Consider the following 57,671-nt stretch of genomic DNA (forward strand, 5'->3'; position numbering starts at 1 on the left):
GGGTGCCAAACATTGTGGGGTTATGGCTGCGAAATCCCTCGTTTTGCCAAGATTTGTGAACATGTGGTCACAGAATCGGGCGCCGAGTGGCCACCAACCCACAGTTCTTGGCAGTAGTAGCCCTGTACATTGCCCACCCATCAACTCTTGGCAGCAAGCTGAGGAGCGAGCCCCTAATTGTGAGAAATCCGGAATGCATTTCGGAATTTACACGAGTTTGGAAAAGTGCGGCGAGCTACATGATGGGGGGGGGGTAAGATTTCTCGACTTCGGCGCTTCGCGCCTTCGCTCGAAATGACAGGGGGTGCTTCGCGCCTTCGCTCGAAATGACAGGGGGGTGCTTCGCGCCTCCGCTCGAAATGACAACCTGGAACGCTGCACTCGTCGAGTTGGGATGATGAGGGGCTTTGTCCCTTTCGCATTGTAACGTGTCACGTTACATGTTACACTCCAAAAGGATTGGAGACTGCATGATACGGAGTTTCGCCAGCAGCGACACGCGCCTTCTGTTTGAAACGGGCCAGAGCAAGGAGCTCCCGCTGGACATCTTGCGGCGCGCGCTCAGGAAGCTCGAGCTCATCGACAACGCGATGACGCTTCTCGACCTGCGTCTGCCCCCAGGAAACAGGCTGCACGCGCTCGCGGGCAACCGTGCCGGTCAACATGCCGTCTCCATCAACGATCAGTGGCGCGTTTGCTTTCGCTTCGCTGATGACGGCGTGTATGACGTCGAGATTTGCGACTATCACTGAGGAGGGTTCATGGATGACGAGATGATCGTGGTTTCGCGCAAGCCAATCCATCCTGGCGAGTTCCTGCGCGAGGAGTACATGCCCGAGCTCGGACTCACGGTCGCAAGCCTAGCCCAGCGCATCGGGGCCACCCGCCAAACCATCAACGACATCGTGCGCGAGAAACGTGCACTGAGCCCTGACATGTGCCTGCGCCTGGGGCGCCTCTTCGGCACGACCCCGCAGTTCTGGATGAACATGCAGGCCAAGGTCGACATGTGGAAATCGCTCGAGGAGCATCGCGATGACATCGAGGCGATAGAGCCCATCGCGGTAGATTGTGCGATGGGCATCGCCTAGGGCAATTCTTGCAGATAGAGCCCGCTACTCCTCTTCCGCCAGGCGCAGCACCATCTCGTAGATGCCCTGGGCGCTGTTGAAGTTGGCCGGGACGACTTCCTTGGCTGGCACGGCGATGTCGAACTCGTCGTCGATGGCATTGATGATTGCGAGGATGTCGAAGGAGTCGAGGAAGCGCTCGTCGACAAGCGCAGTGCAGTTCTCGTAATCGACGTTTTCCTCAACGTCCTTAAGCAAGTCGATGATAGCCTCAAGCGTGATGTCATCCATTAGATACTCCTCATATCGGGTCAAATGTCTACGATATGAGACAGCGTGCCAGGCACATGTGTCTCATTTTCGCGGCGTGTTGAGCGTGCTCGTCTCGATGAAGTCGCGGGCAAGCTCGCACCCGCCATCATAGCGCAAGACCACACGCGGCATGGTACGGCTCAAGAACAGATGAACTCCCTCGGTCACAGAGTACGCACCGGCATTGGCAAACGCGAGCACATCACCCATCTCGAGCGAATCGAGCTCGACCTCGCGCACGAGCACATCGTTGACGGTGCAGAGGCTGCCGCAGAGCGTCCAGCTTCGTGTATCGCGCTCGCGCACGCTATCGGCCAGCGCTGAGAGATTCGCGGTCACGGGCACCTTGAGGCCCATGATCTGCCCGACATAGGTGAGGTGGTTGATGCCGCCGTCGAGAATGCAGTAGTTCGTCCCCTCGTTTTCCTTGAGGTCGACCACGCGCGTCAGGTAGGTGCCACACGAGGCGGCGAAGAAGCGGCCCATCTCGACCGTGAGCTCGACGTCGCGGCCGAGCTCCTGGATGTATGGGGCCAGCTCACGGGCCGGCGCAAGGTCGTCCGTGAAGTCATCGTCTGCAAAGTACGGCACGGCCAGACCGGGGCCATATTCGAGACGCTGTACCTCGAAGCCGTGCTCGCCTTCCAGCTCTGCAATCAGCGCACGCAGCTTCTCGAGCTCGCGAATCTGGTGCTTGAGCTTCTTGCGCTGCGTGCCCACGAAGTAGTGCAGCCCCACGATGTTGAGATGCGGATATTGCTCGCGCCGGTCGATGACCTCAAGCAAGTCATCCTTCGACATGCCGAACTGGCTTCCGGCATTGAGACGCAGCAACACGTCCACCGTGGTCTGAGCTTGTGCCGCGCACTGCTCGATGAGCTCGACATGGAGCTTCGACTCGGCCGTGAGCACGCCGACGCGGTAGGCGATGGCATGGGCGATGTCGCTAGCCTGCTTGTTCACGCCCGAGTACACAATCTGGTTTGCGGAGATGCCAACGTCCTCGCAGATGGCAAGCTCACCGGGACTGCACACCTCGAGCCGCTCGCCATGATCGGCCGCGGCAGCCGCGAGGAAGGGGTTGGCCTTCATCGCGAAGCAAAGGCGTACGTCCTCGCCAAAGATGTCGGCGATCTTGTCGAGGCGCTGCCAGAACTCGCGCACATCGAAGACGAAGGTCGGCGTGCCGTATTCCTCGGCAATCTCGAGAAGCTCGCTATTGTTCATGTCACGTCCTCCGTTCAAAGCGAGTGAATGAGACACATTGGACAGGTACATCTGTCTCATTCATGAATGAGACAGATGTACCTGTCCAATGTGTCTCATTTTATATCGAGGAGCGCCTGGCGGTCGATCTTGCCGTTCTTGGTGAGGGGCATGCCATCCAGCTGCCGAATCTTGTTGGGCACCATGTATTGCGGCAAAGACGTCTTGAGCGCATCGGCAAGGGTTTCCTTGTCGCAAGAGCCGGCATAGAACATGAGGATGCGCTTCTTGCGCGGTTCGTAGACCGTGCACGCGCGCTTCACGCCCTCGACCGCGTGTGCCGCGGCATCGATTTCGCCAAGCTCGATGCGCTGGCCCAGGTGCTTGATTTGATGATCCTTGCGACCCCGGTACACGAATCGCCCCGCCTCGTCGAACATGGCCACATCGCCCGTGCGGTACATCGTCTCGGGGAATGCCTGCGTGAGGGGATTCTGCACGAAGACTTCGGCGGTCTTCTCGGGATCGTTATAGTAACCGAGCGCCAGGCAGGTACCGGCAACGCAAAGCTCGCCCTCAACGCCAGGCTCCTCAACGAGCTGATCATCGTCGTCAAGAAGGAAGACTCGTTCGTTGGGGAAGGGTCTGCCCATGGGAATGACCTCGTCCTTTGCGTAGTCACGCACGATGATGTGATAGGTGCAGTTGCAGGTTACCTCGGTGGGGCCGTACACATTCGCGAACATGGCCTCGGGCAAGGCCTCGCGCCAAACAGCGAGCTGCTTGGGCGGCATGACCTCGCCGCTGAAGATGACCGCACGAATCGTCGTGGGCACGCGATACTCGAAACCGCCCATCATGGAGACGAAGCACATGGCGCTCACGGCCCAGGTACAGACGGTGACCTCGCGCTCGACAAGGAAGTCCATGAGGTTCACGGGGACGCTAAAATACTCGCGCGGGATCATCTGCACGGTCGCGCCCGTGGCGAGACCACCGTAGATGTCCTTGACCGACACGTCGAAGTCAAAGGGCGCCTGGTTTGCTAGCACGTCGTCTTTCGTGATGTCGAAAATCGAGGTAAACGATGGGATGAAGTCGATGACGGAGCGATGGCTCACGGCGACCCCCTTGGGGGTGCCCGTGGAACCCGACGTGAAGTTGATATATAGCGGATCGGTGTCGAGCGAGGCGGCACGGCGCTTGGCAAGCAGGGTGCTATCGGCACGCGTATCGACAATGTCCTCGAGGCATATCACCAGGTAGCCATCGAAGGCCTCCCATGCGGCATCGAAGTTCTTCGCATCCGCAAGCACGACGGGAGCAGCGAGCTTGTCGACGATGGCGCGGGCGCGCGAGGCCGGCTGGCGCACGTCGATGATCGAATAGCAGCACCGTGCGTAGACGGCACCGAACATGGCAGCGAGCGTCTGGGTGCTCTTCTCCATGTAGCAGGCGATGGGGCTGCGCTCATCGACGATGCCGGCGAGATAGGAGCCAACGGAACGAGCGCGCCGCATGAGGTCGAGGAAGCTTACCTCGTCGTGCTCGTCGGCAAACGCGACCTTGTCGGGCATTTCCTGCGCCCGTTTCTCAAGCCACTCGAGTACGTTAGTCATGCCAGCCTTCCTCTGACCTAGAAATGAGACAGATGTACCTGTCCCCTTGTCTCATTTTGTCACGCGCTTGCCGATGGTCTTGCGCAGCACGAAGAGCACACCCACCACGAGCACGATGCCAACGGCAAGGCAGATGATCCAGTTCTGCACGAAGCCGGCGATGACGAAGCACACAAACGAGATGGCGGCCACCGTGAGCACGTAGGGCAGCTGGGTCTGCACGTGCACGATATGGTTCACGTTGGCGCCGGCAGACGCCATGATGGTGGTGTCGGAAATGGGCGAGCAGTGATCGCCGCAAACCGCGCCGGCAAGGCACGCCGAAATGCCGATGGTGAGCAGCTCGGGCTGACCGGTGAAGATGGGCAGCACGATCGGAATGAGGATGCCGAAGGTACCCCAGCTCGTGCCCGTGGCAAACGCAAGACCCAGGGCGACGAGGAAGATGATCGCGGGGAGCATGCTATACAACCCGGCAGCGGCACCCTCCATGAGCCCGGCGACAAAGACATCGGCACCGAGCGCGCTCGTCGCGAGCTTGAGGGTGAGCGCAAAGGTGAGGATGAGCAGAGCTGGCACCATCGCCTTGAAGCCGTCGACAATGCAGACGGCCGCATCACCAAAGGTGATGACGCGACGACACAGCAGGTAGATGAAGGTGAAGACGAGCGCGATGATGGAGCCCCAGGGCAAGCCGACGGACGCGTCGGTATTGCCAAACGCCAGGGCAAGGTCGCCAAAGCCCTCGGCCTCGGGATCCCAGAAACCACCCACGAACATCATGCCGACTATGCAGCATACGATGAGGACGAGAATGGGGATGAGCATGTCGATGAGCTTGGCACGAGGATTGTCGAGCTTTTCCTCGTTGCCGAGCGAGCCCAGCATGCCATCGCGGTATGCCTCAATCTCAGCGCGTGCCATGGGGCCATAGTCAAAGCCCATGACAACGATGACAATGACGAAGACGATGGTGAGCAACGAATAGAAGTTATAGGGAATCGCCTGGATGAAAAGCTGGATACCCGTGATACCCGAGTCCAGGTCGGCTGCCGTGGCGGAAACCGCGGCTGCCCAGGACGAGATGGGGGCGATCATGCAGATGGGCGCGGCGGTAGCGTCGATGATGTAGGACAGCTTGGCGCGCGAGATCTTCTGCTCGTCGGTCACGGGACGCATGACCGCGCCGACCGTAAGGCAGTTGAAGTAATCGTCGATGAAGATGAGCACGCCGAGGGCGAAGGTGGCGAGTTGTGCGCCGACGCGCGTCTTGATGTGCTTGGCCGCCCAGGCGCCGAACGCCGCCGATCCACCCGCCTTGTTGACGAGCGCGACCATGATGCCGAGCATCACGAGGAAAACGAAAATACCTGCATTCCATGGGTCGCTTATAGCGTTGAGGAAGCCGACCGCCATGGCGTCTTCTCCCTCGCCAATCTCACCGACAATGATGTAGTTGACGGTGTTGATCGGGTCGAACCCCGCGAGCAGAAGCGCACCCACGACGATGCCGACGAACAACGACGTGTAGGTTTCCTTGGTGATAAGCGCCAGGACAATGGCGACGATGGGCGGCACGAGCGCCCAGAAGGTTCCGACAAACTCCATGTTCTCCCCAATGCGTGTCGGTTGCGATATTCCTGCACATTATAGGCATCTTCACAGTATGTGCAGCCTGTTTGTCGATTCGAGCGCCCTGAACGGGGCAAGCAGGGCGATAAGCCACGCGAAAAAGAAAGGGTGCTCAAGCAAAAGGATGCGGCCCCGATTGGGACCGCATCCTTTGCGATAGATGTGTCGCACGGATTGTTGGCTTAGGCCTCCTGCGAACGACGGGCGTCGCTGCGCTGCGCCGGGCGTTGGCCCATCACCTCTGCCTCGACCTCGTCAACAGTCTGGATGTCCTTGCGACGGTTGGTGACAACGCCAATGCCATAGAAGGCGGTGACGATGATGCCGATGAGCATCAGCCAGTGCACCCAGCACTGCGGAGCCAGCTCGAAGGACGCGAGCGGATTGCCCTCGTCGTCGATGGTCTCCTCGCCGGGGAAGGCGGCCAGGGGGTTAGCGTCGTCGGCGATGGTCTCGGCCGCAGGAGCAGCGGGGGCAGCAGCTGTGGGTGCGGCGGCGGGAGCAGCAGCGAGCGGTGTCGCGTCATCGGGAATCACGGTCGTGGCAGGAGCCGCGGGTGTGGTTGCAGTGCCCGTACCGGTGCCAGCGCCCGTACCGGCGTCGGTACCCGTGCCCGTGCCGTCGCCGTCAGGAGTGGGCGTGGGGGCAGGATCCGGGGTCGGGGTGGGGTCAACAGGAGTCGGATCATCGGGGGTCGGCGTCGGATCCGGGGTTGGGGTCGGATCTACCGGCGTCGGATCGACGGGGTCCACCGGAGTGGGGTCAATCGGCGTCGGGCCTACCGGATCGACGGGGGTGGGATCCTCGGGATCCACGGGGACGGGAGGCTGTGGCTTGGCCGTCGCGGTGTACGTAGCCCTGTAGGCAATGACGGAATCGGTCCTCGTCACGTTTTCCCAGCCGTTGAAGCTGTAGGTGTAGTCGGCGTCTTCTGCCTTGACGGGGGCCTCGCCGGCAAAGCTGGGCTCGACGGTGCCCTGGGTGTATCGCATGGTGGAGAGCACGGTCGTGCCGTCCTCGTCGTACCAGGTGATGGTCGTAGCAGGAAGGATGTCGGTGGTCCTCGTCTCGATGTGCGCAGGATCGTTGGCGCAAACGCGCTGCTCGAGACCCTCGGCGTCAATCGTCGCTGGAGTCACGACCGTCCACTCGCCATAGGCATGGCCGGTGGCGGGGATGACCTCCTGCTCGGTAAGAATGGTGTCACAAACCGAGCAGTGCTTGCCCTCGGTCAGGCCGGCCTCGGTGCACGTGGGAGCGACGGCGGCGTCGACGACCTCGGTGTGGCCCGTGGCGGGGATTTCTTCCTGGGCGACGAGGGTCTCGTTGCAGACCGAGCAGTGCTTGCCCTCGGTCAGACCGGTCTCGGTGCAGCTCGCCGCTTTGCCAGCATCGGTAATCTCGGTGTGGCCTGTGGCGGGAATGACCGTAGCTTCGCTCATAACCTTGCCACAATGAGCGCAATAGACCTTGTCAGTCAAACCATCCTCAATGCAGGTGGCAGCATATCCCGAAACGGTAAAAAGCTTATGGGCATCTTCGTCGAGGGGAAGTTCCTCATCTTCAAAATAATCGCATCGCGTGCACTCTTTAAGGATGTAGCCGTTCATATTGCAGGAAGAAGGAACGCGGCTGGTTTCCTTAAGATCATGACCGAGAGCGCCGATAATCGCGAGCCCCTCGGTATAATCGCAGCGAACGCACTTCTTGCCAGCCTCGTGACCTTCGCTTTCGCAGGTAGGATCAACAGCCGCAACATCCTCGAGATCGTGACCAAGAGCGGGAATGTCTTCCTCGACCTTGTAGGTACCGCAGGTGTTGCAGGTATAGGTCGTCTCGCCCCTGTCGTTGCACGTGGGCTCAAGGGTCATGACACCGTTATCCCAGTCATGCTCAATCATATCGGTCACGGTGCGGTCAGTGAGCTGCGTGTTGCAGGCCTCGCAATAGGTGCCGCCGGTGAAACCGGTCTTGGTGCAAGTCGCGGCAACATCCTCATAGGCAATCGGATTGTGGTTGTCGGGATTAATGGGGGTAACTTCTTCTTTGGTTTCGTTGCAAGTAGAGCAGGTGAAGGTCTTTATTCCCGTGTTGGTGCAGGTGGCGGGGGTGGTAATTTCACCTTCATCCCAGTCATGGCCGAGGGAGGGAAGAAGCGACGGAGCGACAGTGACTTTGCCGCAGACCGAGCAGTGCTTTCCCTCGGTCTGTCCGGTCTCGGTGCAGGTGGGGGCAACGGCCTCATCGATGACCTCGGTATGACCAGTGGCGGGGATGGTCTTAACATCTGTCCAGCCACACGTGGTGCACATTTGGCCTTTTTCGTTGCCAGGTTCGGTACAGGTGGGCTCTTTGGCCTCGACATCAACGAGATCGTGCGTGACAGTAATCTCAAACGTTACTCTGTGGCGCCACCAAAGGCCGTGATCCCCGATGCAATCATGAGTAATGGTTGCTTCGGTGACTTTTCCCGCGGTAACGTATGCGTTTTCATCATCTATCACCTCGAGGGCAGCGCCGTAGGGCTTCCACTCGGTGTATGTTCCCGCAACGTGATTGACGTTCCATTCATTGGTCGGACATTTCAGTTTTTCTTTCTTGTTGCAATGGATTGTCAAGGCTATGGTTTTGGTAGCACTGGGCTTATCGTCCTTGATATCAGGATTGCCCATCGGCGCGATCGCAAGCGCCTCATGGACGATCGTCTCTTCGGCAACCATAAGCACAGAGGCATTGCTCTGCGGCTCGGTGACGACGGACTCCTCCTCGGTAGCGGGAGTTTCAACAGGCTCCTCAGCAGCGGGCTTTGCCTCATCCTCGGCATCTTCCTCGACAACAGCGGGGGTTTCCTCGGCAGGCATCTCCGGTGCGGGCGTCTCCTCCTCGGGAGCATTCCCGGCGGTATTCTCCGCCGTCTGCTCGGGCTCTTCGTCAGCCCATGCGTAACCTGCGAAGAGCGAGACGTTGGTCATCGTAAGCGCAAGTGCCACGGACATAAACGCCGCGATCACTTTTGCCGCCATGCTCCTCTTCACATCCATCATGCGTTCCAAGTTGTTCATGCTTGCCCCTTATCCGCTGCCATCAACCAAAGCAATGTGTGGGTGATTCCTGTGCGTCGATGTGACGCGCGATACCCGCAACTATATAGAGAAAGTCAATCGGCGCCTTCGTTTTGACAGGGTATTGATAGTATAATGATAGGGTAATGACCTTATAGGCGCCTTGAACGGCTGTTTCATTCAACCAAATGGTAGCCTCGAAAAGCCGTTTTCGATGATGGGAGATGCCGGCATGCCCGATTCTGCAGACACATTGCGCGTACAACGGGACTCGTGGGAGCAGGGACACATCGCCCTCATCTGCGGAATCGCCAACGCTGGCGGTGGCGTGCTGCTCGTCGATTCTGCGGGCAAGGACTACGCAAGGGGGCTGACGCGCATGCGCAAGCCATTCGAGCAGATCCCTCGCATCACCCAAAAGGAGCTCGGTATCGTCTGCGTGACCGAGCCCGTGCTCGACGGTGCCGTCTTCTGCCTCGAGGTCGTCGTTCCGGCGGGAAACCCCGACCATCCCATCAAGTATCGTGGGGCATGCTGGTATTACGACGCTGCGGTGGAAGAGAACATGGTTGTGCGTCCCGAAGACGTGGCAGACCTTCGCCGTGTCGCATCTGAGCAGGAACAAACCGCGCAAGGCCAGGCTCTCGAGAGCGCCAACGAAAAGCCTGCCAGTCCTCAACCACCCGCACAAAACGCCAGCTCCATATTTGACGGACTTGCAACCGGAGACGAGTTGCGTGGCGCTCCCTTTTCGCAACGCTCCATCGCCGCGGCGAACAACCTCGACCTCACATCGACAGATGAATTCGTGCTCCGCGCATTGCGCGCCAACGGACGCGCCACCGCACCACGCATTGCAGAGCTGCTTGGTGTGAGCGAAAGCACGGTGCGGCGATCGTTCAGAAAGCTACGAGAGCTGGGGATTATCGACCGCGTGGGGTCGGCAAAGGCGGGGTACTGGAGACTGCTGCGTTAGCGAGCATCCTTTTCCATGCCCGCGCCGATGAGCTTGGCAAGCTGCTCGGCACCGGAAAAGTCCCTGTTTTCCTGCGGGTTTCTCACGTTGACAAGCTCTCCTGCCCACGTCCTGCCACCGTCGGAAAAGCGCTTGGAGCGCACGATGTACTTGAAGCGCAAACGCGGCTGGTTTTGGCTGAGCTTTGCCTCCGCACCGTAATCGAGATTATTGAGCGCATGCCTGATTGCCTTGACGTAGTTCTTGGCATCGGCCGCGTTGTTGAGGCGAATCACGCCGCTTTCGCAGTTGTAGAGAACCCCATCGGCAACGAAGACCGTGCGGATGCGCTCGCGACGGCGCTTTTCGGTCACGACAATCGCAATGACGACGGCAATGATGACAACCCACCAAACGATGGTGATAGCAAGATCGACCGGATCCGTGAACGAGAAGCCAAGCGCGTTCCAAAGCCACAGGAACACGAGAGACAAGATGGCGAGAACCGCGATGGTTATGACATTGCCTTTGCGCACAAGGCACCTCTTTCCTTGAATCATGCGCTGTACGTGCACGTGAGCTAACAGTATAAGTCAAGTTTAGATAAACGCATGTACCAAATATGACACACACGGTCGTTGTTGGCACATGCGTGCATGAAAGCGGCGCGAGTCGTGATATGTGCTTGACCTGCGGAATCTTTAGTGTGTTGAAAGGTGGGGATGGTTGAGCCCTAAATCGGGAATCGTCATCGCCGCTAGAACAAGCATCGATGCAAAACGGGCACCATATGGGTGCCCGTTTCTAATGTATTGGTGGAGGTAAGGGGGCTCGAACCCCTGGCCTCAGGCTTGCAAAGCCCGCGCTCTCCCAGCTGAGCTATACCCCCGTGGTGAGACACGTGTCTCGAAACCAGACAAAAGCGCCCCGGCGACATTTGTCTGGTGCGCATTGCGTCCTAGTATCAATAAACGCCCCGGCGGCGACTCGGCCCACGCCGGGGCGTTTATTACCTAGAATGGTGGGCCTTACAAGATTCGAACTTGTGACCTCACGATTATCAGTCGTGCGCTCTAGCCAACTGAGCTAAAGGCCCGCGCAAATACGCGAGCATGTATACTGCCACAATCTTAGTTCCTTGGGAAGCGAATATTCGAGAAAGTTCTCCTCGTTTCCGCGGAAGTGCCCCACAAACGACACGAGCGGCCCCTATGAGACAGCGTGCCTGGCACGCTGTCTCATATCCTAGTCACTTGCGGCTACTAGTCGGTGGTGTCGATCTCGTCTTCGTCGATGTCGTCTTCCACGTCGGCGGGGACTTCGGTCTTCATCTGGCCGGAGATTTCCTCAGTGAGAAGCTCGGTTTGGCCTTCGATGATCTCCTTCTTCTTTTTCTTGCCGCCGGCCACGCGTGCAACTGCCACGACGCGGTCGGAATCGTCGACGTTCATGACCTTGACGCCCTGGGTGGCACGCGAAAGCTCGGAGATGTCGCCCGCCTTCACGCGGATCACGACGCCTTCCTCGGACACGATCATCATCTCGTGCTTCTCGTTGATGATCTTCATCGCGGCGATCTTGCCCTTCTTGTCGGTCATCTTGATCGTCGACATGCCGCCACCACCGCGATGATGCTCGGTGTACTCGGTGACCTTGGTGCGCTTGCCGTAGCCGCGCTCGGTGATGACGAAGAGGTCGCTATCGTCAGGCGCGATCTCCATGCCAAGCACGCGGTCGCCGCCCTTGACGTCGATGCGAATGCCATGGACGCCCGTGGTGTCGCGACCCATGGGGCGCGCTTCGGACTCGTCGAAGCGTATGGCCTTGCCAGCGCTGCTGACCATCATGACCTTCATGCCGGGAGCCACGCGGCGCACGGCGATGAGTTCGTCGCCATCGCGCAGGTTGATGGCGATGAGGCCGTTGGAGCGCACGTTCTTATACGCGTCGAAGGCCGTCTTCTTGACCATGCCGTGTGCGGTCGCGAAGAGCAGATACTCGTCGGCGGGGAAGTCACGCGTGTTGATGACGGTCGCGACCTTCTCGTCATCCTCGATGGGAAGCAGGTTGACGACAGGCGTGCCCTTGGCCTGGCGGCTGCCAAGCGGAATCTGATGCACCTTCTGGCGATATACCTTGCCCTTGCTCGTGAAGAAGAGCATGTAATCGTGCGTCGATGCGATGAAGAGCTGCTCGACGAAGTCGTTCTCCTTGAGCTTCACGCCGCTCATGCCCTTGCCACCGCGCTTCTGCTGGCGGTACGTGGCCACCGGCAGGCGCTTGATGTAGCCGCTGCGGGTGATGGTGACGACCATGTCCTCGTCGGCAATAAGATCCTCGATGTCGAGGTCACGCGCCTCGTCGGCGATCTCGGTACGGCGCTTGTCGCCATAGCGGCGCTTGATCTCGAGCATCTCGTCGCGAATGATCTCTTTGACGAGGTTCTCGTCACCCAGGACGCGCTTGTAGTAGGCGATCTTCTCGCGCAGCTCGGCGAGCTCGGTCTCGATCTTCTCGCGCTCGAGGCCGGTCAGACGACGCAGGCGCATCTCGAGGATGTGGTTGGATTGCACCTCGGAGAGGCCGAAGCGCTCGATCAACTTGGCGCGGGCCTCGGCGTCATCGCGCGAGGAGCGGATGATGGAGATGACCTCGTCGATGTTGTCGAGAGCGATGACGAGACCCTCGAGGATGTGGGCGCGCTCCTCGGCCTTGCGCAGTTCGTAGCGCGTGCGACGCTGGATGACGTCGACCTGGTGGTCGATGTAGTTGTAGAGCATGTCCTTGAGGCTCAGGATATGCGGCACGCCGTTGACCAAGGCAAGGTTGTTGATGCCAAAGCCCGTTTGCAGTTGCGTGTGCTTGTAGAGCTTGTTGAGCACGACCTGCGGTTCCTCGCCGCGCTTGAGGTCGATGACGATGCGCATGCCCTTGCGGTCCGACTCGTCGTTGAGTCCGGAAATCTCCGTGACCGTCTTCTGCTTGACCAGGTCGGCGATCTTCTCGATGAGCTTGGCCTTGTTGACCTGGTACGGAATCTCGGTCACGACGATGCGGTTGCGACCCGAGGTGCTCTTCTCGACGTGGGCCTTGGCGCGGATGGTAATCGAGCCGTGACCGGTCTCGTACGCCTCGCGGATACCGGCTCGGCCCATGATGGTCGCACCGGTCGGGAAGTCCGGGCCGGGCATGATCTGCAGCAGCTCGTCGAGTGAGATGTCGGGGTTTTCCATGACGGCGATGGTCGCGTCGATGGCCTCACCGAGGTTATGCGGCGGGATGTTCGTCGCCATGCCGACGGCGATGCCGGCGGAACCGTTGACGAGCAGGTTCGGGAAGCGTGCGGGGAGCACCTTGGGCTCCTGCATCGACTCGTCGTAGTTGGGCTGCCAATCGACGGTCTCCTTCTCGAGGTCGGCGAGTAGCTCCATGGCCGGCTTGTTCAGGCGCGCCTCGGTATAACGCATGGCTGCGGCGGAATCACCATCGATGGAACCGAAGTTACCATGACCATCGATGAGCGGCACGCGCATCGAGAAGTCCTGGGCCAGACGCACGAGCGTGTCGTAGATGGCCGCGTCACCGTGCGGGTGATATTTACCCATGCAGTCACCGACGGGGCGGGCGCACTTGACGTGAGGCTTGTTGGGCGTGATGCCGCTCTCGCTCATTGCGTAGAGGATGCGGCGATGGACGGGCTTGAGGCCATCGCGCACGTCAGGAAGCGCGCGGGCCACGATGACCGACATCGAGTACTCGAGGAACGACGTGCGCATCTCGCGCGCGAAGTCGGTCTCGGAAACCTTGCCGACGTTGATGTCGAGCGTTCCGATGCCGTGATTGATCTTGGCTTCGAGGCTTTCCTCCTGCTCGCCTGCTTCGTCATCCTCAATTATGGTCGCCTCAACCTCGGTGAATTCGTCATCACCCATGAGGGATTCCTGGTTATCGTTGTTGAAGATATCGTCTGCCATTGTTCATCCCTCCTTAGATGTCGAGGAAGCGTTCGTCGATATCGGCCGCATGTTCCGTGATGAAGGTGCGGCGGCACTCGACGTCGTTTCCCATAAGTTCGTTGACAACGCGGTCAACCTCGGTCATGTCGGAAATCTCGACCTGTCGCAGCGTACGGCGCTCGGGATCCATGGTGGTCTCCCAGAGCTGCTCGGGATCCATCTCGCCGAGACCCTTGTAGCGCTGGACATCGTATTTCTCGGGATTGTCGAGGTTGTTCATGCACTCCTTGAGTGCCTCGTCGTTGTAGAGGTACTGGATGACCTTGCCGGTACGCGAATTCTTCTTCTTGAGACCGTAGAGCGGCGGACATGCGATGTAGATGTAACCGCGCTTGATGAGCTCGGGCATGAAGCGGAAGAAGAAGGTGAGCAGCAGGATGGCGATATGCGCGCCGTCGACATCGGCATCGGTCATGATGATGATGCGATGGTAGCGTGCCTTGTCGGCGTCGAATCCCTCGCCATAGCCCGTGCCGATGGCCGTGATGAGCGAGTTGATGGTGTCCGAGGACAACGCACGATGCTCCTGCACGCGCTCGACGTTGAGGATCTTGCCGCGCAGGGGAAGAATGGCCTGGTAGCTGCGCTCACGCGCCTGCTTGGCCGAGCCACCTGCGGAGTCACCCTCGACGATGTAGAGCTCGGTGAGCGCTGGGTCGCGCACGGAACAATCTGCGAGCTTGCCGGGGAGTCCGGCGCCTTCGAGCGCACCCTTGCGGCGCGTGAGATCACGGGCCTTGCGGGCGGCGGCGCGGGCCTTGCCAGCCTGGATGGCCTTTTGCACGATCATCTTCGCCGGCTTGGGGTTCTCGTCAAGATATTCGGCGAGACCCTTGTTGACGGCACCGATGACAAGACCGCGCACCTCGGGATTGCCGAGTTTGGCCTTGGTCTGACCTTCGAACTGCGGCTCGTGCAAGCGCACGGAGATGACGGCGGAGAGACCTTCGCGACAATCCTCACCGGAGAGGTTCTCGTCCTTCTCCTTGAGAAGGTTCTTCTTGCGCGCGTATTCGTTGATGGTCTTGGTCAGCGCCGTGCGGAAGCCCTCGAGATGCGTACCACCATCGGTCGTGTCGATGTTGTTGGCAAACGAGCGAACGTTCTCGGAGTAGGTCTCGGTCCATTGCATGGAGATCTCGACCTCGCCGGCCTCGCTTTCGGCTTCGAAGTACACGGGCTTGTCATTGAGGGCGGTCTTTCCTTCGTTCATGTACTTGACGAAGTCGATGATGCCACCCTTATACTGGAAGATCTCGGTTTTGGGCTCTTCGCCGCGGGCATCGCAGAAGACGATCTTGAGACCCTTGTTGAGGAAGGCCGTCTGGCGGAAGTGGATGCGCAGCGTCTCGTAATCGAACTCGACGGTCTGGAAAATCTCCGGATCGGGCCAGAAGGTGATGGTCGTGCCGGTTTTCTCGGTCTTGCCGACCTCGATGATCTTCTGAACGGTCTTGCCACGTGAAAACTCCATCTCCCAGATGGCACCATCGCGCTTGACCTGCGCGACGACCTTCGAGGAGAGGGCATTGACGACGGAAACGCCGACGCCGTGCAGACCACCGGAAACCTTATAGCCGCTGCCGCCGAACTTGCCGCCGGCATTGAGGATGGTGAGAACGACCTCAAGCGTCGACATGTTCTTGCGCTTGGGGTGCTCCTCGACGGGGATGCCACGGCCGTCATCGACGACGGTGCAGGATCCATCCTCATTGAGAGTTACGTCAATCTGGTTGCAAAAACCGGCAAGTGCCTCGTCGACGGAGTTATCGACAACCTCGTAGACGAGGTGATGCAGGCCCTTGGGGCCCGTCGAGCCGATGTACATGCCGGGACGCTTGCGGACATGCTCCAGACCTTCGAGAATCTGGATGTCTTGTGCGCCGTAGCTGGTTTCTTGCTCAGCCATCATTCTCCTAACACTACAGGAAGCGCACCATACGGTACGCTTCCACCATTGTCATGAATGCTCGGCACATTCTAGTGCATTTATCAGGTGATTTTACCTTAAAACACAATATTTTGTGTTTTAAGGGCTTTTCGGCTCCATGTATGGGGGTAACCACCAAATTCAGTGTTCCAAGGCTTGAAATGGCTTAAATTGCTTTGTCGTGGGTAGTGGAAGATATAGGAAATCATGGGAACCAGACAAAAGTCGCCGGGGCGGATCTGTCTGGTCAAGAATATGAGACAGTTGCTCTGAGCAACTGTCTCATTTTATGCCGGGCGTTGGTTCCTGAAGCTATCGACGCCCTTTTGCCACTCGAGGTTTGCCTTGGCGGCGGCATAGGCGGTATCGCGAAGCTGGTCATTCTCGATGTGGGAGAGTGCTTCTTCGAGACCCGAGAGCTCTTCTTCGTCGAGCGCGACAGGCTGGGCCTTGCGATAATCTTCATCCTCGGCTTCGAGGAGCTGGAGCGTCGTAAGACGGCGATCGCGGGCGGCATACTGCTCCTTCGAGACCTTAAAGGTGAGCTTCTCGACTTGCTCGGCCTTTCTCATGACATTGGAAGGCTCATCGGCATCTTTGTTGAGCTCTATGTTGAGGTTGAGGCGCAGGAGTTCTGACTGCATGTTGAGCTCTGTCGCCCAAATAGAGCTGTCGACGTATACGATGACTTCGCTCGCAGCGGTATTGGGTACGACGAAAACGGCAGTGACATGCTCGGCAATGCGCTTGTCGACGGATAGGTTCCAGGCGCGTTTTACGCGCGCCGTCGCGGAAAGGTCGGGGTTGTTACGCTGGAGGGAACGGACGACTCCCTCTATTTCCGAACCGATGTCATACCCCGTCATCACACACCCCCATGCCATGTTTATGTTCGTTTAGGTGCTTGGTTCACTATAACGCATCAAAGGGTGCTGCATCGGTGGAGATTTCTCGACTGTGGTTAGGGGGCGATCCTTGTCTTGTCCGACCGCTTTCTCACCGGTATTCGTGGCGCGTGCCCTCAATAGGCACGCGCACGATGGTGGCGTGATCGAGAATGTCAGGGGAAAAGTAGTCAAGGTTTGTCGTGGTGATGAAGGTCTGGACGTTTTTCTCGATGAAGGCCGTAAGGGCGTTGCGATGTTTCTCGTCGAGTTCGGACATGACATCGTCGAGGAGAAGGACGGGTTCAGTTCCCATAAGCTCGTTGACAAGCTCGACACAAGCGAGTTTCATCACGAGAACGATTGTGCGCTGTTGCCCTTGGGAAGCAAAAAGGCGGGCGTTTCTCTCATTGATGAAGAAGGCCATCTCGTCCTTGTGGGGACCTACGAGCGATATCCCACGACGAAGCTCCGCCTCTGCCAGGGATTGCGATTGCTTGAGGAGCTCTCTCTGGAGCTCCTCAAGGGTAAGGGCCGATGAGTCGTCCCCAGGTTCGTACTGGTCGATGTCGCCGATCTGGCGTTGTTCGCTATCAAAACGTTCCCATGAAGGGATGTAACGTGCCGCAAGGCGCTCTTGGGGCACAACGTCGCCATAAATTGTGGTCATTCGTGCAAAAAGGCGATCAAAAAGCCGCCAGCGGGCAAGGCAAAGACGTGCGCCGTGAACGGAGAAGGACTCGTCCCAGGAATCGAAGAGCGACCCCTCGTGTATGCCCTCTTTCAAGAGGAGATTTCTCTGTTTGAGTGCTTGCTGATAGTCGCTCTTGAGCGAGGAGTAGTTTTTCGAAAGCTGCACGGCAAGGGCGTCGATGGCATCGCGGCGACGGGCAGAGGATGCCTTGATGAGCTGAAGATCATCGGGAATGAACAACACGCAGGGAAGGGAACCGCGAATTGCCGCAGGTGTTTTCTTCTTCCCATTGACTTCGTAGAGATGGTCGTTTTCGGATACGACAAGGCGATGCTCGAGGTGTCGCTTGTCTTCCTCTAGGTGGATGAGAGCGTAACCTTGTCGATTGTCCCAGGAAACGAGCTCCGTCCACGAGGGCTTGCGAAAGGATGATGCGGAGGTGAGGAGCTGGATTGCCTCGATGACGTTCGTCTTGCCAACGGCATTTGGCCCCACGATGATGACGAGATTGCCCAGCTCATCAAGGGACAGGTGCTTATACCCTCGTATGTTGTCGAGGGTGATGCTTGTGATCTTGAGCGCCATCGTGCGAGTGAAGACCAGTCGCTAGTTCAGGCGGACGGGCATGGCGAGGTACAGGAAGTCTTCCTTGTCGACGCTCTTGAGGATGCCGGGCTTGAGTGAGGACTGCAGCTCGATAAGCACGTCGCCCTTGATCATATTGAGTCCGTCGAGGATGTACTGGTGGTTGAAGGCGATCTCCATGCTCGGGCCATCTACCTCGGCACCGACGACCTCGGATGCCCCACCGACATCTGCGGTGTTGGCGGAGATGGTGACGTTTTGACCCTCGGCAGAGAATTGGAACCTGATGGGGGTGTGGGACTGCGCGAGGATTGCGACGCGCTTGATGGCGGTGATGAGCGCCTGCGAATCCGCCTGAATCGACACCTCGTGATCGGCGGGAATGAGCTGCTTGTAATTGGGGTAGGTACCCTCGATTTTTCGGCTCACGAAGATCGTCTCGCCGAAGGTGATGAGAACCTGGTTTTCGGAGAATCCGACCGAGACGGAATCACTCGAGAGGGCCAGACGGCAGACCTCATCGAAGGTCTTACCGGGGATGATGGCGGAGAAATCGTTGACGTCGGAGTTGGGAACGGGAATCTCCGCCACGGCAAGGCGGTACGAGTCCGTTGCGGCGAGCGTCACGACACCGTCTTTGACGGCGAAGAAGATACCGGTGAGGATGATGCGAGACTCGTCGCGCGAGACTGCCTTGCCAACGCAGCGCACGGCATCGGCAAGCTCTGCGGGAGGAAGCACGATGGTTGTCGAAGGATTGACCTGCGGGAAGTAGGGGAAATCCGCAGGATTGAGTGCGGAGAGTGTGAAGGACGAGTCGAGGCAGGTGATGTGTGCCTGCTCGTCTTGGGTGCTGACCTCGATAGATGCGTCGGGGAGGCTCTTGACGATGTCTGCAAGTAGCTTACCGGGGATGACGCAACGGCCGGGCTCCTCGATGTTTGCGTTGGTGGCGTGTTTGATCGAGATTTCGAGATCGGTCGTCTGGAAGACGAGTTTGCCCTGGTCGGTGGTCTCGAGCAGGATGCCCGAGAGGATGGGAAGTGTTGACCGCGACGACATGCCCTTTGATACGATGTTAATGGCGTTCAGAAGGTCGTCCTTTGAGATTCTGAATTTCACGTTTTCTCTCCCCTATTATTATTAGTTCTTATTTATATATATCTAATAATCATAATAAGACAGGTGAATTAGTGGAAAACTTCTTTTCTACCAGTTCAGCCCCTCTTTTCCGATTGACGTTTCTTGTCGAAAACCGATTACGTTATCAACAGACATTTTAGCGGGTAAAACTTATCAAGAGTTCCTCAACCTTCTATTCACTGGTTTTCTACGGGGTTATCCACGTTAGCAACGTTCCTGGATGATCAAAGTCAGCTGCTCGAGCTGGTCAAATAGTATCCGATTGTCTTTCTGGTCCCGCTCTATCTTGTTTACGCTGTGCATGACCGTCGTGTGGTCACGACCTCCGAACTTCTTTCCGATTGACTCGAGGGACTCTTCCGTCATGTAACGGGAGAGGTAAATTGCGATGTGGCGCGGGGTCGTGATGCCCTTCGAGCGCTTTCCCGAAATCATGTCCTCATGCGAAATCTTGAAGAAGCGCTCCACCTCGCTTTGGATGAGCGCGATGTCGATTTGCTTGTCTTGTATGGTCGGGAAGAAATCCTGGAGCAGCTCCTGAGCTTCCTCGATACTGATGCTGTTCTTCTTCAGCAACGTCATGTTGCTCACGAGACGCGTGATGGCGCCTTCCATCTCCCTGATGTTTGAAGTCGCAACCTCTGCAAGGTATCCGAGCACGTCATCGGGGATGTTTCCGTAGAAGCTCGTATGTTGGTTCACGCGCGAGAGGTAGTTTTTCAAGATGGCCAGGCGCGTCTCGTAATCTGGTGGTTTGATGTCTGCGAGCAGACCCGAGATGAAGCGCGAGCGCATGCGATCGTCCATGTCGATGTCTTTTGGGGCACGATCTGCAGAGAGCACGATTTGCTTGTTGCGGTTGGTCATCTCGTTGAAGATGTTGAACAGCTGATTGATGGTTTCGTCCTTACCTTCGAGGTATTGGACGTCATCGACAAGCAAGATGTCTACCTGGTGATACTTGCTGTTGAAGGTTCCCCATTGGTTACGCTGCGTGGCCTCGACGTAATCGTTGAGGAACTTGTTAGCCGACACATATCGTGTAGCCATACGCGGGAAGTTTTGCATCGCGTAGTTTGCGATTGCGACGAGCAAATGGGTCTTTCCCAAGCCCGAATTTCCGTAGATGAAAAGCGGGTTATATGCGATTCCCGGTTGCTCTGCGACAGCGAGGGCAGCGCCACGGGCAAACTCGTTTGATTTGCCCACGACGAAGGTGTCGAAGGTGCACTTTGAGAAGAGTGCTTCCTCTCCGCTTGTGGGAGACGAAGCGTATTCTCCTCCTACACGTCCTGCCTCCTCGGCTGCGGGCATGGTCGAGGACGGGGCTTGGTTCGAAATGCTCGACGGGTCGACGAACTGGTTCATCCAGTCAGGCTCTGTTTGCTGCATTGGTTCTTGTGTTGCTGTGACCTGCGTATTTGTCGCTTGCTGTTGGGGTGCGTCCTTTTGTGTGTTAACACCCAACCCGATGCTTATTGGGGTGCCGGTGACCTGAAGAAGCTTTTCCTGCATCTCGCCAAGGTAGTTTTTCCTTACCCATGATTCGACGGGCGTGCTCTCTGCAAGCAAGACGAATTGATCTCCAAAGACTCCGACGGGGGTGAGGAGGTTTAGAAAGACGGTCTTTGGATCCTCCTCGTCCGTATTTTCGAGAAGGAGGGCGAGTGTCTTGCTCCAGATTTCGTCTTTGTCCATCTCAAAAACCCTATCTGCTCAGGAATGCCAGGCCCTGATCGGTCAGCATTCTCTTCTTTCCACCCTCGGTCTTCTGAAGAAGTCCCATCTTCTCGAGCTTGTTGAGGGCGCGGTGCCCTGTCGAGAGGCTTATGTCGAGGTTCTGCTCGACTTCCGTCGGTCCGATGAGGCCCATCTCCTGGGCCAGGATGAGAATATTGTATTCTCGTTCCGAAAGGTTATGGTCTGCGTTTTTCTCCTGGCTTGCTTGGCATCTCGCGATACACAACGGGAGTTGCCTGCGGAGCGCTCTTGTCGATTTGAATCGTGACGACCGTACCCTCTTTGATGTTGTCTTCTATGATGAGACGACCATTCGAAAAACGCAGGTAATCCTTTACCGTTGGCAAACCTGAACCGACTCCACGTATATATTTGCGCATCTCGGTCGTTGCCGAGGTAAAACCGGGAAGCTGAGCACGCTGTTTATCGGCAATACCCGGACCCTGGTCGGTGAATTTGATCGTGTTTCCGTTATCGAGAATCGAGATACATGGGTCGCGGAACTGGGCGTGGATGAAGTTCTCGCAGACTTCCTTGATGACGGTATAGGGGATGGAGCTGCCCTTCTGCTGAGCCAGCTCATATGTTTTGGATGCAATCTCCTCTATGTATTGAGAGATGTCCGTTGGCTCTATATCAATGACGCGGGGTGCCGCGAGAAGATCATCGTATATCGCGATGCGCGTAGGGGTGAGCGCAGGGATGTCAGTTTCGAGGTTTCCCACGTCTAGCTGTTCCTTTTCATCATTTATGGAAACCGGCAGTTATCCACAAACAAAACCACCATTGACAAGAGGTTAGAGTAGCAAATAACCGCACGAAACCAAATTTTTACCACATGAAATGAAAAACTTTTCACATAGTTTATCAGGTGTTTTCATAGTTATACACATTATTTTCCACCTATGTTGATAAATCAGGGAAAACTGGAAAAAGGAACGGGGAAAAATGAATGGAAAACTGATGTCAAGTTGAAAAACGCAGTACAGAGAAAAAGAAACGATTAGTTTTACACGTACAGATGTTCTTTGATGTGGAAAACCTTTATCTCAATGAGGAAAGAAGATGTGTATCTCTGGAAAACGATAGGTAAAAAGGCGAAAAGAGAGGAAAAAGGCTCATAGGGTGGGGAAAACACCATATAAGTGTGTAGAAACTAGCTAGTTATCCACAGTTTCAACAAAGGCACGCACAGAGAATGTGAATAACTTGGGAATAAGTCAAAGCACCTGTTCACAGAGATTTATAGTGATTGAATTGAATCATAAAAATTTCTTGACTCGCCATTCTTAGCCATATTACAATTTTGAAGCTTATCGAGAAGTATAAGGGAGTTTCCCTTAGGAGGAATTGTAATGAAGCGTACCTATCAGCCCAATAAACGTAAACGCGCAAAATGTCATGGTTTTCGCTCTCGTATGGCCACGCGTGGTGGTCGTAACGTTCTCAAGGCACGCCGTGCAAAGGGTCGTAAGTGCCTGACGGTCTAGTACCGGCTTCGTCAGCTTCATTTTGAGGACTGACACCCCATGAAGGGCACGATCAAGAGTAAAGAGGATGTGGAGCGTCTCTTCTCACAGGGGAGGCGCTCTACTTCGTCTTCTATGACAATTCTTGTTTGTGAGAATGAAGCAGGGACTATTGGCAGATGTGCTTTTATTGCTGGCAAAAAGCTTGGTCCCGCTCCCTTCAGAAGTCGTTGCAAGCGCGTTATGCGTGAGGTAGCGCGTAGTCTTGGTGCTCCGTGGAAAGGGTTTGATGTCGCGTTCCTTGCGAGAAAACCCGTCGCACACAAGAGGCACGAAGAAATAGTTGAGCAGGCAAGAAAGAGCCTTCTCAAACTAGGAGTCATGAATGAGCGCAGGTAAAGTCATACACTGTCTACGTATGATTCCGCGACGTGTGGCACTCGCCCTGGTGAGCTTTTACCGGAAATATATCTCTCCGATGTTTCCTCCTTCCTGCCGGTACGTGCCTACCTGCTCCGAATACGCTATGATTGCACTTCAACGCTATGGTTTTATCAGGGGATCATGGATGGCGATTAAACGAATCTGCCGCTGCCACCCTTGGCATCCAGGTGGATATGATCCGGTACCGTGATTTGTGATTACTATCCGTCGAGAGGTTAGTATTTATGTGGGATGGAATTCTTAATGGCTGTGCAGCCGCACTCTACGAGCTCGCCAAGCTTGTGGGTGACTGGGGTCTTGCGATTATCATCGTAACTCTCATCATTCGTCTGCTTCTCTTCCCTATCCAAAGGAAGCAACTCAAGTCCAGCTTTCAAATGCAACAGGTACAGCCAAGAATGCAGGAGATTCAAAAGCTGTATGCTGGCGATCAGGTCAAGATTCAGCAGGAAATGCAAAAGCTCTACCAGGAGACGGGCTTTAATCCTCTTGCCGGTTGTTTGACGATGCTCATTCAGATGCCTATCTTCATCATCCTGTTCCAGGTTCTGCGCGACAAGATTGGGCAGTATGCCGGTGGAGAACTTTCCGTTAGCTTCTACAACATTCTGCCGAATCTAACTCAAACGGTACCTGATGCTTTTAATCAGGACATTGTCTACTCCATTCCGTATATCATCATGATGGTTTTGTTCATCGGTCTGTCTGTTACACCCATGATTTTGCAGATGAAGCAAAACCCTCAGAACAGAAGTCAAATGACCATGATGATGGGCATCATGGGTATCATGTTTACCTGGATGGCTTTTATTTCGCCTGCTGGCGTTATGCTGTATTGGGCACTTTCCTCTGGATTTGCACTCGTGCAGCAGCTTATTACACAGCGTGTTCTCAAGAAAGAAGCTGCGGAAAAGGAAGAAGCAGCTCCTGTAAAGCCTATTAAAGTTAATGTAGAGCGTCGTGAAAAGAAAAAGCGCCCTACTAAGAAACACTAATGTAGAGGATGCACCATGAGTGAGGAATTTGAGATCGAAGAAGAACTCGAGGTTGAAGAGTCCGTCGATATTGATGACGACGGCAACATCGACGAGGAAATCACCGAAGAAGATGAAGTACGCAGCGAAGAGGACCTTGATGAGGTCGCAGATACTGCAATAGAGGTCTTGCGTACGATTCTCGCCCACTTTGATGCCGAGGGAGCTGAGATTAACGAATATGAGGGTGATGAACAGGAAATCATCCTTGATGTTGTCGGCGGTGATCTTGCCATTCTCATTGGTAGAAGAGGTCATACGCTCGATGCCATCCAAACGCTTGTTTCCAATATAACCAACCGCAAGCTTGGATATAGATATCCCATCACCATTGACATAGAGAGCTATAAGCATCGACAGCGCCAAAAGATTGAATCTCTCGCGTATTCCGCTGCCTCACGCGCTGATCGTCAGGACAGGGAAGTAAGCCTGCGTCCCATGAATCCCTACGAGCGTCGTCTCGTGCACATGGCTCTTCGTGATGATGAGCGCGTTGAGACCTACTCTGTTGGTGAAGAGCCGAACAGACATGTTGTTGTAGCCCCCGCATGATTTTCGACACGCTCGATATAGAAAAACAACAACAGATACAGTCGTATCTCACATTAGTCATAGAAAAGAATAAAGAACTCAATCTGACGAGGATTGATACAGAAGAAAAGGGAATGCTTCTCCATATAGAAGATTCCCTTTCTTGTCTTGAGGAATTTTCTCGACAACAGGGTGATTTCCTCGATATCGGTACAGGAGGAGGATTTCCCGGTGTTCCTCTGGCAATTGCATCAGGGCGAACAGGTGTTCTTATCGATTCAGTACAGAAAAAAGCAAGGGCCGTGCAGGAGATGATTGAGGAGCTTGCCTTAAGTGATCAAATCAAAGCACGAGGGCTAAGGAGCGAAGACTTAGCTCGTGAGATAGGGGAGCACTTTACAACAGTGATTGCACGTGCTGTATCTTCCCTTCCTGTTGTAATGGAGCTTGCGACACCTCTCCTGGTTCCAGGAGGAGAGCTTATAGCTCTTCGTGGAAAGGAAGAGGAACAAACCCCTGAGCAACTCGAAGAAGTTGCAGATAAGCTTGGACTTGAACTTGTTTCGAAGAGACATATATATATTAGTGAGGTATATGAGAGAAACATATATGTATATAGGAAAACAGGACCAGCTTGTATCAAATTGCCTCGAAGGAATGGTATAGCTCAAAAGAAGCCTCTTGGTTAAATTAGAAATCATCCCATGTTTCACGTGAAACATGAACGTGATGTAATTCAATCTGTTTCACGTGAAACACAGGGAGGAAGTAGTGTATATTAGGTGCAAGGTCAGTTTCCTTCAAACATTGATTGAAGATCTACAGAGAGGGACGACGTGAATTTCAAAGAAGCAAAAAGAAAAGATGAATCAAGGGAACCATTGATTCTAGCTGTCATCAACCAAAAGGGCGGCGTTGGTAAATCAACAACTGCAGTAAATCTTGGTGCAGTATTGGGAGAGAAGAACTATAAGGTACTTCTTGTTGATCTTGATGCACAGGGTAATGCCACAACAGGTGTTGGCTATGATAAGACTCAGTGTGAGTTGAGTACATATAACTGCCTTGTGGATGATAATGTTTCAACTGAAGATGCAGTTAGCGAAATTGATACCAAAAACATGTGGCTTCTTCCTGCAACGATTGATCTAGCCGGTGCAGAGACGAAGCTTGTCGATGAGATTGCACGTGAGTTCCGTTTAAACGATGCACTCAAAGAGATTAAAGATGACTTTGATTTCATTCTCGTTGATTGTCCTCCATCTTTGGGATTGTTAACGATAAATGCGCTTGCAGCCGCAAACCAGCTTATTATTCCCATTCAGTGTGAGTTCTATGCACTCGAAGGTTTGTCAAAAATCATTGATTCGATGAATATGGTCAAAAAACGCATTAATCCGAAGCTAGATGTCTTTGGTGTTGTTATCACGATGTACGACAAGAGGACGACACTTTCCAAGGACGTTGCAAGTGAAGTCGAAAACGTATTTGGGGATAAAGTCTTTAAGACACGTATCCCGCGCACGGTTCGCATTTCGGAGGCACCGAGCTATGGTGAGCCCATTACCGAATATGATTCGAGCGGTAAAGGTGCCGAAGCGTACAGAGATCTGGCAAAAGAAGTTGTAAAGCGTTACAAGAAACTCAGCTGAAACGGAGGACGCTCATGGCTACGAAAAAAGGTGGACTTGGCAAGGGTCTAAGCGCACTCATTGCAGATGCGTCAATAGAGTCTGGGAGTGGAAGCGAAAGTACACAGGAAGAGCTTCTGATAACGCAGATTCAACCGAATCCTGATCAGCCCCGTAAGGTTTTTGACGAAGAGGAGCTTGCAAATCTTGCGGATTCTATTCGCAAAGAGGGTCTTTTACAGGCAATTATCGTACGTCCCAAAGACGGTATGTATCAGATTGTTGCAGGCGAAAGACGTTGGCAGGCAAGTAAAATAGCCGGTCTTGAGTCTGTTCCCGTACGTATTATCGAGATGGACGATGAGCAGGCACTTAGAATTGCCCTTGTCGAGAATCTCCAGCGTTCTGACTTGAACGCAATAGAAGAGGCGCGTGGATACAAGGATTTGATGGCACGAGGCGGCCTGACGCAAGCAGAACTTGCTGCTGCGGTATCAAAATCGCGCTCCGCCGTTGCAAATTCGCTCCGACTTCTCGATTTGCCGCAGCAAATCCAGGATTATGTATACGATGGTGCTCTTACTGCCGGTCATGCGCGTGCCATTCTCTCCATTCCCGAGGAGGAGAAGCGCACGAACCTCGCAGATAAGATCATTGCCGAGCATTTGACCGTGCGAGATGCCGAGAATATCGCACGTCTTGTTGCTTCTGGTACGAGCGAGCGTGCAAAACGTGCTCCGCTACCACGTACATATAAGCTTGTTGCGAAAGAGCTGCGTCATGAGCTTGATACGCAGGTGCGTATTAAGTCCTCACGAGGCAAGAACAAGATTGAGATTGAATTCAAAGACGAAGATGATTTGCAGAGAATCTTCAATCTGATTCGGTAAACACCGAAGACATATCATTTTTCAACACGTTGACGGAGCTGACCACAGGCTCCGTCAATGTCTTTTCCGCGGGATTTTCGCATGGAATTCTCGATGCCATGGGCGCTTAGCTCATGCGCAATATAACTGGTTCGTTTTGACGGCATAAGCATACCATCAAGCTCTTGACCTGGGGTTATTGGGTTCAGCGGAATAACGTTAACATGACATAGCATGCCCTTGCAGAAGTCGATGAGGGCAGCGATATGTTCATCGCTGTCGTTTACACCTTCGATAGGAGCATACTCGAGTGAAGGACGACGCTTGGTGGTTTCGCCATAGTCCTTGATTGCCTGACGAAGCTCCTCAAGAGAGACGTTTGCAACACCGGGCATAAGGGCATCACGTGTTTCCTGAGTGGCTGCATGCAGGGAAATGGCAAGGGTGAACTGCTCGGGTTCTTGCGAGAAACGTCGTATGCCATCAAGCAGGCCGCAGGTTGATACGGTGATATGACGTGCTCCGATACCCAAACCAACTTTTGCGTTCATGCGGTGCAGGGCTTCGAGAACGGCATCGTAGTTAAGGAAGGGTTCCCCCTGGCCCATGCAGACCACGTTGGTCACGCGCATATCAAAGTCCTTGGCAACATACATGACTTGGTCGTACATCTCGCCGCTCGTGAGGTTACAGGTAAAGCCAGAGTGTCCTGTCGCGCAGAAGCTGCACCCCATGGGACAGCCAGCTTGCGAGGAGAAGCAAACCGTGAGACGCTCGCCATCGGAAGAGGGGATTCCCACGGTCTCCACCCGTGCGCCGTTGGGAATCTCGAAGAGGTACTTCCTTGTGCCGTCTTGGGAGATCTGGCGCGTAACGAGTTTGAGGGAGCCGACGAAGAAGCGCTCATCAAGCTGCGCACGAAAGCTCTTGGGTATATTATCCATGTCAGAGATAAATGAGCAGCCTCGCACGTATAACCACTCCTCGAGCTGCTTGACGCGATAGCGGGGCTGTTCGAGCTCTTCCATGAGCTCTTCGAGTTCGTGGTGGCTGAGTGATTTGATGTCGCATTTTGCTTCCATGAAAACCCCGTCTAGACGCAGTGACAGCCATTACGATACCATTTTGCTCACCATATCGCTTCGACGCACCATGAGAGGCCCAGCATGATTACCACCAAGCCGTGTGATCCCGCAGTGACGAAGGTCGTTCTACTCAAGGGAGGGAAGAGCGACGAGCGCGAGATATCTCTCAAGTCGGGAGCCGCATGCGCCGCAGCCCTGCGCGAAGAGGGCTTCGATGTCGTAGAGATTGATCCTGCACAGAGCGATGCCCTTCAGCAAATCATTGACGAGCAGCCGACCGTGGTCTTTTTGGCGCTACACGGGAAGGGCGGCGAAGACGGTTGTATCCAGGGCGTCTGTGAGCTCCTGGAAGTGCCCTATACGGGTTCGGGCGTTCTCGCAAGCGCCTTGGCCATGGACAAGGGGCGCTCCAAGATCATGTACGACTCGATAGGCCTGAAGACGGCTCCGTGGGTCATCGTTCGCTCTGGCGATACTCCTGATGCTGGGAAAATCATCGAGAAACTCGGAGAAAAGGTCGTGGTGAAGGCCGCGCGCGGTGGTTCGTCTATCGGCACCTATATCGTCGAAGGAGAGATAGAGCTTACGGAAGCCATCCACAACGCCCTCGAATTCGATGACGAGGTGGTTGTCGAAAGCTTTATTCCCGGTACCGAGACCACGGTGGCAGTGCTCGGCAACGCGCAGCCCGAGGCACTTCCCGTCATCGAGATCGTCCCCCAGGGTGACAGCACCTCCTATGACTTCACGGCGAAATATACCGCAGGTGGCTCCAAGCACATCATTCCCGCACGTCTTGACGACCGTACGACGGCGGCCTGTCAGGCTGCTGCTTTGCGCGCTCATGAGGTTTTGGGCTGCAAAGGTGTTTCGCGCACGGACATCATAGTGGACGAGACGGGAGAGTGCTGGGTCATCGAGACCAACACGCTGCCGGGCATGACGTCGACCTCGCTGTTGCCCGACACGGCGGGAACGGTGGGAATCTCCTTCGGGGCGCTATGCCGCATACTTATCGAACTTGCCCTCGAAGAGCACGCATGAGTTTGCTATACTAGCAAACCGCGTCGTCACTGACGCATGAGCTACAGCACGGAGGGATGTCCGAGTGGCTTAAGGAGCACGATTGGAAATCGTGTGTGCCGTTTAGAGCGGTACCTAGGGTTCAAATCCCTATCCCTCCGCCAGCACGAATCGAGAAGGGGTCGCAATTGCGGCCCCTTTTGTGTTCACATTGTCATTCCGACCGGAGGGGCCGAAGGCCCCGGAGTGGAGGAATCTCACCACGAAAGATTTCTCGATTCCGCTCACTTCGTTCGCTCCGCTCGAAATGACAGGGGGGTAACATCACTCTCGAAATGACAGGAGGGACGACGAGTGCGACCCCCTCCGCCATGCGCCCCGTAGAACCATTCTCAGACATTTCCCAGCAGCACATCGTCCAGGTGCCTGCTGGCGACCTCCTGGGCCCTGTAGAGCGTCTCCAGGGGCGTTGCAGGGCGGTCTGCATAACGATACTGGGGGAAGAAGCGCGTGAGGTGCAGCGGCATCTCCTTGTCGATGCTGGCAAGCCAGGCCGCCTCCTCATCCAGAAGCTCCATGTCATCGTTGACGCCGGGAATGACGAGTGTCGTCACCTCAACATGTGCGCCTTCATGCGCCTGCTCGATCGTGTTCTTGACCGTATCGAGCTTGCCTCCCGTGATGTCGTAAACAGATTGGTCGAAGCCCTTGAGGTCGATGTTGAAGGCATCGATGTAGGGTAGAAGCTGCGTGAGCTTGTCGGGTGCGATGAGACCGTTCGTGACCACGACATTGTCGAGCCCGGCATCGTGTATGGCCTGGGCGCATGTAAGCACCTCGCGCCAGCGCATGAGCGGCTCGTTATAGGTGTAGGCTAGGCCGATGTTTCCCTCGTTCACAAGCGCCCGCGCCTGTGCCACGAGCTCCTCGCTGCTCATCTCACGCGCGGGGACGAGTTGTGGGTCCTGCGGCTGGGCAATCTGGTGATTCTGACACCAAGGGCAATGCATCGTGCAGCCCACGCTGCCCACGGACAGGATCATCGAACCGGGTTTATATCGAGCCAGCGGTTTCTTCTCGATAGGGTCGAGAGCGAGTGATGTGACCTTCATGATGCTCCCATGCTTTCGCTTGCCGGAATGTGCCTGGCACGCTGTCTCAAAAGTTGGTCAAAACTGAGAAAACGCCAATGCTATGAGACAGCGTGCCAGGCACAACTGCCTCATTCGTGGCGGACGACCTCGAAGCGCTGGAGCGTCGTGCCGGCTTCATGCGGGCCGATACCGCCCTTGCGCATGGCGATTTCGACTTGCTCGGCGACCGTATCCACGCCGTCGAGCATGGGAAGCAGCAAGCCACGACGACCACCGTTGCTTACGATGACGCCGTAGCGTTGCGGATCGAGCTCGTCGGTTGACGCAATGTCCTGTGGCTCGCCAAGCACGTCGACGCTAATCTCGAGCTGGTCGAGTTCATTGGGGCGTATCGGATCGAAGCGCGGGTCCTCGCTGCATGCCGAGATACCGTTGCGGATGATCTCGTCGGCGATGCACGGCGTTACGGGGCCGATGGTGCCGATGCACCCGCGCAGGCGGCCGTGCTCGTGTAGCGACACGAAGACACCCGCACGCTGCGTGAGCATCTCCTCGGGCAAATCGCCGGGCCGTGGAAGGGGCGCGTGCTCGCGCACGAAATGCTCGACGCTCGCGCGGGCCAGCGTGACGTACGGGTCCTCGTGCGCACGCGCCTGCTGCACCTTCATGCGCTGTTCGTCCTCGTAACGCGTGCCAAAACGGCGCGTATCATCGTCTCCCGTCACGATGAAGGACGCAACGGCATAACCCACGCCGAAGGGCCCTTCGTAGGAGAGCAGACGCGCATCGACGCTCTTTCCGTCGAGGGCGCCCGCCATGATTTGGAACGAGCGCAGGCCGCACTCGGCAGCCTTGTCGCAGAAGCCTTCATCGAAGCTCAGGATGCGCATGAAATCGCCCTGGGCCATCGCCTCGGTGATCTGCTCGTCGAAGACGGGGCCTTCGGGCGCGAAGCCATAGGGGCCATCGTACGTGAGCTTGTGCGAGAGGTCGCCACTCGCGACGAGCACCACGCGACGATCGAGCTGATCTGCTGCCTGCGTGATGAGCTGACCGAGGTGGTAATGTTCCATCGGCCCGTAGCCCGATAGGCCAATGCGCACCACCTCGTAATCCTGGTAGAACTTGTCGACGAAGTAGAGGGGGATGTAGGTCGCGTGATCGATGGAAGGGTCTCGTTCGCCCTCGGTGCCGGCGGGGAAGTCCTCGGCGGCGGCAAGCGTCGAGATACGATTTGCGAGCTCGGTGTCGTACCTGCAGGAAAGCTCCGTATCACGGGCGTCGAAGCGACGCATGTCGCCCTGGGCGCTGCTGCCGGGCGAGATGTGGAAATAATCGCGGTATGCCGTCGCATGCGGCGAAGTCACAACGATGGTTTGCGGCTTGAGCGCAGCTATCTGTTGCGCCACCTCGTCGTATGCATCAATGGTTGCCTGGATGCCCGTCTCCTTGCCACGCCCAACAGCGGGGATGATGAGCGGGGGATGCGGGACGATGAATGCTGCCTGGAGTGCCATGGGAACCTCCTCGCGCGTGTTGATGTGATTATCCTAGCACGCGGATAGGGGAGGCGCAGCAGACCGTGGACGAGGGGTTACTTCTGCTCCTCGTCTCCCTGCTTGGGGGCGTTTTCATCAGCATTCTGCTTCTTCTCGCGCTGCAGGTCGCTCTTGATGTCCTTGATGAGCTTGGGGGTCTTGCGGTTCTTCTTGGGCTTGGGTAGCTGGAAGAGCACGCCATCCTCCGTCGCGATCTTCTTGCCGGTGATGAGCTCGTAATACGCGATGAAGATACCCTGCAGGGCACCTATGACGGGAATCGAGAGCAGCATGCCGGGTATGCCACCCAGGGCGCTGCCCACGAGGATTGCCACGAGAATGAGCGCGGGGTAGACGTTGACCGAGCTCTTCATGAGCTTGGGCGAGATGATGTTGCCGATGACGTTGTTGATGACCATGTTGACCACGATCGAGATGAGGCACACAAGCGGCGAGACGAAGAGCGCGATGATCGCGACGATCGCACACGAGACCATGGGGCCGATGTAGGGCACGAAATACAGGATGCCGCACAGGAAGCCCAGAACCACGGAGTAGGGGATGCCGAGAATGAGGAAGCAGAGCCAGCTCGCGACACCCGTGATGAGCGCGCAGAGCAAGGTCGACTTGGCCCACCCATAGACGGCGGTGCCAAAGGCGTGGGTCACGACGTCAATGTCGTCCTGGTATTTCTCGTCCACGAGGCCGCGCACCTCGCGCGTGAGCACGGGGAGGTCGAGCAGGATCCAGAACGAGCAGATGAACGAGATGAAGGTGATGAGGATGACGTTACCGACGCTCACGATGCCGCCCATAACGCCGTTTGCCAGGCCGCTGGCCAGCGCGCCCGCCTGCTGGCGGATGAAGGATGCCGCCTGCGTGAGCAGCGAGTTGATGCTCTCGCCGTCGAAGAACTGCGTCGAGGAACTTGCCTTGGTGACGAAGTCCTGGATTTGCGAGAGATACCCGGGGAGCTGCTGGGTGAATGAGGTGAGCTGTTGGACGATGGCGGGGATGAGCACCATGAAGCAGGCCACGATGATGGCGATGATGAGCAGGAACGCGATGGTTGTGCCGCCCCAACGGGGGATGCCGTGTCTCTGGAGCCTGTTGACGAAGCCGTGCAGCAAAAAGACGAGCAGCGCCGTCACGATGATGACGGCTACGGCTTGCCAGATGATGCCGGCGATGTAGAGCAGGATGCCGATGATGATGCAGATGCCGACGATGGCCCAGGCCCGAAACGCCCGCAGACGCCATCTTGCCTCGACGGTCTCATTTGGTTCGGTGTCCATCGGGTTGTTCATGGCGGCTTCTATCTGCGAGAAAGTCTGGCGGAGGAGGAGGGATTCGAACCCTCGTACCCGGGGTTACCGGGTAAACGGTTTTCGAGACCGCCGCATTCAACCACTCTGCCACCCCTCCGCATGGGGCCCCGTGTGGGTGCGGGGGTGATTATAGCGCAAGACACCCGTGGCTGCCCGAAATTTGCGAGGTTGGCTCGCATCGCACCAAAAAGTATACTTTCGATGAATGGAAACGACCGAGGTGCCTGTCTGGGGCGCTCACACAAGGAGAAACGATGTCAGATCAAGAAAACCTCGAGATGGACGACATTCTCGAGCGCATAACGTTCTATTGCCTCGATACCGCGCAGGCAAAGCTCGAGGAGGGCGAGGAGCTCACCCCGTTCACGGTTATCGTTGACGGGGACCAGATGTTCGAGGAGAACTTCCCCGGTGACGACGTGACGAGCTGCCGTGACGCCGCGGAGGCCAACGTCAAGTCGTCGAGCGCCTTCTCGACGCATTACGCCTTCTGCTACGACGGTTTCCTCATGACCGATGACGGCCAGCTTGACGCCATCATCGTCGAGTGCGCCACGACTGAGATGGAGAAGGCCTACGTCATCGCACGTCTGTACAAGCAGGAAGGCGATGCCCTCGTCTTCGAGGAAACGCCCGCCTATGTCGATGATGTCGACACTTTCTATGACCTCGCCGCCGTGCGTGCGGCCAAGGCCCGTGCCGAGGTGCTCGCCAAGGAGGGCGACGAGATGGAAGAGATCCAGCAGCGCATCCAGACCCTGCTGGGTGGTGGCGGCCCCAAGGAGTAGCCGTCGCGACGGGCAGCGGGCGTATCGATGAAGACGATCAACACATACATGGACCGAGCGTGGGGCGATCTGGCCGCCGACGATGATTGGTGGAAGGCAACGCTCGTGCTCGGCCTCATGAATTGCGTGCCCATCATCGGACAGATCATCATGTTCGGGTACCTGTTCGACTGGGCGAAGGAAGCTGCCTGGGGTATGCACACGCCCCTGTCTCGAAAGCTGGGGGATTTGGGTCGCTGCGCGCGATACGGATTTCTCGCGCTTTGGGTCATGTTCATTTGGGTCGCGCCTGTCGTGATTGCCGGGTTCCTGTTGGGTTTCATTCCGGCCGTCGGCACCATCCTGCAGTTTCTCGTGGAGGTCTTCGCGGTGTTTGTTGCGGCCCTTGCCGCAGCGGGTGCCTTCCGCAGCGTCATCTACGAGCGCGTGCTTCCCGGTTTGCAAATCAAGCGAGTCTTCAGAATGTTTCAACGGGACCAAGGAGGATTTGGTCAGGCATTTTGCGTCATCCTGCTGGTGATACCACTGCTCGCCGCGGCGCTCTTCATCGTGCTGCTGCCGACCATCCCCTTCATCAACGTCATCGCCTCGGTGGCCACGACGACGGTGCTCGGCACCGACCTCGTCCCGCTCGCATTGCTTGGCGTGGTCACGATTGTGGTGGCGCTCATCGTGTGGGTTGCCGGTGCGCTCGTGAGTGCGTTCATCTCGGCGCTCTACATGCGCTCCCTCGGTTATTGGATGGAGCAGTTCAAGCCGGAAACCTGGCGATCCCCTTCGGCACCCATGCCCTTCGAGGTCGATATGGCCGCCGAGAAGCAGGCCAAGCGCGAGGCGAAGGCCGCGGCGAAGAAGAAGCGCAAGGAGAAGCCCGAGCCCCCGGCTGACGAAGCCCCCGAGGATGCTGCCGCGCAGAACGCGGAGACGGAGGCCGAGGTGGCTAAGCGCGTCGAGGGCGCGAACACGGGCGACGAGACCGTGGCCGATGGGGCAGAGAACCAGGAGCGGGCATGACGATCGACATTGACTGGGGTGCTGCTTGGAAGGAAGAGCAGTTGCGCCGGAACAACCCCGATAACGCGGACATGTGGAACGAGCGGGCGAAGGATTTCGCCAAAACCTGCGGTACGAGCCCCTATGCGACGGCCTTTCTCGAGCGTGCTGCCATCAGGGACGGCGAGACCGTGCTCGATATGGGTTGCGGATCGGGAACGCTTGCGCTGCCGCTCGCACGCGCGGGGCACGAGGTCTACGCCTGCGATTTCTCGCAGGGTATGCTCGACGCCCTCATGGAGGCGGCGTTTGCGGAAGGTATAGCCGAGCACATACACCCCATGCTGTTGTCCTGGGATGACGATTGGAATAGTGCCGGGGTTCCCGTTTGCGATGTCGCGCTCGCGTCGCGTTCGATTGCAACGGCCGACATGCAGGCATCGCTCGCCAAGCTCGATGCCCGGGCTCGCAGACGCGTGTGCGTCACGCTTACGACGGGGCTTTCGCCGCGTGTCGACCACGTGTTGCTCGAGGCGGCGGGACGCGAGCTGCCGCGCTACCCTGACTGCGTCTTTGCCTTCAACATACTCTGGGGCATGGGCATACGCCCGGACCTGTCATATATAGATAGTGCGCGCACGGACCAATTCGAGAGCTTTGATGCGGCCATCGAGAAGAATGCCGCGCTCATGAAGTTGACGGATGAGGAGCGTGAGCGCCTGGTCAGCTACTCGAGGCAACACCTGCACGAGCAGCGGACGGCCGATGGCGAGACGTGCTGGGAGTACGACCACCAGCGCGTGACCTCGTGGGCGTTTCTCGCGTGGGATAAGTAGCGGACCAGACAGTTCTGCCCCGGCGGCTTTTGTCTCATTGCGCAGGTCAGAGGTCTGGCATACCAATCTCGCTTGCCAATCGGCGGTTTTATGGCATAATGACCGAACTGTTCTGTCCCCATCGTCTAGCGGTTAGGACGTCGGCCCTTCAAGCCGAAGATCGCGGGTTCGAATCCCGCTGGGGGCGCCATCACATGTACGGGTCCGCCACGTTGCTGAGCGGGCCCTTTTGTTTTTGAAACGAGGAGGAGACGTCATGGAGCACATCATCACGAAGGCCAACGTGGACGAGGCCGTCGCGTTTGTGCGCGCGCATGCGCCTGTCGAGGATGGGGCCCTTGGCCTTGTTCTCGGGAGCGGTTTGGGCGAACTGGTCGATGCCATCGAGGATGCCGCTTACGTTGATTATGCCGAGATTCCGCACATGGTGTCGTCAACGGCGCCGTCGCATGCGGGCCGCTTCGTCATCGGCACGCTCGCCGGTCGCCCGGTCATCTGCATGCAGGGAAGGTTGCATGCCTACGAGGGAAACTCGCCCCAGCAGATCGCGTTTCCCATTTGCCTCATGCACGGGCTGGGTGTCACGGAGCTTGTGGTGACGAACGCCGCCGGTGGCATTAACACCAGCTTTGACGTGGGTGATCTCATGCTTATCGAGGATCACATCAACCTTTTGGGGGCCAACCCCCTTGCCGCACCGGACGAGCCGGAGCTCTTCCCCCGCTTCTACGATATGACCCAGGCGTATTCACCCGCCTTGCGCGAGCGTGCGCAAAAAGCTGCAGCATCCTGTGAAATCGAGCTGAAGAGCGGCGTCTATATCGCGACCTTGGGGCCGTCTTTCGAGACGCCGGCTGAGATCCGGGCGTTTCGCACCTTGGGAGCCGACGCGGTGGGCATGTCGACGGTGTTCGAGGTAATTGCCGCGCGTGCGTGCGGCATGGAGGTGCTCGGCATCTCGATGATCTCGAACGCCGCCGCGGGCGTGCTCGACGAGCCGGTGAGCATCGATGACGTGTACGTTGCGGCCGAGGCAGCGGTCGAGAAGCTTTCGCGACTCCTTATTGCATACGCGGGGTAGGGCCCCTCTGGGAGACATCGTGCCTGGCACGCTGTCTCATAAATGAGTCAAGTGACGAGATGTGGCGAGCTTATGAGACAACGTGCCAGGCACGTTTGCGGAGATGACGGCGTGGAAACGAAACGACCACGCGCCGTCCAAGTTTCTTGTGGAGGGTCGGGCGAACGGTTATGGTTACTGCGGTAAGTTGTCTATAATGAGGTTATGCCCGAAGGGAGGTGCGCAATGGTACTCGTAAATGTCGAATCGCTGGTAATCGGCCTCCTTCCCATGCCCTCCATCATCACGCTGCGTGTTGCGGAGCATCGCGAAGACATCCCCGAGGATCTTGTGCTTCCCATCTGGATTGGCACCATGGAGGCAACGGCCATCGCCGCAGCTCTTGAGGGCAATGCGACGGAGAGGCCCATCACGCACGCGCTCACCATTGATTTGGTCGGCTCGCTCGGTGGCAACATCAGCCGCGTCGTTATCGACCGCGTCGAGGGGACGACCTTCTACGCCACTATATATTTGCGTTGTGCAAACGGGATGTTTACGCGCGTCGATGCGCGCCCGAGCGATGCAATCGCCCTGGCCGCTCGCGCAAATGCGCCCTTGTTCGTCGAGGAAGACGTCATGCGATCTGCCGCTTGTCCGCGCGCGCTTACGCCTGGTCAGGACGAGCAAATCGAGCTCGAGGAATTCGATAAGTTCATCGAGCACATCAATCCCGAGGACTTCGTCACGCACAGTGGCGGCAAGGACTAGCTCCTACCAGCGGTTTTAGACGCTGCCTGGTTCCTGCGTCTCCATGAGACGCGCAATCTCACTAATAGTAAGGGTTCGGATATCCTGCGTCGGCATGGCGCGCAGGAAGGACTTCGCGTAGTTCTTGGTCTGTAGGCGTGCGTCTGCGAGCACAAGCCAGCCGCTGTCTGTCGAGTTGCGGATGAGACGGCCAGCTGCCTGCTTGAGGTCCATTACGGCCTCGGGCAGCGAATAGCGTCCCCAGGCCGCGCGTCCATCACGCGCTTCGCGCTCACGGGCGATGGGATCGTCGGGACGGCTGAAGGGAAGGCGCGCGATGATAACGCAACGCAGGGTGTCGCCCGGAGCGTCGAAGCCCTCCCAGAAGGATTTGAGCGCGAACATAGACAGGCTCCTGTCCGACAGGAACCTGTCACGCAACGATTTCGTACTCGTGCCACGCGTCTGCGCGATGAGATCGATGCCCTCGTTGGCGAGCTGCGGCTTGAGTTCACGATAGAAGCTCTCCATCTCGCGGCGGTTGGTGAAGAGCGTGAGCACCGAGCCGCCCATTGCAACATGGACCTCATAGAGCAGTTGCGCGAAGGCCTCGTGATAATCCGGCGCGTTGGGCTCGGGCATGTCGCTTGGCAGCAGCACGGACATGTTGTGGTCGTAGTCGTACCCCGACGCAAAGATGCTTGTGTAGACAGGTTTGTCCGTCACGCGATCGAGCCCCGTTGCACGCAGGAAGTGCGCGAAGGGTTCGCGCTCGGCGGTGGCGAGGGTGGCCGAGGTGAAGACGAGGCTGCGGGTTTGCGGGTAGAGGTCGGTGGCCAGGGACTCGCCGATGTCGAGGCGCATGGCCTCGAGGGCTTGCATGGGGTAGCGCGGGTTACGGTCGATCTGCAGCGATGTGACGTAGCGCTCGTCCGTGCCGTCGAGGATGAGGCGCAGGGCATCGACGGCGCCTTTGACGTTGGCCGTGATGCCCGAGAGCTCGGCGAGCTGGTTGACGAACTCACCCTCGAACTGCTCGAGCATGGAGATGAGGTCGGCAAGACGTCCGTTGAGGCCCCAGAGCAAGTCGGCGAGCTTGGTGCCCGGCACGCAAAGCTCGCGCCAGGTGTGCCCTTGTCGCATCTCGCCGCTAATCCAAACGGTGACAATGTTGTAGCTGCCCCTGTCACGCGCGTTGGGGGAGGGGAGCTCGGTAAGTGCCGTGAAGAACTCTGCAGCCACCAGTTGAATCTGGCCGATACGGTTTTCGATGTCGGCCGTTACGCCGTAGAGCATGTCGCCGCCCTCGAGCTTGTCGGCACGCTTGCGCACGCGCGCCATGATGCCGCTCTTCGGGTTTGAGATGTGGCCGAGCGTGGTGTCAAGCTCGCGCGAGGTGATCGAGCTCGAGAGCTGGCGACGCGCCTCGCCCTCGACACCATGTGCCTCGTCGATGATCCAGTGCCTGATGGGGGGCAGGATGCCGTTGTCGGCCTGCATGTCGCGGAATAGCAGCGCATGGTTAGTGACGACGATATCGGCGCTGGTGGCAGCGCGACGCGCCCCGTGCAGGAAGCAACGTCGCGGGAAGTACGGGCAGCGCTTCTTGAGGCAGTCGTTGGCGTTTGCCTGGATATCGCCGCGTGGCAAGCGCACCCAACTAATATTTAGCGCGTCGAGATCACCGTGGCTCGTTTGCGCCGTGAAGTTGAGGAGTGTGGCGATCATGCCAATGACGTCGCAGTTGTCACCTTGGTCTGCGCGCGCCATGTGCTCGAGCTTGTGCAGGCAGAGGTAGTGGTCGTAGCCCTTGAGCGCGATATAGGAGAGGTCTTGTCCGAGCACGTTGTTGAGGCGCGGCAGCTCGTGGTAGACGAGCTGGTCCATGAGGGCGTTGGTCTTTGTCGCGACCCCCATGGTGACCTTGTTCTCGTGAGCACCAAAAGCGACAGGTACCAGGTAGGCCATTGACTTTCCAACGCCCGTGCCTGCTTCGATAACGCGAATGTCGCCTTCGCGCAGGCACGCGGCGACCTCCTGTGCCATGCCGAGCTGCTCTTGGCGCTCTTCGTAGTCGGGATACATCGACCCCAGGGCGCCGATGGGGGAGAAGGCCTCATCGATACGACTCTCGTCACAGAACGAGAGCGGGATGTCGTCGGCATCGGGGCGTGGGGGTAGCGACGTGCCCTGCGTGCGTTCGGTACGGTTGCGTCGTAGCGAGAAGTCGACGCCAGGGTGCTCGAGAGCGGCCTGCGCGAAGTAGGGGCGCAACGGCCAGTCGGTTTGTGGTGAAAGCTCCGCGATGCGGGCCGCAAGGCCAGGGGTCATCGCCTGGATGCCTGCGAGGAGTATGCGCCACAGGGCGCCGAGGGCAACGGTGTCGTCCATCGCGCGGTGGGTGGGTGTTGACAGGCCAAACGCGGCAGCAAGGTCGAGAAGCCGATGTGATTTGAGGCGCGGCAGGACGATTTGCGACAGCGAGAGCGTATCAATCCATTGCCCGGGGAGTTCGCCAGGGTTGGCCTGGCGCATGATGAACTGCTGGTCGAAGCTCGCATTGTGCGCGATGAGGTTGCAGTCGCCCGCAAACTCGGCGAGCGCCTCGACGGCTTCGCGCGGGGTGGGGGCACCGGCGATGTCTGCCTGGGTGATGCCCGTGAGCTCGGTGATTTCGGCTGGAATGGCGCGTCCCGGGTCTACGAAGGTCTGGAACGTGCCGACGGTCTCGCCCCCGCGCATGCGGATGGCGGCGATTTCGAGAAGCGAGCAGCTTGAGGGGTTGAGCCCCGTGGTCTCGGTGTCGAGCACGACGACCTCGTCCTCGATGAGGCCGAACTGCAGCTCACGAGCGCGCTCCGGGAGTTGACGGTACATGTTGGAGACATCGTCGTCCGTACCCGCAATGAGGAATTCGTTTAGTCGTATTTCACGTGAAACAACCATGCTCAAAGCCTATCATGTTGTAGAGACAAAACACGCGGTCAAATCGGTATACTTGCCAGCAGTCGACTGGAGGACGAGCATGTCTGAACCCGAAATCTACTACGCAACATACTGTCGCCTTGACGAGGCAAGTGGTGATTCGTGCGTTATCGTAAACCCAAACGCCGTTGTCATTGCTGCCGAGCTCACGGTGACCAAGGAGATTCATGTTACCGAGAAGGGCAAGGAAGTACCGCGTATTCTGTTGAGCCGCGGTGACGTGGCGATGGGTTTTCTGCCGGACAAGGTCTTTAACAGGGTGAGCAAGCTTCTCGACGAGGGCTGGATTTGCCGGGCCTTTGCGAGTGCGGTCATCATCGACAAGATCAGTGATGTTACCCAGGTTGAGGTTGCGGTCATTTGCTACCAACCCGATGTCGCCACCGCTATCGACCCATTTATCGGCATGCTCGCCAAGCACATGGCCAAAGGCGAGCGTCCCGTCATCGACCTTTCGCCCAAGGAGGTCGAGCACGTCATCGAAAGTGCCGGCCAGAGCGCCGAAATCAAGTTGCAGAAACTGCCCAAGCTCGAAAAAGGGAGGGCATATTACAAGACCAGGCGTACGATGACCGAGAACATGGCCTATGCTGCCGCCGAAGGCAACAAGGGCTGTTATGTCGGGCTCTTCATCGTCGTCTTCCTTGTCATCTTCTCGATTGTCAGCTTTATCTTTCTACGTTAGGCGAGGTGACCCGTGCTTACCGAACGCGTGCTCTCACAGGCCGTACGCACGATGAACGGCCATTATCTGAACCTCAAACCGCTCGACGAGGCACACCAGACGCTGCCGGCGCCCAAGCCAGGCAAGCGCTACATGCTGTACATGCACATTCCCTTCTGCGAGCGCCTGTGCCCCTACTGCTCTTTTAACAGGTTCCCGTTTGAAGAGGGCAAGGCCCGCAAGTACTTCGAGAATCTGCGCACCGAGATGGACATGGTCGCGCGCCTCGGGTACGACTTCGACTCGCTGTATGTAGGTGGTGGCACGCCGACGATTCTCATTGACGAGCTCGTCGCGACCATCAACAAGGTACGCGACATGTTCTCGATCACCGACGTGTCGAGCGAGACGAATCCCAATCATTTGCTTCCCGAGTACATTGAAAAGCTCGACGGGGTCGTGCAGAGGCTGTCCGTAGGCGTCCAAAGTTTCGACGATGGTTTACTTAAACAAATGGACAGGTATGACAAGTACGGAAGTGCGGAGCAAATCCTCAACAGAATCATCGATGTTGCAGATGCAAATGTGTTCAAATCGCTGAATGTCGATATGATCTTCAATTTTCCGGCTCAGAACGAGGAAATGCTCATCAACGACGTCGCAGCCATCCTCGAATCGCATACAAACCAGGCCACGTTCTACCCCCTGATGGCCTCCCCGGCTGTCGAGAAGTCGCTGGCAGCGACCGTGGGCAAAGTGGACTACGCCCGTGAAAAGGCGTTTTACGACATCATTTGTGAGGCTCTGACCGGGGGCGATAACCCCGCCTTCACCTTTGGCGACGCCTGGACCTTCAACGATGCCGCAAGCTCCATGATCGACGAGTACATCATCGATTACGAGGAATACCCCGCTCTTGGCAGTGGTGGCATGAGCTTCCTCGACAGCAAGCTGTTCGTGAACACGTTCAGCATCAGGGAGTACGACGAGCGCATCGAGGCTGGTAGGCTGTCTGTTTCGCGCATGACGACCTTCAGCAAGCGCGACCACATGCGTTACCGCTTCATGATGCAGCTCTTCGGCCTGCGTCTCGATAAGAAGGCGTGGGAGCGGGACTTCGGTTGCAGCGTTGCAGCTGGTCTACCTGCGGAATACGCGTTCTTCAAGGCGAGTGGCGCCATCGACATCGATGACGACGAGCAGATCACGCTGACCCCGAAGGGCCGCTACATGATGGTTGCGATGATGAGGCAGTTCTTCATCGGCGTAAACGGCGTGCGCGATGATGCGCGTGCGTGCCTGCCGGGCGAGGAGCGCGAGCTGCTCTTCGGCGCCGGCGTGCCCATCAAATAGGCGTTTACTCATCTGAAAGATCGTGCATACTTCCCGCTTGAAGGAGGTTTTCCGCGTACTCCATGCAGGCGTTGACAAGCGACTGCGGCTTGAGCACAAGAGCCTTGCCCATGAGTGCGACGACGTGTTTGGGTAGCCACGAGCTGCCTGTCCAGGGAATGCTTACCGTGCGCGAACCGTCGGCATTCGTAGCCGTGACCTTGAGGTTGCGCCAAGCGGGTAGCGGGCAATCTGCGTTGAGCAGCAGCTGCGCACGTGAGTTCGCGTCGAGGGCGATGGAGGGGCGAGGAGCGTCTGAGCGGGGAGAAAAGCACTCGTCGAGTGCTTGCGCATGCGAGATTCGGTCGATTCTGAACGAGCGCCAGCCTTCTGACGTGCGACAATATGCCTGCAAGTAGCGATGGCTGTCCTCCGAGAAGATGCGAAGGGGCTCAACGCGCCTGGTCAGCGGCGTTTCATCATCCGTGCCGCGGTAGCTAATCTCAAGGATGTGGTGCTCGAGGTCCTCACAGGCCGCTGCAAGCGTCTGAGCAACATCCGGGTATGCGGACTCCGTCACGACCCTCAAACGGGGCTTAGAAGCGCTCTCAAGGCCTCCCAGCACGGTTTTGGTGCGCAGGAGCGCGGTCACAAGCTCATCATCGGGTGAAAAGCCCGCCGCCGTGAGCGCATCGACGAGGGCGTCAGCCTCGGGCGCGGTCAGTCGCAGGAGGCGATCGGTGCCGTAGGTTTGGAGCGTCGCGTACGAATCGTGCAGGTCAAGGCGTATTGACGCTGCGTCATAGGCGAAGACGAGGGTCTCGAGCGCATCGTAAATGCGCTGCTCGTCAACGCCGAAAAGCAGCGCAAGCTGGGGAATCGACACGATTTTCTCGCGTTCGAGCTGGGCCATGATCGCAAGGAGCAGCTGTTTATCCTTCATGGTGCACCTCCTTGCGGGCGGCGCTTAGGTAGGCTCTGAGGCCGTCGATGTACGCTTGACGTGCGGATTCTGGCTCCTCGATATGCAAACCCGGGCCATTTTCGATGCACCATTGGGCCAAGGCATGCGCATTGCGGCAGATCACTGTCCACATGGCATGATCGTCACTGTTCTGCTCGAGCGTGCCAATACCCATTGTGAGCTGGGAAAACGTCTGCAGTGCAGGCTCCTCGACGCGAATGCGGGCCATAAATTGATCGTCCCCGAACTGGAAGGGCAGGCCATAGAAGTCGGTGGCGTCAAAGGAGCGTTCCTCGAAGTCAGGGGACTTGGGATTAGTGCCGTTGACGCGCAACTTGCTCATGCGATCGAGGCGAAACAGCCGGTCAGAGTCAATGCTGGGGTCATATGCGGCAACGTAGCAGGAACCTTTTAGAAAGAAGCACCCCAGGGGTTCGACCGTGCGCTGCGATTGTGTCCCCGCAGTGTTCGTGTATGCGAAACTGAGGCGCTTGCGCGTCGTGATGGCCTTCTTGACCTTGGCAAATCCCTGTGGACTGCGTGGTGGAGTGCTTCCGCTCCCGTCGGCGAGTTGGGGAAGCATGTCGGGGATTTCAAGCTCGTCACCAAGCTTGACGAGCACCATACGAAGCTCCTCCTTGAATGGGTAGTCCTCGTCGTCCAGCAAGGCTCCGCAAAGTAAACGCATAAGGCTGACCTGCGGTTTTGTGAGGACGAGGGGTGCGGCAAGCGTTCTAGCGGCATCAAGCGCGTATCGCTGCCGGTCATCAACGGTAAGGAAGACGCCGCCGTCTTGCAACGTCTTCTTGTCACGCTCGAAGCGACGACGTGTGGAATCCTCGCTACCGGCTGCTTTGCCGTATTCGTAGGGAAGGGCGCGCCGTATGCCAGCAAGGTCTATCGGACCGTTTTCGCGTATTAAGAGCATGAGCCTGACAATGCGCTCTGCCTCGCTGATTTGTGTCATAGGCTTTTCACCTGCGGTTTTGTCGAAATATGCCATGCACATGTCCCGGAAAGTGCGGGTTTGTGTAGCTCACATGATACCGCTGCATGGCCTACGAGAGATGGTTTTGGCTTCATGTGAACGAATCCGAGCATATTTTGGGAGCCCTTTCAGAAGGAAAAAGAGGGGCGAAAAACAAGAGAAATGGGGTTCTATTTGGGGAGAAATCGGGGTCTGAAAGGCGTTGTGGAAAACCCTTTTTTCGCATTCAAAATCGGTCTTTGTTTGACGTAAAAACAGGCACCAGTAAAAACAAAATTTTGACAAGCAAAACAGGAGCGGTTTTGGACCAAAAACGGACTGATTCAGGTCTCAAATTGGAGCTAACATCCTCAAATCCGGAGGAGTGACCAGACAAAGATCGGAGTCAGTCCGGAGTCCTCAGAATCAGGGTGCAAGGCAAAGCGCGGAAGACTTGTTTTGGGGGCGCGGAACAAAGCGCGGAACCCCCAAAAATCGAGACGCCAGATGAGGGCCTCCGCGCAGTGTCCGCGCCTCGATTTGCAACGTGCTCGACAGCGAATGAGAGGGTACGGGGAGGCGTTAGGGCACAGGCGCATCGCCCTGAAGATGCGCCTCGTAAACAAGGGTCTGGGGGCGGATGCCACGGTCTTCGGAAAAACCCTCCTTGCACGGGAAAACCCAACCATTCATATATCACAAATGAGCAAATGTTATATGAACAAATATGCATATGACCTGTTCAGTGATGTTTTGTGGTTATAAGGGGACGGACCCTTGGTGATAAGGGGACAGACCCCTGATGGTCATTTCGAGCGAGGGGATGCGTCCCCTCTGTCATTTCGAGCGGAGGCGCGAAGCGCCGGAGTCGAGAAGTCTAAATCGAGGGTTCCGCGCCTAGGCGCGGAAGGTGGCGCGGAATTATCGCGCGGAGCGATTAAGAGGGGGCGAGTGCAGAAAGAGCGCAGGGGAGGGGAGAGTCGAGAAACTGCTCAAGAAGCGTCTCAAAAATGTATGAAATCAGAGACATTTTGTGTATATCAGTCCGAGAAATCGAAGCCTATAAAATTATACTGAAAACAGATAAAGAATCCGGAGAAAACCGCATCCAGAGCGTGCCCGTTGAGTTATCTTGAACTATGATAAAGATTTATCAAAAATATAGATAAAAATCTTGCATCGAAATGCGGAGTTTTCCACAGGGATCAGCCAATAGAATCTTCATCAGTCTTAAAGATAAATCTTTATATGTAATACGGAATAATTTCACGAAAATGACTCCGAATCGAAAATTCGCCTCGAAACGATACATCGAACGAACGCTCAAATATCATTTCGGGAAATAATGGACTTTGACACCTAGCAGACTCACTTCTCAAGAAATTGTGGAGACGTGTCGAGAAAAAATGGACACGGTGGGGAAAATCACTGTCATCCGCCCGAAATAACCTACCGTTCGCAAACGATACTGGGCAAAACGGCTGGTTACGCAGGCGATTTTTACTTGAGGGAAGTACAATTCGAATCCCAAAACACCACGTCTACCGCGTTTTTTCAATCCAAATCATCTTTTTCAAACGTCCCTAGCCGTTCTACCCCTTGTTTCCTTCCCGTTCCACCTCGATGTGTTTTTCATAACCCCCGTTCAGGAGTTGTATTGAGCACAAAGCGGACATACATGGACCTGCCTCGCAGCGACATGCAGCGAAGGGCTCTTCGCGCCCTCGTCACGCTTTGCCTTGTTTTTTCGCGGGCGCGATATTAGTACTTACGTCGTTCGCCACTCCTGCTCTCGCTGACGAGAATTCCTACAACTCCGAGAACATCGCTTCGGCGGGTGCCGGCTCCAATGGCTCCGTCGTCGTCATGGCTCCGGCTGCGGCACCGCAGCCCGTGGCGGCTTCTTCCAGCGCTGCAGAGCCCGTGGCTGCTCCGCGATCCGCGGCAGCCGCAATCCCCATGCCGGCTTCGGCCGGATCCGCGGCGGTGACTACTCCTGCAGCTGCCCCCAAGGCAGCCCCCGAGGCAGTCGCCCTTCCCGCTGAGAGTGCTCGCACGGAATCTGCCCCTGAACAAACGGCACCAGCAGAAAATGCGGCGCCGACGGAAACGTCAGGGGAGGTCTACGGCCCAGTACGCGATTTGTTCAAGCCGGACGAATCATCATCGGGCCTAGACGGCGTTGATCAGATCATGCAGGACGCTTTGGACTCACCGCTTCTGGCGGCGAGTTCGTCTATTAGCCCTCAAGCAGACAACAGCGGATTCTTTGCCAGCAACTCGAATATTTCGTGGACCGTTGACACGCGAACCATGACGCTCAACATCCACCCCGTGCTCGATAACGGCGATATGACCGTCACTGAGTACGGGTCTTCGCTTCCCTGGAAGAGCTCGTTTACAACTACCGACATATTCCAGGTCATAATCACGGGCCCCATTGCGCCCACAAACCTATCCAATTGGTTTAGCGGATACACATCACTTGTCTCATTCCAAGCGGATTCATTGAATACGTCAAATGTGACCACCTTCGCAAACATGTTTAATGGTTGCACAAATCTTGAAACTGTTCAGGGTATTGGATCGTGGAACACTTCCAAGGCAACAACCTTCATGAATATGTTTGTAGGTTGCTCAAATCTGAAGGAACTCGATTTTACGAATTGGACCGTCGGATCAGCTACCAAAACCAGCATGCTTTCGAACATGGGAGCGATTGAGAAGATAACCCTCAATCCGAACGTGAATCTTAATGGTACCGGTTTGGGTAACACGGCAAGTCGTGGCGACAACGCCGGCACGTGGAAGTCGGATGCATGGTCCGGAACGACCGCCAATCTCGTGAGTCGCTACTCTGGGTCCGGCGCGCCTTCCGGAATTCATGCTTACAATTTCTATTATGAGTCCGGCTTTGCATCCAACGCGAATGTGCTGTGGTCCTTCGACAAGACCTCGAGCACGCTGACCATCGATGCAACAGGTGCTGTTGATAGGTCCGTCGACGAAACGGCCGAGCAGCTTCCCTGGCTCCCTTCGGTTGGGGCTGCTGCGATCAAGGCAATCACGACTCTCGGAAACATCGCGCCGACCACTCTCGCATCCTGGTTTGCAAACTACGCAAATCTCATCAGCTTCGACGGCACGGGAATCGATGTCTCCCACTGCACATCGTTCGATTCGCTTTTCCGCGGCGATACCTTCCTCTCCGCAATCGACATCTCCGGTTGGAACATGGATGCGGTCGCAAGCGCTCCTCGTGGCAACATGTTCACGAACTGCACGACACTTACCACCCTCACCGTAACGGAGACCGTAATTCTCACAGGTACCGGACTTACCGATTCGTTCTCGAAGCGCGAGCCAAAGGCCGGAACCTGGGATTGCTCGGATGGCGTCTGGTTTGGCACGACGGGTAATCTTGCCACTCGTTATTCCGCCACCAAGACAGCTGCCCAACGCCCCTCGAGTGCTTCGGGCGCACTAATATATACGTGGCATCCGAATCAGATCGGTGGCCGCTTCGAGAATGACAATGCTTGGTGGATGTTCAGCGGAACTTCCGATGGCATTCTTACCATTGGTGCCGACTCCGTTGACTCGCGCGGCAACGCAATCGGAGCCGCCGACAAGAAGGTGACCGAGTCGGCGACAAATGTTCCCTGGCTCACCACGCAAGCGGTCCCCACCGGATCGTTTGCCGTTCGTTCCGTTGTTACGCGCAATGGAATCGCTCCCGTGAATTTCGAGAATTGGTTCAAGAGCTACGTTTCGATGACCAACTTCGATGGCACGGGAATGAATGTTGAGTTTGCGACGAGCTTCGCGTTCCTCTTCATGGATGCTGGAGTCACGAGCATGAACCTCACGGGTTGGGTCATGCAGCCGACCGCTCCCCGCGACAACATGTTCTCCGGCAACTCGTCGCTCCGCCGTCTCCTCTTGAGCGGTGACGTGATTCTTACAGGTTCCGGTATAGAAACTCTCATCGAGCATGGAACGGCAAATGGTTCTTGGGCCACCGAAGACAGCGCCTGGTTTGGTTCCAGTGAAAACCTTGCCGCGCGCTATCCCGTCTCCTCTTCGATTGAGGGAGATGCTACAGGTTCCTTCACATATATCTGGGACCCGTCCATGCGCTCCGGTCGCTTCGATGGAAACGACAGCGTCTACTGGATTTATACTAACGGTACCATCACGATTGGTGCGGATTCGGGGGCCACTAATACTATAGTGACGCAGGACGCATCCAACCTTCCTTGGAATGGCGTCATCCGCAAGGATCAGGTCAACTACGTTGTCTTCCGCGCCACGGGAGATGCGAGCAACCCCACTCGGGTCAAGCCCCAGAACCTTGGCGGCAACGGCACCGTAACCGATGGATGGTTTGCCGGATACGCATCGTTGGTTAGCTTCAACGGTGCCGGCATCGACCTTTCCGAGACCCATTCGCTCGCCAATCTCTTCAAGGACTGCAACGCACTCAACTCGCTTTCGGGTGTTGCCGCGTGGAACACCAGCACCATCACCTCGCTCGAGGGCCTCTTCGATGGTTGCAATCTCATGACCGTGCAGCCCACCATCGGTGACTGGGATACCTCTCACGTCACGAACTTCGCGCACATGTTCCGCAACACGAAGGACCTCGTCACCATCGATGCCCTGGCTCGCTGGAACGTCACGGCTGCCCAGACCTTCGAGGGCATGTTCGAGGGCGACAACTTCGTCGTTACTCTCGACATTTCCGGATGGAACATGCCGCAGAGCGCAGTTCGCACTAATATGTTTGCCTACCTCGAAGCCATCGCGACCTTCAAGATCTGCCAGACCGTGATTCTCGAGGGCACCGGTCTTGACGATGCCGAGCTCATGAAGACCCGCATCGCCTCTGCCGGTAGCTGGGATTGCTCCGATGGCATCTGGTTTGGCACGACCGAAAACCTCAAGAACCGCTACGCTGGTAACTCCATCGTTCCCGGCGCAATGACCTACACCTGGTCGAGCAACAACCTGCGCGGCCGCTTCGACAGCAATGACAACGCCTGGTGGAAGTTCGACCGCACCGCCGGAGCACTCACCCTGGGTACCGACGAGTACAAGGGGACGGGCCCCAATCCCAACGTGGCGGTCATCAATCGCAGCGTGACCGAGAACGCAGCGAACGTTCCCTGGCTCAAGGCCATTGGCGAGAACTACGCCGTTCTCATCAACATGGTCACCGTCGAGGCTGATGGTAACCCCGGCAAGAACTTCAACCCCGTTGACTTCGCGGCCTGGTTCAAGAACTACCATCGCCTGACGAGCTTCGATGGTGCCGGTCTTGATCTTGCCGGTAACACCTCGCTGTACCAGCTCTTCTACAGCGCCGAGCGTCTCAGCACCGTAACGGGTCTCGAGAACTGGGATGTTTCCCATATCGAGAGCTTCGTCTCCATGTTCGAAGGTGCTGCCAGCCTTACGCAGCTTTCCGGTGTTTCCGGATGGAACACCGCATCGCTCACTAATACTAATGGGATGTTCAGGAACGCAAGCTCCTTGCTCATGTTTGTCGACGGCGCCTCCTGGAACGTCACGGGAGTCACTGATTTCGCCAACATGTTTGCCGGGTGCGCCAATCTGGTGACGCTTGATATCTCCGGCTGGTCCATGGATGCGGCTTCCAACAGGACGGACATGTTCGCTTCTTGTGGCAAGCTCGGTACCGTCGCCGCTTTTGGACAAGGTGTCTTTACGGTGGGTGCAGGAGTCATCCTCGAGGGGACGAGTTTCAACAGCGACCTGCAGGGTCTTAAGGTTACCCAGGGATCTTGGGAGGGAACTCCTAACGGTGCCAGCAGCTCAACCTGGTTCGGCTCGACTTCGAACTTCGCAAAGCGCTATCCCGCCGGAAAGAACGCCGAGGGCGCTGCCGCTGGAAAGATGGCCTACATCTGGAAAGCGGGTGTCATGGCAGGTCGTTTCGACAACGACAATACGTGGTGGACTTTTGCGGATGGCGTGCTCACCATCGGATCGGACAACCAGGCCGGCAATCTCGTCGTCACCGAGACCGAGACCGGTGCTGCCTCCAAGGTGCTGCCCTGGCTTGCGGCCATCGGCTCCAAGGACGTGGTTACGCGCGTCGTGACCAGTACCGACAAGAGGGTCGCACCGGCTAACCTTAATTTCTGGTTTGCCAACTATCCCAATCTCGTGGATTTCAACGGCGTTGGCTTCATCACCACTAATACTATAAGCATCGAAGGACTCTTCGAAGGCGATGCCAAACTCAGGACCATCACGGGTATCGATGAGTGGGACACCGCCAACATCACCAAGTACGATACCGCGTTCAAGAACAACAGCGCCCTTACCTCGCTTGATATCTCCGGTTGGAATATGAAGGACACGGCCACGCGCACCGAAATGCTCATTGGCCTCAACGCGCTTACGTCGATTACGGTTGGCCCGCAGATTATCTTCGAAGGCACTGGCTTCGACGATACGCTCGCTGCCCACCTGCCGACCAACGGCTCCTGGGCCTACACTTCCGCCGGCTCCCCCTGGTTTGGTTCCACGGGCGACGTCGCCCGCCGCTATCCCGCCGCCAAGGATGGCGTTGGCATCGGGATAACCGATGACATCACCTATACCTGGTCGAGCGCCCTGCGCGGCCGCTTCCCCAGCAACGACAATGCCTGGTGGAGTTACGATGCAAACAACCACACCCTCACGCTTGGCACCGACAGCGGCAGCAACAAGATCGTGACGGAGTTCGAGACCTCGGCCACTTCGCGCGTGCTACCCTGGCACAAGGCGGGCATCATTCGCGCTCATACCACCGGCAGCAACAACACGTGGACCGGCCGCTACGTCACTTCCATCATCATCAACGGCAGGCTCGCACCCACGAACCTTGCGTTCTGGTTTGCCGGTTATACCGATGTCACCAACATCAATGCCTCCGGTATGGACATCTCGCAGGTCCTGCTGTCACCCACCGGCACGCTTTCCAGCACCTTTGCCGGGGACACGGCACTTGCCACGCTCAACCTCACCGGCTGGAACTGGACCGCCTCCACGCCTCACGACCTCATGCTCGCCAATTTGCCCGCCATTAGCTCGATTACCCTCGACAGGGTTGCCGTGCTCGAGGGGACGGGCTTTGGCAATGGAGCCGACGGTGTCACTCCGCTTTCTTCCCGCGTGACCACCGCCGGCCATTGGACCATGGATTCCAACAGCGCCGATACCCCCTGGTTTGATTGCACCCAGCAGCTCATCGCCCGCTATGGCGCTGATAAGAGCGCGACCTTCAACTTTGGCGCCGAGTCGGGTGTGACCAAGACCCTGACACAGATCATCTCCACCACCCACACCTATACGTGGGCCTCCGGGGTGCGCGGGCGCTTCCCGAGCAATCTCTACGCCTGGTGGACCTTCGTCAACGGCGTGCTCACCATCGGTGTCGAGCAAAATGCTCCCGATAAGACCGTTTCCGAATACGACGGCACGATGCAGTACACGCTGGCAGATGGCACCCTTGCCCCGACGAGCAGTTTGACCTTGCCATGGCTCGCGCCCATCAACGGCAAGACCAAGATCACCTCCGTCGCCACCCAAAACAGCATTGCTCCGCTCAACATGACCGGATGGTTTGCGGGGCTCTCAAACCTCAAGACCTTTGATGGCACGGGCCTCAACCCCGCCTATTGTACGAGCTTGCACAAGCTCTTCTATAACGACGTTAACCTCACGACCATCAACAACATCACCGACTGGGGCGTGAGCAGGGTTACGGACTTTGCCTATTCCTTCTCCGAGCTGCGTTCCCTTACCGCCCTTACGGCAATTGCCGGGTGGACGGTCAATGCGGCTCGCACCTTCGAGGGCATGTTCGCCAACGACGTCAAGCTTGTACGCCTGCATCTCGCGGTTGACGATTCGCACTGGTACATGCCGTCCGATGCGATCTTTACCGATATGTTCAAAAACCTTCAGGACCTTATCTACCTCAAGGTTTCCAACGGCGTCGTGCTCAACGGCCCGGCCAAGGACTCGGGCTTCGACAACACGCTTACCGATCACCTTCCCAAGAACGGTACCTGGGCCGAGCTCGTTGACGAAGAGCACGAGTACGAGAATCTCGCTGATTCGCTCATTGGCAACACGGGAGACCTCGCAGCACGTTATCCCGAGACCCACAACAACTACTACACCGTCACCTACAAGTTCCTCGAAGGCTTTATGCGCGGCCGTTTCGAGAACACGAACGTGTGGTGGCAGTATGACAACGGTGAGCTTTCCGTTGGCGTTGATGATCCCACCCTTTCCGTCGAGGTCACCGAGTTTGAAGCCGCCGATGGTTCCGTGACCATGCCCTGGCGCTCGCTCATTGAGGATCCGAACAATGACCCTGTCACACGCGTGACCTCCTTTGTCTCCTCGCCGGAGCTCGGCACCATCTCACCGCATACGCTGGAGAGCTGGTTCAAGGGCTACACGCAACTTACCAAGTTTGATGGCCGTGGCCTTGACCTTTCGCTGGTCACGTCCATGGAAAGCACGTTTGAGGGGTGCACCGCCCTTGTCTCGGTCACCTGGCCTACCGACTCTGCCACGACCGAGAAGCTCATCTCGCTGCGTAACCTCTATAACGGTGCAGTTAACATGCTGAGTATCACTGGTATGGGGGAGTGGAACACCGTCAACGTGACCAGCTTCGATAACGCCTTTGCCGGTCTTGGCAAGATTACCGAACTCGACATCCATAGCTGGGTGATGGAAAACGGCACCCATGCCAACCTGCTGCAAAACTGCAAGGGCCTGCGCAAGCTCATCCTGGGCCAGGGTGTGCGCCTAGGTGATTCCGGCCTTTCTAACAGCCTGCCGGGGCTCGAGGCCACGACGGGCATGTGGCTCTACACCAATGACGAGGGCGACGAGATTTGGTTCGATTGCACCTCGCGACTCGCGGATCGCTATTCTGGAAATGACCAAGGCCGCGCACCACCAGCGGGCACGATCACGTATATTTGGGATGACACGCGCCTGGGCGGCCGTTTCATGAGCAACCAGAATGCCTGGTGGTATTACGTCAAGGCCACGAAGGCACTGCACATGGGAGCAGACGGCGGCGCGGATGCAGACAAGTCCATCGACGAGGCGGACTCGACTGCAGCAAACCTGCCCTGGAGGAAGGTCGTTGCCAATTACGCCACCTCCATTACTTCTGTGCAGACCAGAGGCAATCTTGCTCCGGCATCTCTCCAATCCTGGTTCGACGCACACACCTCTCTTACAACCTTTGATGGCGCTGGTCTCGACATGCAATATGTCGTGAGCATGGCTTATGCGTTCCGAGGTTGCACCGCGCTTACAACTGTCAAGGGCATCACTGCCTGGAATACGCCAGCATTGACTTCGCTCGAGGCCATGTTCTATGGCGACGGGAAGCTTACTTCACTCCAGAGTGTCGCGAGCTGGGATGTCTCCAAGGTCACGACCTTCGCTAGGATGTTCTATAACTGCACGCACCTTCAGTATGTTACTGGCACGGGCGGTTGGGATACGAGTTCTGCAGACACGTATGAAGGAATGTTCCAGAACATGCGCAATCTTATCAAGATTGACATGGAGAACTGGACGATTGCGGTTGATGACATTGTGACAAACATGTTCACCAACGCAGAGGACCTTGTTGAGGTCACTTTGGGAACGGGCTACGATGCGATGTGCAATGACGGCAACGGAATTGCCGAGCCCTCGCGTACAAAGACCATTCACTTCTCTTCCAACAGAACTCAGCACGAAGTCGAAGACTGCACGGGTTATACCAAGCCCGGCTATCCCAGCGGTACTGGCAGCTGGACGTTTGGTAATGGCCACACAAACAAAATTAGACTCACCTTTAACGGTGGTTGGAATACCGACGGCTGGTGGTACCACAATGGCAGACTCAGGGTTTGGGATTCCGACGGCAAAGAGTGGCTCAATGTATACGAGTCAATTCGTAATACCGACTGGACTATTGAGACGACCGCTCAATACCTCTATGTGACTATTTCTTCGAGCTATTCAGATTCTGGATCTGGCTTCCATGGTGAGGTCACTCTTTTCAATGCAGGCATCTGGAAGAATTCCGCACCCGATCCGTATTGGATTGGAAACTGGGAAGAGCTCAACGACTGCAATCGAGAGCGTCCCGGTATCGGCCAAGCCGAGATGGCGGGCACCTATCAGTGGAAACTCGGCGAGGCAGGCGGCCGCTTCGACTCCAATCTCAAGGCGTGGTGGGAGTATCACCGCGACACGAATGTGCTCGATTTGCATGGTCCGCGCGACAACTATAAGGACAAAATCGTTACCGAAACTGCGGCCCAACAACCGTGGCTAGGCACTGACTGGGCGCTTCTCAAGGCCAAGAGCAAGTTGGTCAAGGTTGTGACCACTGATGGCCTTACCCTGCAAAATCCCGCAAGCTGGTTTGCCGACTACCTCGAGCTTGCCAATATCGACGCGAGCGAGCTGAGGATTTCGCCCACGGCCACGAGTCTCGAGAAGATGTTCTTCAAGACGACTGCGAGTGCCAAGCTCACTACGCTCACCGGTCTTGAAAATTGGGACGTTTCGGCTATCACGTCCATCGCATCGATTTTCGAGGGCAACACCGCATTGCCTCTCAGCGGCATCTCGGGTTGGAACACCTCCTCCGTGACTAACTTCTCGGGTGCTTTTGCCCACAACCAGGCGCTTGCCAACCTCACGCAGGTCATGGATTGGGACACCTCTGCTGCTACGAGCATGGTTCGTATGTTCTACAACACCAAGATTGCTTCCCTCGACCGCCTCAAGCCACATACGGCCACCATTGATGGGGCGGAACGCGATTGCTGGAATGTCTCCAAGGTCACGGATTTCTCCTCGATGTTCGCTTCCTGCCTCGACCTGGTGAACGCCGAGGGTATTGCCACCTGGATAGTCGCAAACGCAAGACTTGAAAACATGTTCAATGGTGACACGGCGCTGCTCGCCGTCGATGTCTCCGGGTGGGACATGCTCACCGCACCCTCGATCACGGGCATGTTCCTCAACAATGAAAGCATTGCCAAGCTGCGCCTTGGCCTCAAGTCCGTGCTCACCAACACGGGCATCATCAATAGCCTTGCTGGTCATGGCGTGGCCGATGGCAAGTGGCTGCGCGAGGACGGACGCTGGTACGACAGCTCGAGCAACCTTGCCGCCATCTATCCGTCTGAAGGCCCCAAGTATCAGCAAATCTACCTGTACACGTGGGACACCATGCCCGGCGGCCGCTTCCAGTACGGTGCTGGTATCGAGAACGCCTGGTGGCGCTACGACAAGACCTCGCACACCCTGCTCATCGGTACTTCGGATATCGAGGCCGAGGGGGACGGCAGCTATAACTACGAGATCGAGGACAGGTGGGACGAGCTGCCATGGGCCTCGATCTTCACCGGCAAGGACATCAAGAGCATCGTCATCACCGGTGGCATCAAGCTTATCAATCCCTCCAAGTGGTTCAAGGACTACACCGCTCTCATCGACTTTGACGGTGCAGGCCTGGATCTGTCCATGGCGACCGACCATTCGATTGAGGGTCTGTTCATGGGTTGCACGTCGCTCGAGACGGTTATCGGTATCGATGCCTGGGGCGATACGCTGCATTCCATCAAGGACCTCTTCCGTGGCGACGTCAAGCTCACAACGCTTTCCGGCATCGAGTACTGGCTCAATACCTCCAATATCACGGACATGTCCGGCGCTTTCTGGAACACCTCTTCGCTGACCGAGCTTTCGTTCCTGCGCAACTGGAATGTCAGCAATGTCACTGACTTCTCCAACATGTTCAACGGTGCCGTTGGCCTTACGTCCTTGAATGACATTCGTGTTTGGGATACCTCAAGTGCCATCAATGTCTCGGGCATGTTCGCCAATACCAAGCTCACGGACGTCGAGCTCACGCCTTGGAACGTCAGCACCGTCCAGAACTTCTCGGGTATGTTCCAGAATTGCGCGGATATGCAGACGCTCAATATTTCCACGTGGAACATGGAGGCTGCCACCAACCTTGCAAACATGTTCACGGGTTGCAAGAACCTCGTGACGGTTGTCTTTGGCGAGCATAACGTCCTTGCCGTGACCAACGGCAGCACGACCACCTACACGGGCTTTGACGACACCCTTACCGACCGCAACGCCTACGACGGCCGTTGGCAGCTACGCGGTGGCGTGTGGTATGACGGCACCCAGCGCCTAGCCGAGCGCTACACCCTGGGAAGCCAGCTTGCCGGTACCCTCACCTATGATTGGCAGGAGGACAGTCCAGGCGGCCACTTCATCAAGAACCCGAGCGCCTGGTGGACCTTCGACAAGCCCACGGGCACACTCACCATCGGTATCGATGCCGGTGCCACGGATCTTACGATCCCCGAGCTGGCAACCGAGCTTCCCTGGCGCCTCTATCAGAACAAGCTGTTCCACGATAACATGAAGGCCGTCGTGTTCCGCAACGATGCCGCGCCACTCAATCCCGCCTCGTGGTTCGAGAACTACAACTTCATCCAGCGTTTCGAGGGTGGTTCCATGAACCCCAGCCTGGCTACTGACTTCTCCAGAATGTTTGCGGGCTGCACGGCGCTGACAGACCTCGTCGGCATCACCAACTGGAACCTCGCAAACGCGACAACGCTTTCGCGGATGTTCTACGATTGCGATTCGCTCGCCTCCTTGGCTGGCATCGCACGTTGGAACGTCTCAAATGTGCAAGATTTCTCGTACATGTTCGCCCAGGCCCTTAACGATAAGGGCCAGGTCGTTGGAACGGGTCTTGTCGACGCATCGGCAATCAAGGGTTGGGATTTTGCCTCTGCCACGACGTTGGCATCGATGTTCCAAAACGATAACCATCTCACAACCGTTGATTTCTCCGGATGGGATGTCGTGAGCGGTGCTCCCAGCCTCGCCAACATGCTTGCTGGTGCCACCTCGCTTTCCAAGATGACGCTTGGTCCCAAGTCCGTGTTGGCTGGTGCCGGGCTCGATGCCATCAGCACCCGTACGGATTCCGATGGCCGCTGGTACCTGCCCAACTACACATGGTTTGGCGATTGCACGGATATGAAGGCCCGCTATGGCACGAGCGGAAACACCCTCGGCAATGCACTTGTCTACACCTGGGATGGCACGACGCTTGGTGGTCGCTTTGCCAACCAGAACACCTGGTGGACCTACGTCAAGGCAAGCAAGCTTTTGACCATTGGTTCTGACGGTGGTTCAAACAAGACCATTACCGAGACTGCCGATCAGCTCCCTTGGAAGGACATCCCCGGCCTGGCGAACGTGTTGTCCGTCAATACCAACGGCTCTACCATTCTGCAAAACCCCGCTAACTGGTTTGCCAACCATGTAAACCTTACGAGTTTCGATGGTACGGATA

General features: G+C 56.8%; 42 protein-coding genes and 5 tRNA genes (1 of these 47 running past the window's edge). 22 read left to right on the forward strand and 25 right to left on the reverse strand.

Annotated elements, in window-relative coordinates; translation table 11 throughout:
- Positions 1–470: 470 nt before the first annotated feature.
- Together OIM11_01325 and OIM11_01330 are read left to right on the forward strand one after the other, a co-directional pair.
- Positions 471–752, forward strand: coding sequence for a type II toxin-antitoxin system RelE/ParE family toxin (locus OIM11_01325; GenBank protein ID HJI99792.1), 282 nt, complete (start codon positions 471–473; stop codon positions 750–752).
- A 9-nt stretch (positions 753–761) separates the two neighbouring features.
- Entirely contained in the window at positions 762–1,091 is a 330-nt protein-coding gene (locus OIM11_01330; GenBank protein HJI99793.1) for a HigA family addiction module antitoxin, read from the forward strand.
- Positions 1,092–1,115: 24 nt separating this feature from the next.
- On the opposite strand, the gene OIM11_01335 is transcribed toward OIM11_01330, so the two are convergent.
- The 5 genes from OIM11_01335 to OIM11_01355 all read right to left on the reverse strand — a co-directional run bounded on the left by OIM11_01335 (position 1,116) and on the right by OIM11_01355 (position 8,901).
- Positions 1,116–1,361, reverse strand: coding sequence for an acyl carrier protein (locus OIM11_01335; GenBank protein ID HJI99794.1), 246 nt, complete (start codon positions 1,359–1,361; stop codon positions 1,116–1,118).
- Positions 1,362–1,424: 63 nt separating this feature from the next.
- The gene (locus tag OIM11_01340) at positions 1,425–2,609 is read right to left on the reverse strand and encodes an alanine racemase (protein HJI99795.1); all 1,185 of its coding nucleotides are present in this window, start codon (positions 2,607–2,609) and stop codon (positions 1,425–1,427) included.
- A gap of 95 nt (positions 2,610–2,704) precedes the next feature.
- A complete protein-coding gene (locus OIM11_01345) occupies positions 2,705–4,207 on the reverse strand; it encodes an amino acid adenylation domain-containing protein (protein HJI99796.1) in 1,503 nt (500 codons plus the stop codon).
- Between the two features lie 51 nt (positions 4,208–4,258).
- On the reverse strand, positions 4,259–5,815 hold the full coding sequence (locus tag OIM11_01350; protein ID HJI99797.1) for a hypothetical protein: 1,557 nt from the start codon (positions 5,813–5,815) through the stop codon (positions 4,259–4,261).
- Positions 5,816–6,021: 206 nt separating this feature from the next.
- A complete protein-coding gene (locus OIM11_01355; protein ID HJI99798.1) occupies positions 6,022–8,901 on the reverse strand; it encodes a hypothetical protein in 2,880 nt (959 codons plus the stop codon).
- 232 nt (positions 8,902–9,133) lie between these two features.
- On the opposite strand from OIM11_01355, the gene OIM11_01360 reads away from it, so the two are divergent.
- Positions 9,134–9,877, forward strand: a complete 744-nt coding sequence (locus tag OIM11_01360) for an Lrp/AsnC family transcriptional regulator (GenBank protein HJI99799.1) — start codon at positions 9,134–9,136, stop codon at positions 9,875–9,877.
- Here OIM11_01360 and OIM11_01365 read toward each other — a convergent pair.
- From OIM11_01365 to OIM11_01415, 11 genes are all read right to left on the reverse strand, one after another.
- The gene (locus OIM11_01365) at positions 9,874–10,392 is read right to left on the reverse strand and encodes a hypothetical protein (protein ID HJI99800.1); all 519 of its coding nucleotides are present in this window, start codon (positions 10,390–10,392) and stop codon (positions 9,874–9,876) included. The two genes, OIM11_01360 and OIM11_01365, sit on opposite strands and share 4 nt — an antisense overlap.
- Before the next feature lie 277 nt (positions 10,393–10,669).
- Positions 10,670–10,745 (reverse strand) — tRNA-Ala (locus OIM11_01370).
- A 130-nt stretch (positions 10,746–10,875) separates the two neighbouring features.
- Positions 10,876–10,952, reverse strand: a tRNA-Ile gene (locus OIM11_01375).
- A 166-nt stretch (positions 10,953–11,118) separates the two neighbouring features.
- On the reverse strand, positions 11,119–13,830 hold the full coding sequence (gyrA, locus tag OIM11_01380) for a DNA gyrase subunit A (protein HJI99801.1): 2,712 nt from the start codon (positions 13,828–13,830) through the stop codon (positions 11,119–11,121).
- Between the two features lie 13 nt (positions 13,831–13,843).
- Positions 13,844–15,781, reverse strand: a complete 1,938-nt coding sequence (gene gyrB / locus OIM11_01385; GenBank protein ID HJI99802.1) for a DNA topoisomerase (ATP-hydrolyzing) subunit B — start codon at positions 15,779–15,781, stop codon at positions 13,844–13,846.
- A 308-nt stretch (positions 15,782–16,089) separates the two neighbouring features.
- Positions 16,090–16,668, reverse strand: coding sequence for a DUF721 domain-containing protein (locus OIM11_01390; GenBank protein HJI99803.1), 579 nt, complete (start codon positions 16,666–16,668; stop codon positions 16,090–16,092).
- 130 nt (positions 16,669–16,798) lie between these two features.
- On the reverse strand, positions 16,799–17,965 hold the full coding sequence (gene recF / locus OIM11_01395) for a DNA replication and repair protein RecF (GenBank protein HJI99804.1): 1,167 nt from the start codon (positions 17,963–17,965) through the stop codon (positions 16,799–16,801).
- 21 nt (positions 17,966–17,986) lie between these two features.
- A complete protein-coding gene (gene dnaN, locus OIM11_01400; protein HJI99805.1) occupies positions 17,987–19,087 on the reverse strand; it encodes a DNA polymerase III subunit beta in 1,101 nt (366 codons plus the stop codon).
- A gap of 225 nt (positions 19,088–19,312) precedes the next feature.
- Positions 19,313–20,806: a chromosomal replication initiator protein DnaA gene (dnaA, locus tag OIM11_01405; protein ID HJI99806.1), complete on the reverse strand. Its 1,494-nt coding sequence runs from the start codon at positions 20,804–20,806 to the stop codon at positions 19,313–19,315.
- A 10-nt stretch (positions 20,807–20,816) separates the two neighbouring features.
- On the reverse strand, positions 20,817–20,981 hold the full coding sequence (locus tag OIM11_01410; GenBank protein HJI99807.1) for a hypothetical protein: 165 nt from the start codon (positions 20,979–20,981) through the stop codon (positions 20,817–20,819).
- A gap of 43 nt (positions 20,982–21,024) precedes the next feature.
- A complete protein-coding gene (locus tag OIM11_01415; GenBank protein ID HJI99808.1) occupies positions 21,025–21,573 on the reverse strand; it encodes an ATP-binding protein in 549 nt (182 codons plus the stop codon).
- A gap of 630 nt (positions 21,574–22,203) precedes the next feature.
- Between OIM11_01415 and rpmH the strand changes: the two genes are divergently transcribed.
- From rpmH to OIM11_01455, 8 genes are all read left to right on the forward strand, one after another.
- Positions 22,204–22,338 carry a 50S ribosomal protein L34 gene (gene rpmH, locus OIM11_01420; protein HJI99809.1) on the forward strand — a complete coding sequence of 45 codons (135 nt, stop codon included), beginning with the start codon at positions 22,204–22,206 and terminating at the stop codon, positions 22,336–22,338.
- A gap of 39 nt (positions 22,339–22,377) precedes the next feature.
- On the forward strand, positions 22,378–22,716 hold the full coding sequence (gene rnpA, locus OIM11_01425) for a ribonuclease P protein component (GenBank protein HJI99810.1): 339 nt from the start codon (positions 22,378–22,380) through the stop codon (positions 22,714–22,716).
- A gap of 19 nt (positions 22,717–22,735) precedes the next feature.
- Entirely contained in the window at positions 22,736–22,951 is a 216-nt protein-coding gene (gene yidD, locus OIM11_01430; protein ID HJI99811.1) for a membrane protein insertion efficiency factor YidD, read from the forward strand.
- A 34-nt stretch (positions 22,952–22,985) separates the two neighbouring features.
- On the forward strand, positions 22,986–23,756 hold the full coding sequence (locus tag OIM11_01435; protein ID HJI99812.1) for a YidC/Oxa1 family membrane protein insertase: 771 nt from the start codon (positions 22,986–22,988) through the stop codon (positions 23,754–23,756).
- A 15-nt stretch (positions 23,757–23,771) separates the two neighbouring features.
- Complete coding sequence (locus OIM11_01440) at positions 23,772–24,347, forward strand: KH domain-containing protein (GenBank protein HJI99813.1); 576 nt, start codon at positions 23,772–23,774, stop codon at positions 24,345–24,347.
- Positions 24,344–25,015, forward strand: coding sequence for a 16S rRNA (guanine(527)-N(7))-methyltransferase RsmG (gene rsmG, locus OIM11_01445; protein HJI99814.1), 672 nt, complete (start codon positions 24,344–24,346; stop codon positions 25,013–25,015). The genes OIM11_01440 and rsmG overlap by 4 nt, the downstream gene beginning before the upstream one ends.
- Before the next feature lie 147 nt (positions 25,016–25,162).
- Positions 25,163–25,978 (forward strand): ParA family protein, encoded by an 816-nt coding sequence (locus OIM11_01450; GenBank protein ID HJI99815.1) that lies wholly within the window; start codon positions 25,163–25,165, stop codon positions 25,976–25,978.
- Positions 25,979–25,992: 14 nt separating this feature from the next.
- Positions 25,993–26,847 carry a ParB/RepB/Spo0J family partition protein gene (locus tag OIM11_01455; protein HJI99816.1) on the forward strand — a complete coding sequence of 285 codons (855 nt, stop codon included), beginning with the start codon at positions 25,993–25,995 and terminating at the stop codon, positions 26,845–26,847.
- A 14-nt stretch (positions 26,848–26,861) separates the two neighbouring features.
- On the opposite strand, the gene rlmN is transcribed toward OIM11_01455, so the two are convergent.
- Positions 26,862–27,908, reverse strand: coding sequence for a 23S rRNA (adenine(2503)-C(2))-methyltransferase RlmN (gene rlmN / locus OIM11_01460; GenBank protein ID HJI99817.1), 1,047 nt, complete (start codon positions 27,906–27,908; stop codon positions 26,862–26,864).
- 84 nt (positions 27,909–27,992) lie between these two features.
- Here rlmN and OIM11_01465 point away from each other — a divergent pair, with 84 nt between their 5' ends.
- Positions 27,993–28,955 (forward strand): D-alanine--D-alanine ligase, encoded by a 963-nt coding sequence (locus tag OIM11_01465; protein HJI99818.1) that lies wholly within the window; start codon positions 27,993–27,995, stop codon positions 28,953–28,955.
- Between the two features lie 50 nt (positions 28,956–29,005).
- Positions 29,006–29,098: transfer RNA gene (locus tag OIM11_01470), tRNA-Ser, on the forward strand.
- Positions 29,099–29,326: 228 nt separating this feature from the next.
- Here the strand turns inward: OIM11_01470 and OIM11_01475 are convergent.
- From OIM11_01475 to OIM11_01490, 4 genes are all read right to left on the reverse strand, one after another.
- Positions 29,327–30,046 carry a radical SAM protein gene (locus tag OIM11_01475; GenBank protein HJI99819.1) on the reverse strand — a complete coding sequence of 240 codons (720 nt, stop codon included), beginning with the start codon at positions 30,044–30,046 and terminating at the stop codon, positions 29,327–29,329.
- Positions 30,047–30,156: 110 nt separating this feature from the next.
- The gene (gene amrA, locus OIM11_01480; protein ID HJI99820.1) at positions 30,157–31,545 is read right to left on the reverse strand and encodes an AmmeMemoRadiSam system protein A; all 1,389 of its coding nucleotides are present in this window, start codon (positions 31,543–31,545) and stop codon (positions 30,157–30,159) included.
- 77 nt (positions 31,546–31,622) lie between these two features.
- Positions 31,623–32,873, reverse strand: coding sequence for an AI-2E family transporter (locus OIM11_01485; GenBank protein ID HJI99821.1), 1,251 nt, complete (start codon positions 32,871–32,873; stop codon positions 31,623–31,625).
- Positions 32,874–32,898: 25 nt separating this feature from the next.
- Positions 32,899–32,991: transfer RNA gene (locus tag OIM11_01490), tRNA-Ser, on the reverse strand.
- Positions 32,992–33,148: 157 nt separating this feature from the next.
- On the opposite strand from OIM11_01490, the gene OIM11_01495 reads away from it, so the two are divergent.
- From OIM11_01495 to OIM11_01520, 6 genes are all read left to right on the forward strand, one after another.
- Positions 33,149–33,682, forward strand: a complete 534-nt coding sequence (locus tag OIM11_01495; protein HJI99822.1) for a hypothetical protein — start codon at positions 33,149–33,151, stop codon at positions 33,680–33,682.
- Positions 33,683–33,709: 27 nt separating this feature from the next.
- Positions 33,710–34,696, forward strand: a complete 987-nt coding sequence (locus OIM11_01500; protein ID HJI99823.1) for a DUF4013 domain-containing protein — start codon at positions 33,710–33,712, stop codon at positions 34,694–34,696.
- On the forward strand, positions 34,693–35,511 hold the full coding sequence (locus OIM11_01505; GenBank protein HJI99824.1) for a methyltransferase domain-containing protein: 819 nt from the start codon (positions 34,693–34,695) through the stop codon (positions 35,509–35,511). The genes OIM11_01500 and OIM11_01505 overlap by 4 nt, the downstream gene beginning before the upstream one ends.
- A gap of 114 nt (positions 35,512–35,625) precedes the next feature.
- Positions 35,626–35,701: transfer RNA gene (locus OIM11_01510), tRNA-Glu, on the forward strand.
- A 66-nt stretch (positions 35,702–35,767) separates the two neighbouring features.
- Entirely contained in the window at positions 35,768–36,592 is an 825-nt protein-coding gene (locus OIM11_01515; protein ID HJI99825.1) for a purine-nucleoside phosphorylase, read from the forward strand.
- 225 nt (positions 36,593–36,817) lie between these two features.
- On the forward strand, positions 36,818–37,342 hold the full coding sequence (locus tag OIM11_01520; protein ID HJI99826.1) for a bifunctional nuclease family protein: 525 nt from the start codon (positions 36,818–36,820) through the stop codon (positions 37,340–37,342).
- Between the two features lie 15 nt (positions 37,343–37,357).
- Here OIM11_01520 and OIM11_01525 read toward each other — a convergent pair whose 3' ends face one another.
- A complete protein-coding gene (locus OIM11_01525; GenBank protein ID HJI99827.1) occupies positions 37,358–40,267 on the reverse strand; it encodes an exonuclease domain-containing protein in 2,910 nt (969 codons plus the stop codon).
- A gap of 79 nt (positions 40,268–40,346) precedes the next feature.
- On the opposite strand from OIM11_01525, the gene OIM11_01530 reads away from it, so the two are divergent.
- Together OIM11_01530 and OIM11_01535 are read left to right on the forward strand one after the other, a co-directional pair.
- Positions 40,347–40,991: a hypothetical protein gene (locus OIM11_01530; GenBank protein HJI99828.1), complete on the forward strand. Its 645-nt coding sequence runs from the start codon at positions 40,347–40,349 to the stop codon at positions 40,989–40,991.
- A gap of 12 nt (positions 40,992–41,003) precedes the next feature.
- A complete protein-coding gene (locus OIM11_01535) occupies positions 41,004–42,323 on the forward strand; it encodes a coproporphyrinogen III oxidase family protein (protein ID HJI99829.1) in 1,320 nt (439 codons plus the stop codon).
- Between the two features lie 4 nt (positions 42,324–42,327).
- Here OIM11_01535 and OIM11_01540 read toward each other — a convergent pair whose 3' ends face one another.
- The 3 genes from OIM11_01540 to OIM11_01550 all read right to left on the reverse strand — a co-directional run bounded on the left by OIM11_01540 (position 42,328) and on the right by OIM11_01550 (position 46,290).
- Positions 42,328–43,245, reverse strand: coding sequence for a WYL domain-containing protein (locus tag OIM11_01540; protein ID HJI99830.1), 918 nt, complete (start codon positions 43,243–43,245; stop codon positions 42,328–42,330).
- A complete protein-coding gene (locus OIM11_01545; GenBank protein HJI99831.1) occupies positions 43,235–44,233 on the reverse strand; it encodes a WYL domain-containing protein in 999 nt (332 codons plus the stop codon). The genes OIM11_01540 and OIM11_01545 overlap by 11 nt, the downstream gene beginning before the upstream one ends.
- 1,808 nt (positions 44,234–46,041) lie before the next feature.
- A complete protein-coding gene (locus OIM11_01550; GenBank protein ID HJI99832.1) occupies positions 46,042–46,290 on the reverse strand; it encodes a hypothetical protein in 249 nt (82 codons plus the stop codon).
- A 652-nt stretch (positions 46,291–46,942) separates the two neighbouring features.
- Between OIM11_01550 and OIM11_01555 the strand changes: the two genes are divergently transcribed.
- Positions 46,943–57,671, forward strand: the beginning of a protein-coding gene (locus OIM11_01555; protein ID HJI99833.1) for a BspA family leucine-rich repeat surface protein. Its footprint extends 33,239 nt past the window's final position; the window shows 10,729 of its 43,968 coding nt (coding positions 1–10,729); the start codon lies at positions 46,943–46,945; its stop codon lies off the right edge, out of view.

Source organism: Coriobacteriaceae bacterium (assembly GCA_025992705.1).
In the GTDB taxonomy this organism is placed as follows: domain Bacteria; phylum Actinomycetota; class Coriobacteriia; order Coriobacteriales; family QAMH01; genus QAMH01.

Excerpts from the sequence above, each read along its gene's own strand:
- OIM11_01465 (HJI99818.1), top strand. The coding sequence starts at position 27,993 with ATGATTACCACCAAGCCGTGTGATCCCGCAGTGACGAAGGTCGTTCTA.
- OIM11_01455 (HJI99816.1), top strand. The coding sequence starts at position 25,993 with ATGGCTACGAAAAAAGGTGGACTTGGCAAGGGTCTAAGCGCACTCATT.
- recF (HJI99804.1), bottom strand. The coding sequence starts at position 17,965 with ATGGCGCTCAAGATCACAAGCATCACCCTCGACAACATACGAGGGTAT.
- amrA (HJI99820.1), bottom strand. The coding sequence starts at position 31,545 with ATGGCACTCCAGGCAGCATTCATCGTCCCGCATCCCCCGCTCATCATC.
- gyrA (HJI99801.1), bottom strand. The coding sequence starts at position 13,830 with ATGGCAGACGATATCTTCAACAACGATAACCAGGAATCCCTCATGGGT.
- OIM11_01345 (HJI99796.1), bottom strand. The coding sequence starts at position 4,207 with ATGACTAACGTACTCGAGTGGCTTGAGAAACGGGCGCAGGAAATGCCC.
- OIM11_01515 (HJI99825.1), top strand. The coding sequence starts at position 35,768 with ATGGAGCACATCATCACGAAGGCCAACGTGGACGAGGCCGTCGCGTTT.
- OIM11_01475 (HJI99819.1), bottom strand. The coding sequence starts at position 30,046 with ATGAAGGTCACATCACTCGCTCTCGACCCTATCGAGAAGAAACCGCTG.
- rsmG (HJI99814.1), top strand. The coding sequence starts at position 24,344 with ATGATTTTCGACACGCTCGATATAGAAAAACAACAACAGATACAGTCG.
- dnaA (HJI99806.1), bottom strand. The coding sequence starts at position 20,806 with ATGGACAAAGACGAAATCTGGAGCAAGACACTCGCCCTCCTTCTCGAA.
- OIM11_01340 (HJI99795.1), bottom strand. The coding sequence starts at position 2,609 with ATGAACAATAGCGAGCTTCTCGAGATTGCCGAGGAATACGGCACGCCG.
- OIM11_01530 (HJI99828.1), top strand. The coding sequence starts at position 40,347 with ATGTCTGAACCCGAAATCTACTACGCAACATACTGTCGCCTTGACGAG.
- OIM11_01495 (HJI99822.1), top strand. The coding sequence starts at position 33,149 with ATGTCAGATCAAGAAAACCTCGAGATGGACGACATTCTCGAGCGCATA.
- gyrB (HJI99802.1), bottom strand. The coding sequence starts at position 15,781 with ATGGCTGAGCAAGAAACCAGCTACGGCGCACAAGACATCCAGATTCTC.
- OIM11_01360 (HJI99799.1), top strand. The coding sequence starts at position 9,134 with ATGCCCGATTCTGCAGACACATTGCGCGTACAACGGGACTCGTGGGAG.
- OIM11_01355 (HJI99798.1), bottom strand. The coding sequence starts at position 8,901 with ATGAACAACTTGGAACGCATGATGGATGTGAAGAGGAGCATGGCGGCA.
- OIM11_01335 (HJI99794.1), bottom strand. The coding sequence starts at position 1,361 with ATGGATGACATCACGCTTGAGGCTATCATCGACTTGCTTAAGGACGTT.
- OIM11_01440 (HJI99813.1), top strand. The coding sequence starts at position 23,772 with ATGAGTGAGGAATTTGAGATCGAAGAAGAACTCGAGGTTGAAGAGTCC.
- OIM11_01330 (HJI99793.1), top strand. The coding sequence starts at position 762 with ATGGATGACGAGATGATCGTGGTTTCGCGCAAGCCAATCCATCCTGGC.
- rpmH (HJI99809.1), top strand. The coding sequence starts at position 22,204 with ATGAAGCGTACCTATCAGCCCAATAAACGTAAACGCGCAAAATGTCAT.
- rlmN (HJI99817.1), bottom strand. The coding sequence starts at position 27,908 with ATGGAAGCAAAATGCGACATCAAATCACTCAGCCACCACGAACTCGAA.
- OIM11_01325 (HJI99792.1), top strand. The coding sequence starts at position 471 with ATGATACGGAGTTTCGCCAGCAGCGACACGCGCCTTCTGTTTGAAACG.
- OIM11_01545 (HJI99831.1), bottom strand. The coding sequence starts at position 44,233 with ATGACACAAATCAGCGAGGCAGAGCGCATTGTCAGGCTCATGCTCTTA.
- OIM11_01410 (HJI99807.1), bottom strand. The coding sequence starts at position 20,981 with ATGGGCCTCATCGGACCGACGGAAGTCGAGCAGAACCTCGACATAAGC.
- OIM11_01435 (HJI99812.1), top strand. The coding sequence starts at position 22,986 with ATGTGGGATGGAATTCTTAATGGCTGTGCAGCCGCACTCTACGAGCTC.
- OIM11_01525 (HJI99827.1), bottom strand. The coding sequence starts at position 40,267 with ATGGTTGTTTCACGTGAAATACGACTAAACGAATTCCTCATTGCGGGT.
- OIM11_01350 (HJI99797.1), bottom strand. The coding sequence starts at position 5,815 with ATGGAGTTTGTCGGAACCTTCTGGGCGCTCGTGCCGCCCATCGTCGCC.
- OIM11_01485 (HJI99821.1), bottom strand. The coding sequence starts at position 32,873 with ATGAACAACCCGATGGACACCGAACCAAATGAGACCGTCGAGGCAAGA.
- OIM11_01390 (HJI99803.1), bottom strand. The coding sequence starts at position 16,668 with ATGACGGGGTATGACATCGGTTCGGAAATAGAGGGAGTCGTCCGTTCC.
- OIM11_01520 (HJI99826.1), top strand. The coding sequence starts at position 36,818 with ATGGTACTCGTAAATGTCGAATCGCTGGTAATCGGCCTCCTTCCCATG.
- rnpA (HJI99810.1), top strand. The coding sequence starts at position 22,378 with ATGAAGGGCACGATCAAGAGTAAAGAGGATGTGGAGCGTCTCTTCTCA.
- OIM11_01540 (HJI99830.1), bottom strand. The coding sequence starts at position 43,245 with ATGAAGGATAAACAGCTGCTCCTTGCGATCATGGCCCAGCTCGAACGC.
- yidD (HJI99811.1), top strand. The coding sequence starts at position 22,736 with ATGATTCCGCGACGTGTGGCACTCGCCCTGGTGAGCTTTTACCGGAAA.
- OIM11_01500 (HJI99823.1), top strand. The coding sequence starts at position 33,710 with ATGAAGACGATCAACACATACATGGACCGAGCGTGGGGCGATCTGGCC.
- OIM11_01505 (HJI99824.1), top strand. The coding sequence starts at position 34,693 with ATGACGATCGACATTGACTGGGGTGCTGCTTGGAAGGAAGAGCAGTTG.